Here is a 55,769-nt window from a genome sequence, read left to right as displayed (position 1 = left end):
GATAGCGGCTCTGCTGCCGTACGACGAAGGTGCCGCTGCTGGTGCTGAAGCGCGCCTCGCCCTGGACGAAGAGGTTCACCACAGCTTCGCCGTCACCCTGGGCATACACATAGCGCTGCAGCTCGCTGAGCAGCCGCGCCAGGTTGGGCGGGCAGCAGGCGACGCCGAACCACTCGTGCCGGTGCACGTCACCGCTGCTGGCCAGCGGGTTGCCGTAGAAATAGCTGGTGCCGTCCGCCGAAGCTCCACTGAGGACGCCGTTGTAGAGGGCGCGTTCAAGCACGTCGACATAGCGGCCGTCGGCGCGCCCGTTGGCCATCCGCTGCGCCCATTGGACCAGTCCGATGGCCGCGCAGGTCTCGGCGTATCCGTGCTCGTCCGGCAGGTCGTAGGCGGGCCCGAAGCCTTCAATGGACGGATCCGAACCGAGCCCACCGGTGAGGTACATCTTCCGCTCGGTGACGTCCTCCCAGAGCCTGCTGACGGCCTCAGCCAAGGCCGGATCACCCGTCTCCGCCGCCAGATCCGTGATGGCCGAGCACATGTACATCGCCCGCACGGAGTGACCCACCACCGCATCCTGCTCGACGACCGGACGGTGGCTCTGGTTGTACTCGCGGAACCGCTGCGCCTGCCGTGGCCGCTGCGGGAAGACGGGTCCGAAGTAACCGGGCGTGCCGCGCCGCTGTTCCTCGAGCTCGAAGTAGAACGGCTGGGTTCCCCGCGCATCGATCAGCCGCCGGCTCAGGACCAGGTACCTCGAATCCCCCGTGACCCGGTAGAGCTTGACCAGCGCGAGCTCGATCTCCTGGTGCCCGTCGTAACCACCCGCGCAAGGACCGTCCGGGGCGAACACGGCATCGATCAGGTCGGCATAGCGGCGGACGATGTCCAGCAGCCGGGTCTTCCCGGTGGCTTCGAAGTGCGCTACGCCCGCCTCGATCAGGTGCCCGGCGCAGTAGAGCTCGTGTGCGTCACGCAGATCGGTGAACCTCTCCCCCGGCTTGACCACGGTGAAGTACACATTGAGATAGCCGTCGTCCTGCTGCGCTCCTGCCAGCAGTTCGATCGCCTCGTCGACGGCCGCCTCGAGGTCGGGATCTGCGGTGGTGGCCAGGCAGTAGCTGGCCGCCTCGATCCACTTGGCGACGTCGCTCTCCCAGAAGATGTGCGGCTCGCCCGGATCACCCGGTCGCCAGCTGAGCTTGAGCGCCTCGAACTGGCCGCCGGTCCGCAGCTGATGTTCCTGCTGCCGCAGCGTCGCGGTACGGATCAGTGCGCGGCGCGGGGCCCAGAAGTCGTCGTCGATGTCTACAGCGGTGAGCGCCAATGGCCTCCGGCGGGCCGATCTGGATGATGCAGTGATCATGGAATGCACTCCTCAGGACAGGTTGGACAGCGCAGCCGCGACGGCAAAACCGAGAACGGTGGCTAGACCGGCCTTGTTGCCCGCCTTCTTCGCGGCCTCGGGGATCATCGAGTCGACCAGCATGACCAGCAGAGCACCTGCGGCGAAGCCGTCGATCCCCGCCTTCAGCTCGCCGCCCGTCACATCCGCCAGCGCATAGCCACCGACGGTGGCCATCGTGCAGACAACGACCACCACCACCCACAACCCCACCACCGAACGGGCGGACTTGCCGGCCTGGCGCATGTCGCTGGCGGAGCCCACCGCCTCGGGCACATTGGAGACGAAGATGGCCACCAGCAGGGCAACGCTGACGCCATGTCCGGCTGCCAGCCCGATACCCAGCACCGCCTGCTCAGGAATCCCGTCCAGCAGCGCTCCCAGAGCCAGCGGAAGGCCGGCGGCTCCACCGCCTGACCGGCCGCCGATCCGCTCCACCAACTTGTCGGCCCAGAAGAACGTGAGCGCACCGACGGCGAGCCCGATCGCCACCGACACCGGACTGCCCAGCCGCAGCCCCTCCTGGGCCAGCTCGAAGGCGACGCTGGAGATCAGGGCTCCCGCCCCGAAGGCGAGCACGCCGCCCACGGCGCCGGCGGGCCATTTGCGGCCGAGACCGAGGAAGGCACCGAGCACCAACGAGACGGCAGCGACCGAACCCCAGGTCAACGCAGTGAGCACGCCGATCAGGTTATCGCGCGGGATCCCCTCGCCCTCTTCGCCGTCGGTTTGGCGCGGAATACGCAGGATTGCAGTTTAGGCAAGTTTAGCCTTATGATCCTCTCAGCCTCGGGGGCCGTACGCGCCACCCACGTCTGTCCGGCGTGGAGTGACCTCTCCTGTCGAAAGAACCGTCATGACCACAGCCCTCCGCGCCCGAGGCACCCGATTCGCCACCGCGCTGCTCGCCGCAGTTGCGTCCGTCGGCCTTCTCGCCGCCCCGGTGACCGCCACCGCCGCCACCGTGACAGCGCCTGCCCCGGCCACAGCAACCGGGCTGCCGAGCGGCATCGAGCAGCTGGCCGGCTACGTGCCTGCCAACTCGTGCGACCCGACAGCCAAGCCGGGGGCCACCAAGCTCGCCAAGCTGCTGACGTCCACCTATCCCGGCACCAGCTACGGCATCACGCGCACCTGCGGAGTCGACCCGCTGCCCACCACCGAGCACTATGACGGGCGAGCCATCGACTGGATGAACTCCGTCCGGGATCCCAAGCAGGCCGCGCAGGCCAAGGCGGTGCTCAGCTGGCTTTTTGCGGCTGACAAGGCGGGCAACACCTACGCCAATGCTCGTCGGCTCGGCGTCATGTACGTGATCTGGAACAACAAGATCTGGGGCTCCTATCGAGCCGCTGAGGGTTGGCGCGCCTACTCCAACTGCGCCTCACACCCTGAGATCGGCTACGACTCGGCCTGCCACCGCAACCACATCCACATCTCGTTGAGCTGGGCAGGCGCCATGGGCCGGACCTCCTTCTGGAGCAAGAAGGTGGCCGTCACCGAGTACGGTCCCTGCCGACCTTCCGACCTGAACTGGGCGGCTCCCTACCGTGCCATGAACACGACTCCGTGTGCCGACTACCCCCGCGTCCAGGCGCCGGCTGGAGCCTCCTCCACGCTGAGGACGCTGACCACGTTCTCGGGGATGGAGCTCCGCACCGGTTCGACGGGTCCCGTGGTCAAGGCTGTGCAGAGTGTTGTCGGCACCGGCGCCGACGGGATTTACGGCCCCGTCACCGCGGCCACAGTCAAGGGCTGGCAGTCTGCGCACCAACTGCCGGCCACCGGCGTCGTCGACGTGGAGACCTGGCGGGCGCTGTTGAAGTCCCAGGCTCCTCAGCCGGCGCCGGTCGCGACCGCTCCGCAGCCAGCGCCGACTCCTCCCCCGAGCGCCAAGCCGGCGCCTAGGCCCTCGCCTGCTCCGACAGCCAAGCCGAAGCCGGCGGCCAAGCCGAAGCCGGCGGCCAAGCCGAAGCCGGCCGCCAAGAAGACCAGCCCGCTGACCAAGTACAAGAAGACCGTCCTTCGGATCGGCTCGCGGGGTGCCGCGGTCAAGGCGCTGCAGAAGAAGCTGCGGATCACCGCGGATGGATGGTTCGGACCGCAGACCCGGTCCGCGGTACGCAAGTACCAGAAGAGGCACCATCTCAAGGTGACCGGGGTGGTCGACCGGCGCACCTGGACCTCCCTGGGCGCCTGACCCCCGCGTCGGTGACGTGAGCAACCCTTCTCACCCTCCCCCCGCCGGAGTAGTGTCAATGAGGTGACCGGTGCCGGTGTGTTTGGCAGTCACCGGATCATCCGCGAACCGCGTGGGAAGCTGGCTGACCGGGGTGGCGATGGCTCTAGCCGATGCAGGTGCAGGAGAACGCGAGGGGTCGACCTCGGGGGCGGGCGGCCGACCGGAGGGTGCCGGGGCCGAGGTGGCGATCCTCGATCGCGAAGGGGTGATCGTCTCCGTCAATGCGGCCTGGCGCCAGTTCTGCGGGGACAACGACGGAGACCCGGCGCGCACCGGTGTTGGCATGTCGTACCTGGAGGTCTGCGCGGCAGCTGGCGACGATCCGCAGGTCCAGCTGGTCGTTGAGGCGATCAGGTCCGCCATCGGGGGCAATCTCGCGGTCCCGCGAGGACTGACCATCAGCTGCGACAGCCCCGAGCTTGCCCGGCGCTTCGACATGCTGGTCTCGTCCAGGATGGACGACGAGGGCCGTTGCCTCGGCGCGATGGTGACGTTGACGCTGACTATGGCGGACCGGATCGTCCCGCGGACAGAGCCGGCACCAGCCGCCTCGATGGCACCGGTCGTGTCACCACCGCCTCCGTCCGCCTTCGGTGCCCCCTGGGACACCGCTGACGAGGCGTTGACGCTGACCTTCCCCGACGTGCCGCAGCTGGAGTTGGAGGAGGTCATCGGCCAGCTGACGGCTCGAGCTCAAGATGTGCTGGCAGCCCAGGGCCGACTCCGCAGCCTGCTGCGCGCCAACGCCAAGATCGTCAGCGATCTCAGCCTGCCCGCGCTGTTGCGCCACATCGTGGTGGCTGCACGCGAGCTCGTCCAGGCGCGGTACGCGGCGCTGGGCGTCATCGGCCCGAACGGAAAGCTGGAACAGTTCGTCCATGACGGGATGCCCCCGGAGCTGGTCGAGCGCATCGGTGTCCTGCCGGAGGGCAAGGGCATTCTGGGGCTACTGATCCACTCCCCCGGCCCGGTCCGGCTGAACGATCTGAACGCTCATCCCGCCGCTGCAGGCTTTCCCGAGCACCACCCACGGATGACGAGCTTCCTCGGAGTTCCCATTCAGGTCCGGAACCAGACCTTCGGCAACCTCTATCTGACCGACAGCGTCAAAGGGACCTTCAGCAGCGACGACCAGCAGCTGCTGACCGCGCTGGCCGCAACCGCCGGAAGTGCCATCACCAACGCTCGGCTCTATCTGGAGACCCAGCAGCAGCGGCACTGGCTGTCGGCGTCGACAGCGCTGACACAGCAGCTGTTCGCCGGCACCACAGAGCGCCCTCTCGACGTCGTTCTGCGTTATGCGCTGCGCGGTGCCGATGCGGACTCGGCGACGCTGGTGATGCCGGTGAGTGACCACGAACTGAGCGTCGAGGCATCCGCAGGCGCATTGGCGGCCATGTCGGGTCGGGTGGTCGACAGTGCCCACACGATGGCAGCCGAAGTGATCCGAACGGGCCGAGCTCAGCTGAGCAGTGATTATGCTGCAGATTTCGCTAAGGGCCAGGAGGCTATCGGAGTCGGCCTCGGAGCGGTTGTCGGCGTGCCCCTGACCGGACCCGACGGGCAGATCCGTGGCGTGCTGTCGGTGAGTCGGCTCGCCGGCCGCGCGCCATTCACCCAGACGGACAAGGAACTGCTCTCGGGTTTCGCCGCCCACGCCGGTCTGGCTCTCGAGCTGGACCGGGCCCGAACCGAACACGAGTTCTTGACCATGGTCGAGGACCATGACCGGATCGCCTCGGACCTGCATGACCACGTCATCCAGGAGCTGTTCGCGGTGGGTATGGGACTGGAGGGGATGATCGAAGGACTGGACGAGTCGCAGCGGGGTCGGATCAGTGGCTATGTGAAGGCGCTCGACGACACCATCCGTCGGATCAGGGCGACCATCTACCAGCTGCATCCGATGCCGCACCAACCCGAAGGACTCAAACAGCGGCTGCTCTTCGTACTCGACGAAGAGACGACAGCACCCGGGCTTCATTCCGAGATCCAGTTCTCAGGCCCGATCGAGCAGGTGCCGACCGAGCTCGCCGATGATGTCGTCGCTGTCGTACGCGAGGCGATCACGAACGCGGCCCGGCACTCGCGGGCCAGCTCCATGACGATCGCGCTCTCCTTCCTCGACCCAGTGGTCACCCTCGATGTCACAGACGACGGATGCGGGATTCCACCCTCGGTCGCGCACGGAGAGCTGTTCGATATGCGCGAGCGCGCCGAACGCCATGGCGGCAGTCTTGACCTGCGACGACCAGCCCAAGGGGGTACGCACCTTCGGTGGACGGCGCACGTGCCCGAGGTGCAGAAGAAGTCACCTTCGGACACCATCGGCTCCCTGCTCGGCTGACCAGCGCAGATCCCGACCGGACAGGACCAACGTCCCTGGTTTCCTCGAGGGTCAGCCACGCAGCATGGGAGGTGGAGGGGATTCTCATGGATAAGCCATTGATCGTGAAGTTGTTCGTCGGAAGCCTGATCGCCCTGGTCGGTGCCGGCGTCCTGTTCCTCGTCGCCGGCGGCCTGGCGATCTGGCAGGACAGCTTCGTCATGAACGGTCCAGACGTCGTGGGGATCAAGTCCGGTCCGTTCGGCTGGACCATGATCGGCCTGGCTGGGATCGCCGTTCTGGTGATGGTGTGCGCGGCCATCGCGCAATTCGTCGCCTGGGTCGGTGCCGTGTTGAACACAGCGCAGCTCGACGACAAGGCCTGGTTTCTGGTGCTGCTGCTGACCGGCCTGTTCAGTCTCGGCTTCGTCGCCATGATCGCCTACGTGATCGCTGGCCCGGACGGAACGCGGCCCGCCCCGGCGGTTGTGACAGGGCCTGGCGCACAGGCGCCGGCGCCGCCGGTGCCCGCACACCACAGCTGAGACGTCGGACCGACGCGGTGGAGTGGCGTCGGAAACTACTGCGTCACATTCTCGAGGACCACAGCCAGCCCCTGCCCTACGCCCACACAGATCGCGGCGACACCCCAGCGTCCGCCTGAGCGCTGCAAGCGGCGGGCGAGGGTACCGACGATACGCGTGCCCGACGCACCAAGGGGATGGCCGATCGCGATAGCGCCGCCATGAGTGTTGACGATCTCGGGGTCGATGTGCCACGCGTCCAGGCAGGCCAGCGACTGCGCCGCGAAGGCTTCGTTGAGCTCGACCGCGGAGACATCGTCCCAGCCGATGCCGGCCCGCCGCAGGGCGATCCGGGCCGCCTCCACCGGGGCATAGCCGAAATGGTCGGGCTCGAGCGCACTGGCGCCCCGGCCGGCGATCCGGGCCAACGGCGACCGGCCGGTGAGGGCGGCGGCTTCCTCGCTGCCCAGCAGCACAGCGGAGGCGCCGTCGCTGAGCGGTGACGCGTTGCCCGCAGTGACCGTGCCGCCATTGGCGGCCGGACGAAAGACGGTGACCAGCGCCGCCAACCGGTCCAGCGTCGTGTCCGGCCGGATCGACTCGTCACGGGCGAGCTCCACGCCGGGAACCTCGACGATCAGGTCGTCGTACCAGCCGCTCTGCCACGCCTGATGGGCCAGCCGGTGTGAGCGTTGCGCGAAGGCATCCTGCCGTTCTCGGCTGATGCCATGGCGTTCGCGCAGCAGCTCGGTCGCCTCCCCCAGGGTCACGGTCCATCTCCTGGGCATGGCCGGGTTGACCAGCCGCCATCCCATCGAGGTCGAGGTGAGCGTCAGGTCCGTTGCCGGATAGGGCTTCTCCGTCTTCGGCAGCACCCACGGCGCACGACTCATCGACTCGACGCCACCAGCGATCACCAGGTCCGCCTCACCGGTCGCGATCTGTCGGGAACCGATGATCACTGCATCCAGGCTGGAGCCGCAGAGCCGGTTGACCGTCGTCGCAGGCACCTCCACCGGCAGCTGCGCCAGCAGCACGGCCATCCGGGCGACGTTGCGGTTCTCCTCCCCGGCCCCGTTGGCGTTGCCGAGGATCACCTCATCCAGTCGGGACGGGTCGAGGTCGGTCGAGCGGTCAACCAGAGCCTTGAGCACGTGCGCGGCCAGGTCGTCTGGCCGAGTTCCGGCCAGCGCGCCGCCGTGGCGCCCGAAGACCGTCCGCACCGCGTCATAGACGTAGGCCTCGTTCACCGCCCCGATCCTACTCAGGCCCCGATTCTTCCCCGCTGCGCTGCCGTCAGCCCGCCGAGAAGTCCCTCACGGCAGCGGCCGTGGCTGCTGGACGCGCTCGGCCACCTCGGAGCTGACCTTCTCGACGAAGTCCACCGCGGCCAGCGATCCCCTCTGTTCCAGCGCCGGCAACACGACATTCACGGTGTCGGCCCTCGCTTCCTCAGCCCCGATGATGGCCAGGTAGGCAACGCGTTGCAGCCGGGAGGCACGGATCCGGGCACCAAGCGAGCCGTCGGAGGACAGCTCGGTCCGGATCCCCCGTTGCCGGAGTCGGTTGGCCAACCCTTCGGCGACGTTCTGCTGAGACGCTGATACCGGCAGCACCCGGACCTGGACCGGTGACAGCCACGGAGGCATCCTGCCCGCGAAGCGTTCGATCAGCTGTGCGGTCATCCGCTCCATCGATCCGAGCAGACCGCGGTGAATCATCACCGGGCGGTGCCGTCCGCCGTCGGATCCGACGTACTCCAGGTTGAAGCGCTCGGGCTGGTTGAAGTCCAGCTGGACGGTCGACAAGGTCTCCTCCCGACCCTGCCCGTCGAGCACCTGAACGTCAATCTTCGGCCCGTAGAACGCCGCCTCTCCAGGTGCTGCCACATACGGCAACTCAAGCTGGTCGAGGGCCCGGCGCAGCTGTGCCTCTGCATCGTCCCACTGGGCCCGGGTGCCGAGGAAGCCACCGCCCGGCCCGTCCAGTGACAGCCGGTAGTAGGACACCTCCAGACCCAGCAGCCGATAGCAGCGCTGGATCGCCTCAAGGGCGAGCACCACCTCTCCCGCGACCTGCTCGGGGGCACAGAAGACATGGGCGTCGTCCAGGTTGATCTGCCGCACCCGAGCCAGGCCACTGAGGACACCCGACAGCTCGCTGCGGAACATCGAGCCGACCTCGGACAGGCGGAACGGCAGATCACGGATGCTGCGACCCTGCGCGGCGTAGACCATTGCATGATGTGGGCAGTTCGCCGGCCGGAGCACGAAGCTCTCGCCCCCGACGTTCATCACCGGGAACATGTCTGCGGAGAACTTGTCCCAGTGTCCGGAACGCTCGTACAGCTCACGCTTGGCCATGACGGGGGTGTAGACGCGACGACAACCCGAGCGTTCAGCCTCCTCGGCGGCCAGCTTCTCCAGCTCCCCTCGGATGACGGCGCCGTCAGGGAGCCATAGCGGCAGGCCCGAGCCGACCAGCGGCGAAGTGGCAAACAGGTGCAGTTCGCGGCCGAGCTCTCGATGATCATTTTTCATGTCAACCACCTCAGTTTCTGCGAGGCGGGAGACCGGCCGGGCAAACGGAGAGCCCCGGGGTTCGATCTCCCGGAGCTCGCTCGTCGTGTCAGGTCACGTCAGTCAGAACGCCGGAGTCGTCCTAGCGTCGTCGTGACCTGTGCAGCATGCATGTCTGCACTGTAGCGCGCCACCGACCTGTGGCAGTACGTGTTTTCCATCAGCGCAGATCCGCCGTCCGCGGCGAGAGCGTGCCGGAACTGCCCTTCGACAAGCTCAGGGCGCGGAAGGCCGCTCGTGACTCGAACGGTGACGCGCCCTGAGCCTGTCGAAGGGGCGCATCCGCTCGTGCGGCAGCGTGTGGCTGCAAAAATGGGGTTTGAGCAACCACACGCTGCCGTTCGGCATCCTCACAGCTCTTCGACAAGCTCAGAGCGCGTACGCAAGCTCCGAGCGCGTATGTCGAAGGGTGACGCATCCTGAGCCTGTCGAAGGGCGGTCACTCGAGAACCGCCCGCAGCGCCGTGACGGTGGCGACCGCCGCAGTGGCCGCCTCATACCCCTTGTCCTCACTGGAACCCGGAATCCCGGCCCGGGCCAGGGCCTGCTGCTCGTCGTCACAGGTGAGCACGCCGAATCCGACCGGAATACCGGACCTGACGCTGACCTCGGTCAGGCCGACCGTCGCCGACTGGCAGACGTACTCGAAGTGCGGCGTACCGCCGCGGATCACCACTCCCAGGGCGACGAGCGCATCATAGCGGGGGGCGAGCCGGGCGCAGGCCACCGCAAGCTCGAAGGTTCCTGGTACCCGGACAAGATCAACGTCCGTCACCGAGGCGTCGGCCAAGCCCCGCCGGGCACCGTCGATCAGCCCGTCCATGATCGTGGCGTGCCACGAGGCTGCCACCACAGCCACCCGCAAGCCGCTTCCGTCGACCGTGATCACGGGCGACCCGTCCTTCATGATCTTCTTCCTCTCGTTGTGGAGTCGAGCATGGTCGTCATACCGGGGCCCGCTGGTCCTCATAGTCGATCATCAAGTCATGTCCCATCCGGTCCCGTTTCGTGCGCAGATAGGCGGCGTTGTCCTCGCTCGGGACCACGGCGATCCGCTCGACGGACACCACCTCGACGTCGAGGCTACGCAGCGCCTGCACCTTGACCGGGTTGTTGGTGAGCAGGCGGACTGACAACAGACCCAGGTCGTGCAGCACGGCAGCGCCGGCGGCGTACTCACGGGCGTCGATGGGCAAGCCCAGCTCGCTCTGCGCGTCGACCGTGTCAAAGCCCCTGTCCTGCAGGGCATACGCCTCCAGCTTGTTCAGCAGGCCGACGCCACGTCCCTCGTGGCCACGGAGATAGACGATCACGCCCGGTTCCGCGCCGATCTGCGCCATCGCGCGCTCCAGCTGCGGCCCGCAGTCGCAGCGCTGGGACCCGAAAACGTCCCCGGTGAGGCACTCCGAGTGCAGCCGCACCAGAGGTGCCGGACCGTCCGAACCGTGCGGGCTGATCAACGCCACATGCTCAGCACCGGTCCACAGGTCCCGATAACCCAGCACCGTGAACGTTCCGTGCTGCGTCGGCAGCCGGGTCTGCGCCGTCCGGACCACCCGGTCATGGCGTTGCCGCCAACTGATCAGCTGCTCGATCGTGATCACGGGCAGGTGGTGTGCGGCCGCCAGTTCGAGCACCGCAGGAAGGCGCATCATGGTCCCGTCGTCGTGGACCAGCTCGGCTATCGCGGCGACCGGAGTGAGCCCGGCCAGTCGGCACAGGTCCACCGCCGCCTCGGTGTGTCCGGCGCGCTCCAGCACCCCGCCGTCCTTGGCCCGCAGCGGAAGTACGTGACCGGGTCGGATGAAGTCGTCAGGACCCGCACCCGGTCGGGCGAGGTCGCTGATGGTCCGGGACCGGTCGGCAGCGCTGATCCCGGTGGTGACCCCGGCGCTGGCGTCGACGGTGACGGTGTAGGCGGTACGCAGCGGGTCCCGGTTGTCCGGAACCATCAGTGGCAGTCCAAGAGCGTCGGCCCTGACGCCGGTCATCGGAGCACAGACGTAGCCCGACGAGTGGCGGATGGTCCACGCCATCCACTGCGGCGACAGGGTGTCCGCCGCCAGAATCACGTCACCCTCGTTCTCCCGGTCGGCGTCGTCGGTGACCAGCACCGGCTGACCCCGACGCAGCGCGTCCAGCGCCTCCTCGACCTCGGCGAGCGGGCGCTGCGAGGCCGCCGCTCCCCTGATCATTGCCGGGGCTCCAGGAGCGACCGGGCCGACTGGAGGCGGAAGCAGCCGCTCCACGTACTTGGCGACCACGTCGACCTCGAGATTGACCGGGTCGCCGACGGCTTTGCGGCCCAGGGTGGTCACAGCGAGGGTGGTGGGGATCAATGACACCTCGAAGGTGCGGTCATCCACTGCGGACACCGTCAGCGACACGCCGTCGACGGTGATCGAACCCTTCTCGACCACATACCGGGCCAGCTGGGCAGGCAGGCTGAACCGCACGACCTCCCACCGGTCCCCAGGAGTCCGCGCGACGATCTCGGCTGTGCCGTCGACATGACCCTGGACGATATGGCCACCGAACCTGCCGGTGGCCGCCATCGCGCGCTCCAGGTTGACCGGATCACCGGGACGGAGGGCACCGAGGCTGCTGCGGCTCAGCGTCTCGGCCATCACATCGACGCCGAAGGTCTCGGCATCGTGGTCGACCACGGTCAGGCACACGCCGTTGACCGCCACCGAGGCGCCGGGCGAGGCATCGCTGATGGCCAGCGGGCCACGGACTCGGATCACGGCTGATGCGGTTCCGTGCTCGATTGAGATGACCTCGCCGAGCTCCTCGACTATTCCGGTGAACATCCTGGGCCTTCCTGTTCGGTGCTGCGTGGGCTGGGAGCGTGGGTGGTGGCCCGGACACGGATGTCTGGACCGATGGTGGTGACGTCGTACGGATGCAGTCGCAGCGCCTGAGCGATGCTGTGGATGCCGAGAGCACCGACTGCTGGCGGTCCGGCACCCAGGAGTGCGGGTGCCAGGTAGGCGACGACCTCGTCGACCAGGCCCGCGGCGACGAACGCGGCAGCCAGGGTCGGGCCGCCCTCCAGCCAGACATGTCGGATCTCGCGGACAGCGAGCTGCTGGAGCGTCAGGGCAGGGTCCTGCTGCTGAGCCAGAAGGGTGGGGGCGCTGTTGTCCAACACCCGGGCGCCGTCGGGCAGCCGTCGACGACCCATCACCACCCGCAGCGGTTGGCGCTGCTGCAGCGAACCGTCAGGAAGTCGCGTTGTCAACGACGGGTCGTCGCGGAGGGCCGTACCGGTCCCCACCAGGATGGCCCCGGCTCTGGCACGCAGGAGATGCACGTCGGCGCGCGCGTCGGGACCGGTGATCCACTGGCTGCTCCCGTCTGCGGCAGCCGAGCGTCCGTCAAGGGTGGCGGCGAACTTCCAGGTCACCCAGGGCCGTCCCTGCCGGAGAGCGAAGGTCCACTCCGCGTTGAGCTGCTCGGCCGCTGCCGCCTGCACCCCTTCCTCGACCTCGATGCCCGCTGCTCGGAGGGTGGCCGCACCGCCGGACGCTGTCGCGTTCGGGTCCGGCTGGGCGTAGACGACCCGGGAGACTCCCGCGCCAATGAGGGCCTGTACGCAGGGCCCGGTGCGGCCGGTGTGGTTGCAGGGCTCCAGCGTGACGTAGGCGGTGCCGTCGATGGCTCGTCGTCCTGCGGACGCCAGCGCCTCCACCTCGGCGTGCGGCGTACCTGCGCCACGGTGAAAGCCCTCACCCGCCAGGTCACCAGCGGCATCGACGATGACGGCTCCAACCCGCGGGTTCGGATCGCCCAGCGGCCCCAGGGCGGCCAGCTTGAGGGCGCGACGCATCCACCGCTGGTCTGGGTGTCGGTCGATCCGGTCGTTCATCCTGCCCCTCGTGCTCGTCGGTGGCGAGCTCCGGGGCGTCAATCAGGACTCAGTGCGGGGCCCGGGTCCGAGAATCGGACCGCGGGTGGTCGCCGCATGCGCCACCAAACGCAGGCAGCCACAGCGGCCAAGGCCGCCCTGACGGGCCTGCGCGCGTGCTGCCTCCCATCCGGACTTTCACCGTCGGTCCTGGAGTTCCACCAGGTCAACCGGCCGCTGGCTGCGGCCGGGTCGCGGACTATCACCGCCGGTTCGGAATTACACCGACCCCGGAGCACGTGGCACCAGTATGTCACGCAGAACGCGTCAGGCGCCCAGCCAGCTCAGATAGAAGACACTGACACTGGCAACCATGAACAGGCCGGCGATGATCCAGAACCGGATGGTGATGGTGACCTGCGCCCAGCCCTTGAGCTCGAAGTGATGGTGGATCGGGCTCATCAGGAAGATCCGCCGACCACCGGTCAGCTTGAAATAGGCACGTTGCACGATGACGGAGCCGGTGATGATGCAGTAGAGGCCTCCGACCAGCACCAGCAGCAGCTCGGTCCGGGTGAGTACGGCCAGTGCTGCCAACGCTCCACCGAGACCCAGCGAGCCGGTGTCCCCCATGAAGATCTGCGCTGGCGGTGCGTTCCACCACAAGAACCCGAGCAGGCTGCCGGCAAGGGCGGTGGCCGCCACCGCCAGGTCGAGCGGATCGCGGACCTCATAGCACTTGTACAGCATCGGGTCGGCCGCCGGGAGGTTGTGACAGGCCTCCTTGAACTGGAAGAACGCGATGAAGATGAACGCCGACAGGGCCAGGATCGTCGCCCCGGTCGCCAAGCCGTCCAGGCCGTCGGTGACGTTGACCGCGTTGGAGGTGGCGACCACGAGCAGGTTGACCCAGACGACGTACAACGTGACCCCGACCACGGTGCCCAACCGGACGAAGTCGAGCCAGTCGACGTCACGTACGACCGAGATGGCCGTGGAAGCCGGGGTCAGCCCGGTGCCGGCCTCGCGGAACTGGAGAGCCAGCAGCGCGAACGCGGTCGCCACGACCACCTGACCGGCCACCTTCTGCCAGCCACCCAGTCCGAGGCTCTGCTGTTTGCGTGTCTTGGCGAAGTCGTCGAGGAAGCCGACCACCCCGAGCCCGACCATCATCAGCATGACCAGCAACCCACTCGCGGTCACCGGCGTGCCACGCGCGATCAAATGAGCCAGGAAGTAGCCCAGCACGGCGCCGGTGACGAAGATGAGGCCGCCCTTGGTCGGCGTGCCGCGTTTGGTCTGGTGCGTGGTGGGGCCGTCGACGCGGATCATCTGTCCCCAGCCGAGTCGGCGGAAGAGCCGGACGAAATGCGGCGTGGAGAGCAGGGTGAAGGCGAGCGAAAAGCCGCCGCCGATCAGGAGGGCGATCACCGCAGCGAGCCCACGCCGGTGACCTCAGGCGATGACAGCCTGTGCGGCCGCCTGTCGCACGCCAGCCGCCTCGGTACCTGCCCAGTCCGTTTCATCCGCAGCAGCCTATTGCACGCCGCGCGTCCTGCCCGCTAACGACCCACGCGGGCGGAGGTCGTTCGACCGGCTCACGACGCGGTTACACCGGCTCACGACGCGGTAACACTGCTCACGACGCGGATGGGTAAAGAAAATGCCTGGCGAACCGGCAGCGGGCACGGGTAGTTTGAGCGCCATGTCAGCCTCATCCTGAAAGCGTGCGCCCGCAACAGCTATCCCCGAGCGTCACCACGATGGCACGGGTCTGGGGCCCATGCGCACGTCACGTGACCGGCTGCGACCGATCGCGGCCGCTTTCCTCTGCGCCTCGACCTCTCAGGAGAACCTGACGTGCTCACGACTCTGCTGGTGCACGCCCGACGTCCTGTCGCGCCCGTACCCAGCTTCTTCATCCTGACCGCCGCTTCGACCCTCCTCTATGCGCTCACGTTCACCGTCAACCTCGTCTACATGGTCACCGTCGTCGGTCTGGATCCGCTCCAGATGGTCCTCGTCGGCACCGTGCTGGAGGTGACCTGCTTCCTCTTCGAGATCCCGACCGGCATCGTCGCCGACCTGCACAGTCGACGGCTCTCGATCCTCATCGGCCTCGTGCTGATCGGGTGTGCTTTCCTGCTCCAGGGGATGGTGCCGACCTTCGCAGCGATGCTGGCGGTTCAGCTCATCTGGGGTGTCGGCTACACCTTCACGTCGGGAGCCACTGAAGCCTGGATCACCGACGAGCAGGGCGCAGAAGAGATGGCGCCCGTCTTCACACGGGCCCAGCAGATCAGCCTCGGGGCCACCTTCGCCGGCACTGTCGCCGCAGGCCTGCTGGGCATCGTCGACATCCGGACTCCGATGGTGCTGTCCGGGGCCGGCTTCCTGCTTCTCGCGGGATGGTTGGTCCTCACCATGCCGGAGGATCACTTCCACCCGGTCCCTCGCCACGAGCGCGACAGCTTCGAGGCGATGGGCCGCAGCTTCGTCGGCGGTCTCGCCTTGGTGCGGCGTCGCGCCGTCGTCCGATCGCTTTTCCTGATCAGTCTGATCGCCGGTCTGGCCAGTGAGGCCTTCGACCGGCTCTGGACCGTACGGATACTGAAGGACTTCGCGTTGCCTACCCTGTTCGGGAGCCACGAGCCTGTCGTGTGGTTCGCCGTCTTCTCGCTGGTGGGCACCCTCGTCTCGTTGCTGGCGTCGCTCGCGGTCAACCGGATCAGTCCGGCGCGCGTGAGCGCGCTGCACCCCCGCCGCCTGCTGGCTCTGCTGAGCGCGGTGCAAACGGCGGGCATTGTCGGCTTGGCGCTCTCGGGCAACCTCTGGCTCGCGCTTGCAGCGCTCTGGGTCAAAGGCGCCGCCGAGGCGGTGGCGATTCCGATCCAGGCGGCCTGGCTCAACCGCAACGTCGAGTCACACGTCCGTGCCACCGTACTTTCCATGAACGGTCAGGCGAACGCGATCGGGCAGGTCGTCGGCGGTCCTCCCCTGGGTCTGCTGGGAAACCGGACATCGGTCCGGACCACCCTTCTGGCGTCGGCCGTCGTCACTGTCCCCATCACGCTGATCTTCGCCCGGATGAAGCCTGCGCGGGTCGAGGCGTCCTGAGCCTTTCGTGCCCTGAGCTTGTTTCCGTGCCCTGAGCTTGTTTCCGTGCCCTGAGCTTGTTTCCGTGCCCTGAGCTTGTTTCCGTGCCCTGAGCTTGTTTCCGTGCCCTGAGCTTGTTTCCGTGCCCTGAGCTTGTCGAAGGGCACCCGTTCTCGTCCTTCGACAAGCTCAGGACACGTGGTGCGCGCGTCCTGAGCTTGTTTCCGTGCCCTGAGCTTGTCGAAGGGCACCCGTTCTCGTCCTTCGACAAGCTCAGGACACGTGGTGCGCGCGTCCTGAGCTTGTTTCCGTGCCCTGAGCTTGTCGAAGGGCACCCGTTCTCGTCCTTCGACAAGCTCAGGACACGTGGTGCGCGCGTCCTGAGCTTGTTTCCGTGCCCTGAGCTTGTCGAAGGGCCTCCGTTCTGGTCCTTCGAGAGGCCCAGGACACGTTCCTTCGACAGGCTCAGGACACGTGGCGCGACGGCACTACGATCAGGGGAAGTCGCCCCGAGGAGGATCTTCATGGTCAGCTATGGCCGTACCGGCCTGGAAGTCTCAGCATTGTGCATCGGCACGTCCTCCTGGGGGCCGCCGAAGCCGGGGGAAGATGATCAACAGCGGGACCGACGGTTGCTGACGCTCGCCGAGAAGGTGCTCACAGAGCGACCGGCGGGCATCAACTTCATCGACACCTCCAACGAGTACGGCGGTTCGCGCGCCGAGGCGCTGATCGGTCGTGCTCTGGCGGCGCTGGGCGGTCCGCCGCCGGGGCTCGTCATCCAGACCAAGCTGGACCGCGACCTCGACACCGGATCGTTCTCGGCCGAGAGGATGTGGCGATCGCTCGAGGAGTCCCGTCACCGGCTCGGCCTGGAGACCATCGACGTCCTCTTCCTGCACGATCCTGAACTGGCCGACTTCGACGAGCTCAGCGGACCGGGCGGTGCAGTCGAGGCGCTGCGCCAGATGAAGGAGCGCGGGTTGGCCCGCTGGATCGGCATCTCCGGTGGGCACGCCCCGACCATCCTGCGCTATCTCGACCTGGGCGTCTTCGACACGCTGATCACTCACAACCGCTTCACCCTGGTCGACCGGTCCGCCGACATCCTGCTGAACCGGGCGGCCGAGCTCGGTCTCGGCGTCACGAACGCGGCACCTTACGGCGGCGGCATCCTGACCGGCGACCCAAGGTTCGCCGGTCTGTACTGCTACGGCCCAGCCGCACCCGAAGTGTTGAGCAGCGTCGCTGCCATGACGCGGCTGTGCGCCGAACACGACGTCCCGCTCGGAGCCGCTGCGCTCCAGTTCTCCATGCGCGAGCCGCGTATCCACAGCACCGTCGTCGGAGCCTCGACCGTCGACTCGCTGCAGCAGGCGGTGGAGTGGTCAGAGCTCAGCATCCCGGCGGATCTGTGGCCGGCCCTGGAGGAGCTGGCACCCGCCCCCGAGCACTGGCTCGAACCGCCTTCCTGAGCCCCGGGGACTTTGGTCCCAGGTCAGTGGGTGCAAAGCCTCTGGGCTCTCGGCTGCCGTTCGATCACAGTGGAGTCCAGGAGGTGGCGACCTACATGCTCACCACAACACGGATGACCGAGACACTGCGGCAGGCGCAGCAGCATGGCCAGAGGCTGGACGAGGAAAGTTGTCGTGCACTGCTGAAGGCACGCTGCGAAGGACGTCTGGTCTATCTGACCGGGCGAGGTGAGCGGATGCTGCCGGTGCACTACGTCACCACCCCGACCCACATCATCATCAGAACGGCCGCTTACAACGAGGTCACGCAATACGCGCCGGGAAACGAGGTGCTCTTCGAGGTGGATGGCACCGGAGTCTCTGAGGAGGCCCACTGGACGGTGCAGGTCCGTGGCACCGCGGCCCGGCTGACGGTTGCTGAGGCCCGGCTGCTGGGGATGACCCAGGAGCCCGAGATCTGGCCCGCTGGAATATCGACCAGCTACATCGGCCTTCCGCTGCGCGTTATCCACGGCTTCCGCCGCGACTGAAGATCAAGGAGGATGGTGATTCAGATGACAACTTCGCCGAAGGCTTGGTGGGAGAAGCTCGCGCGGGGGGCACACCTGGATGAGCTCACCCGGCGGGAGTGCCTGGAGTTGCTCGGCGCCAAACATGTCGGGCGGCTCGCGTACAACGGTCCGAATGGACCCAGAGTGGTGCCGATGAACTACGTTGTCACCGACCTCAGCCTGATCTTTCGCACGGACCCGGAGCGCGAGCCGGGACGCTACTCCCGGGCTCGGATGGTGGCGTTTGAGGTCGACGAGATCGATGAGTTCTTCCATGGCGGCTGGAGCGTGCTGGTCACCGGACTGGCAGAGCCGGTGACGGTCGAGGAACTGCGGGCTCTCACCATCGAAGAGACACCCGACCCGTGGCCGGAAGGTCTGCGCGACCTCTTCCTCCAGATTCCCCTAGCCGACCTCAGCGGTCGGCGGGTTCTTCCGAGCTGACATGACCACCAGGCTGACGTGGAGAAGTCACCCGCACCCCAGCGGATGGCAGGAAACGCCTGCGTCGCCGGTTTGGGCGGGGTCGGTCGCCGTCGGCATCGACGGCTCCCAGGTCTCGCGGGCCGCGCTGCTCTGGGCCGTGGATGAGGCCCACCTCCGGCGCAGCCCTCTGGAGATCGTGCACGTCCATGCCCCTCAGTCAGCCGGGAAAGGCGCTGACCACCAGTGTTGTGACGATCTGTTGGCCGAGGCGGCTCAGGCCGCTTCCAGCCGACGGCCCTCGGTGGCGGTCACCACCCAGCTGCTCGGGGGGCAGGTCCGAGACGAGCTGATCCGACTCACCGGCACCGCGGCTCTGCTGGTGCTCGGCGTCGACCGGACCAAGTCCCCGGCGGCCCATGGGGCACTCGGCGCCATCGAAAACCGGGTAGCGGTGCACGCACGGTGTCCGGTCGTCCTGGTCAGCCGACCACCAGAGCTGTCAGCCAAGCCATCGGGGGTGGTGGTGGGCTGGTCCGGCAGCGAGGTCAGTCAGATCGCGTTGGCCGCGGCAGCGGCGGAGGCGAGCATGCGTAGGGCGTCACTGTCGGTGGTCACGGCCAACCCGGTGCGATCGCTCGCGGCCCAATCGCGCACGGTACCGCCCGACCGCGCAGACGTGCTGCGGGCCGTGACGGACATCGAACGCGCCTACCCTCGGGTGTCAGTGACGCTGCACTATCTGGATGCCGAGGCGGTGGAGTCGCTCGTGCGGGAGGCTCGACCGACCGACCTGATGGTGGTGGGTTCACACACGTCGGCGGACCCGATCAGCATCCGTACCGGCCCGGTGGCGACGGCGGTCATGCTGCAGGCACCTTGTCCGGTGATGTTGGTCGGACAGCTGGTCGCCGACACCGCGAACAACCTCGCCTACACCCGACCGGTCGGGCCCTAGCCCCTAGCCGCCTTGGTACCGGGCTGGCACGACGTTGAGGTCAGGCTCGAGAACGCCGCTCGCGTACCTTCCGCGGAAGGCTCACTCGAACGGGGACGGGTCCCCGGTGCCTCGGCGCACGATCTCCGGCTCGCCCGAGGAGAAATCAACGACGGTGGTGGGCTCGGAGCCGCAGTCGCCCGAGTCGATCACCGCGTCCACCAGCAGATCCAGCCGTTCCTTGATCTCCCAACCCTGGGTCAACGGCTCCTCCTGGTCAGGCAGCAGCAGGGTGCTGGAGAGCAGCGGCTCCCCCAGTTCGGCCAGGATGGCCTGAGCCACGACGTGGTCCGGGATCCTGACCCCCACCGTCTTCTTCTTGGGGTGCATCAGTCGCCGTGGCACTTCCTTGGTCGCTGGCAGGATGAAAGTGTAGCTGCCCGGGGTGACGGCCTTGATGCTACGGAACACGTCATTGTCGATGTGCACGAACTGGCCCAGCTGGGCGAAGTCCCGACACACCAGCGTGAAGTGGTGCTTGTCGTCCAGTTGCCGGATGGCGCGGATCCGGTCCAGCCCCTCCCGGTTGCCCAGCTGACAGCCCAACGCGTAACAGGAGTCGGTGGGGTAGGCGATGAGGCCGCCGGCTCGGACCAGGTCGACGACCTGGCTGATCGCACGCCGCTGCGGATTGACCGGGTGGACGTCGAAGTATCTCGCCATCCCCCGAGCCTAGGGCCCAGCGCCCGGGGTGGCCACCACGACTCGACGTATTTGACCGTCACCACCGCGGACGCAGTGGCGCCAGGGCTCTGATGCTGCCGGCCCCGATCTCCTGCCGTCCGGCCGACGGCTGCTAGAGCTGACCCTGTTCGGCGGTTCCCGCCGGAATGGGGCTGAGGAGGATCAGCGGGGCGGGGTTGGTCGTCTTTCCGGCCACCAGGGCACGCAGCTCCTGCACCGCCTCGCCCTGGGCGTGCCGGTCGAGGTCGGCCTGGCTGTCCCACTTCTCGATCATGTAGATCCTCGAGTCGTCGGCGTCGTGGATGGCATAGAGCTGGCAACCGGGCTCGGCGTGCACCGCGGGGATGGCCTCCACCAGTGCCTGGCGAAGATCGTCCAGCCGTCCCTCGGCGGCCTCGAAGGTGGCGATCACGACAACGGGTGAAGGAGACATCAGGGCCCTCTTTCGGTGAGCTGGCTGAGAAGGTGCCGGGGACCGGCGAGCGCACCGCCGTCGACGGGCAATGTGACGCCGGTGACCCATGATGCATCATCGGAGGCCAGGAAGGCGATTGCCCCTGTGATCTCGGACGGTTCCCACCTGAATCTCGGGTGCCGCCCGCGAGATGGAGCCGTTCGCTCCTGCCGGGGCGGCACGAGTGCAGCTCCAGTTCGGCAGTGGCACGGGCATGGCCGCTCCTCAGCCGGGCTTCCCGGGTCTCGATGGTGCCGGCGGTGGCTAGTCCTCGTCCTCGTCGTCCTCCTCGCGTTCGAGATCCTCGCCACCGCTCCGGACCTGAAGCACCCCCTGAACGGCCGTCAGCGCCAGGATCAGCTCCGACACCGGCGGCCGGCCCCGGAAGCGGGCCCGCAAGGTGACCTCGGGGCGCCCGTCACTGCCGCTGAAGGACCGGCTGCTGAGAATCGAGGCGACGTAACCCATCTCGGTCGCCGTGGCCAGCAGTTGGCGGAGCACCCCTTCACCGTCGAGATAGGTGATGTGGACCAGGCGTTTGTGATCACGGTCAGGCAGCCGCGACACCAGCGGAGAGAGCACCAGCAGCAGGAACAGATGCAGTCCGGTGACGACGATCGCCAGGAGCGGCATCCCGGCGCCGCAAGCCATCCCCACCGCTGCCGCCACCCAGATCGATGCCGCCGTGGTGAGCCCTCGTACGATGTCGCGCCGCATGAAGATCACCCCGGCACCGAGGAAGCCGATGCCCGAGACGACCTGGGCGGCGATCCGCGACGGATCCAGCCTGACGGTGGGACCGAGCAGGTGGGCGAACCCGTATGCAGAGATCAGCGTGAATGTCGCGGACCCCATGGCCACCAGCACATGAGTGGTCAGCCCGGCAGCCTTCCGGTGGAACTGTCTCTCGAAGCCGATGACGGCCGAGAGTACGAAGGCGATGCCGAGCAGCTCCAGCTGGCTGGTCGTCGTGTCGGTGAAGAATTGCCAACTCATGCGGCGACCCCCTCCCTGTCCGGTTCACTCTAGCCCGGCTGGCGTCACGGGACGAGCCCGCAACGTTAAAGTTGGCTTCAACTATGGGTATCCTGGTTTCCATGCTGAACAAGTCCGACCTGATCACCATCGGCGAGCTGTCCAGTCGTTCTGGGGTGGCGCCGTCGGCGCTGCGGTTCTACGAGGCACAGGGTGTGATCACGTCGACCAGGACTGCCGGGAACCAACGTCGTTACCAGAGGTCCACGCTGCGCCGGGTCGCCTTCATCCGCTCGGCTCAGCGGGTGGGTCTCTCCTTGGACGAGATCACCACCGCTCTGGCCGGCCTGCCCGGCAACCGCACGCCCACGAAGGCGGACTGGGCCCGGCTGTCGCGTGACTGGCGGCCGCGCATCGACGAGCAGATCGAGCGGCTGACGCGCCTCCGTGACCAGCTGGACAGCTGTATCGGCTGTGGCTGCCTCAGCCTGAAGCGCTGCTCGCTGCAGAACCCCGAGGACGTCCTGAGTCGGTACGGGCCCGGAGCTGTGAACCTGGAACCGCGCCGGGCTTACTGAGCGGTCCGCAGTATGGATGGGAGCCTTCTGGCTGTCAGCCACCGCCGGCTCTCCCCTACGCTGGTGAGCACCACTGCTGATCGAACAGGGAAGGTCCATGGTTACCAAAGTCGCTCTGCTCACCGCCGGGGGTTTTGCCCCCTGCCTCTCGTCCGCCATCGGCGGCTTGATCCAGCGCTACAGCGAGGTGGCTCCCCAGGTGGAGATCATCGCCTACCGCTACGGCTATCAGGGGCTGCTGACCGGTGACTCGTTGACGGTGACCGACACGGTTCGGCAGCAGGCGGCTGTGCTGCACCAGTTCGGCGGCTCCCCGATCGGCAACTCGCGCGTGAAGCTCACCAACGCGGCCGACCTGGTGAAGCGTGGCCTGGTGCCCGAAGGGGTGGACCCGCTCCAGGCTGCGGCTGACCGGTTGACCGCGGACGGCGTCGATGTGTTGCATACCATCGGCGGCGACGACACGAACACGACCGCCGCCGACCTGGCCGCGTTCCTGGCCAAGAACGACTACGCCCTGACCGTGGTGGGTCTGCCCAAGACCATCGACAACGACATTGTGCCCATCAGGCAGTCGTTGGGGGCTTGGACCGCCGCGGAGCAGGGCGCCCGGTTCGCCCAGAACATCATCGGCGAGCACAATTCGGGCTCCCGGATGCTGATCGTGCACGAGGTCATGGGCCGGCACTGCGGCTGGCTGACCGCGGCCACCGCAAAGGCGTACCGGGACTGGCTGGACACCCGCGCCTGGTTGCCCGAGATCGGGCTGAGCCGGGAGGCCTGGGAAGTGCACGGCGTCTATGTGCCGGAGGCGAAGTTCGACCTCGAGGCCGAGGCAGCGCGGCTGGCGACGGTGATGGACACGGTGGGCTCGGTGAACCTGTTCATCTCCGAAGGTGCCGGTCTGGACGCCATAGTGGCGGAGCTGGAGAAGTCGGGGGAAGAGGTCGACCGAGATCCGTTCGGGCATGTGCGGATCGACAAGATCAACCCGGGCGCCTGGTTCGGTCGCCAGTTCGCCGAGCGGCTGTCGGCCGAGAAGGTGATGGTCCAGAAGTCCGGCTACTTCTCCCGGTCTGCCGCGGCGAACCGCGCCGACCTCGATCTGATCCACTCGATGACGGACCTGGCCGTCGACTGTGCCCTGCGCGGAGAGTCCGGCGTGATCGGCCACGACGAGGAGAACGGCGACGAGCTGCGCGCCATCGAGTTCTCCCGAATCGCCGGCGGCAAGCCGTTCGACATCACCCAGGGCTGGTACACCGACCTGCTGGCCGGTATCGGCCAGCAGGCCACGCCCGCTGCCGCCGCTCACTGACTCCGACCGGGACCGGGACGGCTCGTTGTGAGCTAGTCCCGGTTCCGTTCGCGACGCCGGGCGGCGACCCTGGCGAAGAAGGCCGCGATCATGGCCCCCAGACCCACACCGGTCGCGGCGCCGGCGACGTAGCCCGCTCCCATCCCCACCCGCACCGACCGCACCGCCACCTGTCGCGGCACCAGCACCGGCGTTGCCGCCTTGGCCTCGACGGCGGACCGAGCGCGAGCGGCAGCGGCGCCCTGTGCGGCGGTCGTCGCCTCTGCGACAGGTCCCCCCGCTCGCCCACCGGCGGGTTCTGCGGTGGAGATCCAGGCGGCGACAAAGAGGATCAGCCGGGCGAAGAGGTTGAAGAACAGCATCAGGACGATGACCGGACCGAACAGTCCGGCCGCGGGGTCGGTGGTGAAACGACCGATCAGGAAGCTGGCGAGGTACTGCAGCGCGATCAAGCCAACGGCGCCCAGCAACGACCCACGCCGGACCGCGGGCCAGGGCGCCCGGGTCTCGGGTAACACCAGGTAGAGGTACATGAAGAGCAACCAGCCGGCCCCGAGCGAGACAGCGATCGGTACGAGCCGCAGGACCAGCGCGAGCCACGGCACCCCCGTCATCCCCAGCCAGCCCAGGATGTTGTCGGTCAGTGAGGTCGACACCGACGCCAGGCCGAAGGTGATCGCCACGGCCAGCAGCAGGCCCAGCAGGATTCCGAGGTTCTTCAGTGTGGAGACGATGACGTTCTCCTTCTTGACCTGCAGATCGAAGTCCTGTCGCCACTGGGCCCGGACCGCGTTCTTCAGGTTTCCCGCCCAGCCGGCACCTGAGTACATGGCCGACAACAGGCCGATGATGCCGATCGCCGCATAGTTGCGCAGCGCGTTGTCGATCACGCTCATGATCTTGGCGTTGGCGCCCTGGCCCGACCCGCCCAGCGCATTGCTCAGCTGCTTCTCCAGCGCGTCCAGCAGTTCAGGACGCAGCTCCACCAGGATGAAGCCGGTGACGGAGAAGGCGAACATGATGATCGGCACCATGGCCAGCACGGAGAAGTAGGTGATCGCGGCTCCGAACTGGTCGCCCATCCTGCCGGCGAACCGCTGGCCCGCACGCAGCAGATGCGCGATAGCGGGTTTGTCCTTGAGCGCCTTCAACCAGTCGATCACGAGAAACACCATATCCAGCAATGCCTGTCCTGAGCCCTCCTACTCCGCGCCCTGAGCCCTCTCACTCCGCGCCCTGAGCCTGTCGAAGGGCCATTCCGCGCCCTGAGCCCTCCCACTCCGCGCCCTGAGCCTGTCGAAGGGCGTACGGCTCAGTGATGCACCAGGATCTGGGCGGCCGTGCCGGCGACCAGCGCTACGGGGACCAGCACCGCGCCGCGCAGGGCGAACCGACGCCAGTCCACGCTCACCCCTGCGGCGCGGCACCGGCCGGCCCACAACAGGGTGGCCAGGCTCGCCCATGGCGTCAGCAGCGGTCCAACACCTACCCCGACGAGGAGCACCGAGGCCCGCTGCAGCGACCCGTCGATGACCGGCTCGAGGGCGAGATAGGCAGGAAGGTTGTTGACGAGGTTCGCCCCCAGAGCAGACACCGCGACCAGGCGCAGCAGAGCGATCGGGCCTTCACCTGACCCCGATGCCGCGCTCAGCAGGGCGCCGAGACCGTACTGATGAGCCACCTGCACGATGGCGAACAGAACGGCGACACCGAGCATCAGCTTCCAGGGCACCAGATACCAGCCCAGCAGGGCCCGCTGCCGGATCAGGCACAACGCGACCATCGCGAGAGCGCCCAGACCGGCGGAAAGCACCACGTGGCCGGTCAGTACGAAGGCGGGACCGAGCAGGGCGCAGATGACGATGGCGGACACCAGCAGGATCCGGTCATCCGGTTGCGGCTGGTCCCCGAGCAGGTAGCGTCCCTGCAGCGGGCCACGGAAGAGCAGCGCCAGCGTCCCGATGGTCACGAGCAGCACCGCCAGTGCGGCTGGCCACATCAGCCCGGCGAAGGCGGCAGAGTGCAGCTGAAGGCGTTGCCAGGCCAGCAGGTTGGTCAGGTTCGACACCGGCAGCAACAGCGATGCGGTGTTGGCGAGCCAGACCGCGGTGTAGGCGAAGACGGCCCGGTCGAGACCCAGCTGCGCGGCGACGGCCAGCACCACAGGAGTCAGCAGCACCGCCGTCGTGTCGAGCGACAGGACGATGGTGGCCAAGGTGGCGATCAGCACCACCAGCAGCCAGAGAGCGAGTACGGATCCGCGCGCCAGCCGGGCTGCTCGGTGCGCGATCACATCGAACACACCGATCCGGTCCGCGAGCTCCGCCACCACCGTGATGAACAGCAGGAAAGGGACGATCACGCCCACCCGCCCGGCGTACTCACTGAGAGCGGCGTTGAGCAGCAGAGCAGTCACCCGGTCACCTTAGGGCGGGATCCTTGACACCCGGTGTTCGCGGTACTTGGCTGAGACGCATGACCCGGAAGCTGACCGAGGAAGAGATCACCCGCCAGCTGGACGGACTGCCCAACTGGAGCAGGCCGGAGGGTAGCCAGGAGATCAGGGCGAGGACGCCCAGCCTCAGGGCGCGAGAACGCCCAGGCTCGGGGTGCGTGATCGACCATCAGCTTTCGAAGGCCTCGGGTGGTGGGCAGGAGCAGACCAGATGCCGGTCACCGAAGACGCTGTCAATCCGCGCCACCGGCGGCCAGTACTTGTCGGCGCCGCGGGCCTCGATCGGGCCGGTGTGCAATCCGGTCGGGAAGGCGGCCAGCCGGCGTCCGTAGGGGTGGGTCCACTCGTCGGCGGTGACCCGCGCCTGGGTGTGCGGGGCGTTGACCAGGGGGTTGTCATCGCGCGGCCACTCCCCCGCCTCGACCTTGGCGATCTCGGCTCTGATGTCGATCATGGCGTCGCAGAAGCGGTCCAGCTCCTCGAGGTTCTCCGACTCTGTCGGCTCCACCATCAGCGTCCCTGCCACCGGGAAGCTCATGGTCGGGGCATGGAAACCGTAGTCGATCAGCCGTTTGGCCACGTCGTCCACACTGACTCCGCTCGTCTTGGTCAGCGGCCGCAGGTCCAGGATGCACTCGTGGGCGACGAAGCCGTTGCGGCCCGAGTAGAGCACCGGATAAGAGTCGGAAAGCCGCCGGGCGATGTAGTTGGCGGCCAGCAGCGCGTGCTGGGTCGCCTGCGCCAGTCCGTCCGTACTCATCATCGCGATATAGGCATAGCTGATCGGCAGGATGCCGGCCGATCCGTATGGCGCTGCAGAGATCGGGCCGACACCGGTCTGAGGGCCGGCCTCGGCCAGCAGCGGATGATTCGGGAGATAGGGCACCAGGTGTTCGCCCACGCCGACCGGGCCCACCCCCGGACCGCCGCCGCCGTGGGGGATGCAGAACGTCTTGTGCAGGTTGAGATGGCTCACGTCCGCGCCGAACTTGCCGGGCTGGGCGAAGCCGAGCAGCGCGTTCAGGTTCGCCCCGTCGACGTACACCTGTCCCCCGGCCTCGTGCACCAGCGCACAGAGTTCGGTGATGCTTTCCTCGAACACGCCGTGCGTCGAGGGGTACGTCACCATGATCGCGGCCAGCCGCTCCCGGTGGGTCTCGATCTTGGTCCGCAGATCGTCGAGGTCCACGCTGCCGTCGGAGGTCGCCTTGACCACCACCACCCTCATCCCCGCCATCGCCGCCGAGGCGGCGTTGGTGCCGTGCGCCGAGGACGGGATCAGGCAGACGGTGCGCTGTTCCTCGCCGCGGGCCCGGTGGTACGCCCGGATCGCCAGCAGGCCGGCGAGTTCGCCCTGGCTGCCGGCGTTCGGCTGGATCGATACCCGGGCATAGCCGGTCACCTCGGCCAGCCACTCCTCGAGCGAGTCGATCAAGGTGGCGTAGCCCCGAGCGTCCTCGACCGGCGCGAACGGGTGCAGGTTGGCGAAGCCGTGGTAGGAGATGGGCTCCATCTCGGTGGTCGCGTTGAGCTTCATCGTGCACGACCCGAGCGGGATCATCCCCCGGTCCAGGGCGAAGTCCCGATCGGACAGAGCTCGCAGATACCTCAGCATCGCGGTTTCGCTGTGATGGGTGTTGAAGACCGGATGGGTGAGGTAAGAGCTGTGGCGCTCGCTGCCGGCGAGGTCACCGAGCGAGTCCCCCGCCTGGCCGTCGGCGCGGAAGGCTCGGCGTACCGCCTCGAGGGTGTCGGTGGTGGCGTCCTCACCGACGGAGATGCCGACGTGGTCGGCGTTGACGAAGCGCAGGTGTACGCCGAGTTCGTGTGCCGCACCGACGATGTCCTCCGCCCGTCCGGGAACCCTCACCAGCACGGTGTCGAAGAAACTCTGGTGGACAATCTCGGCACCCGCGGCCGCCAGGTCGCCCGCCAAGCTCGCGGCGGCGTCGTGCAACGCTGCCGCGATGGCCCGCAGCCCGGCGGGTCCGTGGTAGACGGCGTACATGCTCGCGGTCACCGCCAGCAGCACCTGGGCGGTGCAGATGTTGGAGGTGGCCTTCTCCCGGCGGATGTGCTGCTCGCGGGTCTGCAGGGCGAGCCGGAAGGCGGTGGCGCCGTCGGCGTCTCTGGACACCCCGACCAACCGGCCGGGCAGAGACCGCTCCAGTCCGGCTCGGACGGAGATGAAACCCGCATGCGGGCCGCCATAGAACAGCGGGACCCCGAACCGCTGGCTCGAGCCGACCGCCACGTCCGCTCCCCACTCTCCAGGGGGCGTGACCAGGGTGAGCGCCAGCAGGTCACAGGCGGCGATCACCATCGCGCCGCGACCATGCGCTTTGTCGGCGATGGCGCGAAGCTCCTCAGTGCCCAGCAGAGCACCGCTGGCCCCGGGGGTCTGGACGAGCACCGCGAACGCGTCGACCTCGTCCAGTGCCTCGGTCAACGGACCCTCCGCCAGGACGACGTCGAGACCCAGTGCGGCGGCTCTGGTGCGCACGACACCGATCGTCTGCGGCAACGTGTCGGCGTCGAGCAGCAGCACCGATCCGGTCTTCACCGACCGGCGGGCCAGCGTCATCGCCTCCGCCACCGCCGTGCCCTCGTCCAGCAGACTGGCACCGGCCGTCGGCAGGGCCGTCAGGTCCGCAACCACGGTCTGGAAGTTGAGCAGCGCCTCCAGCCGGCCCTGGCTGATCTCAGGCTGGTAGGGGGTGTACGCCGTGTACCAGGCGGGGTCCTCCAGCACGTTGCGCCTGATCACCGACGGTGTGACCGTACCGTGGTAGCCGAGACCGATCATCGGTGTCAGCGCCCGGTTCTGCGCCGCGAGCTCGCGGAGCCGCGCCAGGGTCTCGAACTCCGTCATGGGAGCCGGCAGGTCGAGCGGCTGCGTCATCCTGATCGACTGCGGCATCGACTCGTCCACCAGTTGCTGCAGGTTCTGCAGGCCGAGGGCCGCGAGCATCTTGTCCCGCTCATCGGGCTGCGGTCCGATATGTCGGGAGGCGAAGGGTGCGTGGGTCAGGTCGGTGCCCGTCATGGCCAGCTCTTTTCCGGATCGGGACGAGATGCGCGGCCGAAGACATCAGCGGCACCACAGCTCCGCTCGCCGGTGTCCGACAACGCACTCCCCCTCTGTCACCGGTGGCTCCAGAGTTGCCAGCATCGAATCAACCGATGCTCACGGTGCGGTTCTGGGTGCCTGAGAGGTTCCGGGGATGTTGCCCCTTCGGCGCCAGCCACGACCGCTCGGAAGCGCTCCGCTGAACTCTCCCGCACCGTGGTGCAGCAGGAACACTCTAGCCGAGACGCGGCGAGCGCCGAGAACCGCGCCCGCGATGTGCAGGCCTGGTCAGCCGGCGGCGCGCGCCCGTCGGCGTTGCGACAGCTCGTCACCGGCGGGCTGCGGCTCGACCACGTCGGCCTTCTCGGCCGGCAGGTCGGCCAGAGTGCCCTCGATGTCGCGCCAGACTCCACCGAGGGCGATGCCGAATACGCCCTGGCCGCCCCGCAGCAGGTCGATCACCTCGTCGTCGGAGGTGCACTCGAAGACCGACACCCCGTCGCTCATCAGCGTGACCTGGGTCAGGTCCTCCACCCCGCGGGCCCGCAGATGCTCGATGGCGGCGCGGATCTGCTGCAGCGAGATGCCGGCGTCGATCAGCCGCTTGATCACCTTGAGGATCAGGATGTCACGGAAGCTGTACAGCCGCTGGGTGCCCGAACCGGTGGCGCCGCGCACCCCGGGCGTGACCAGACCGGTACGCGCCCAGTAGTCCAGCTGCCGGTAGGTGATGCCCGCAGCGCTGCACGCCACCGGTCCGCGGAAGCCCAGGTCGCTGGGCATGGGCGAGAAGTCGCCCTCGAACAGCAGACCCTGAGCGTCGACGTGCGGCTGGACGGCATCCGACGAGCTGATGGACGACTTGTCTGTGTTGCTCACGCGTGCCTCCGGCGATCAGGGAAATAGTGCTCGGGAGTTCCTCGGGCGTAATTCCAACAAGGGGATTACATCGGTCACGCTACGACGCGCCTCAGCCGAGGGTCAACGACACGCCGGACGGGGCTTGACAGGAATTCGCGATGTCTCAAGGTTTCCCTGAGACCTGCTCGTCGGTTCAGATCGGCGCCTACAGCCTCAATGGGAAGTTGAGAGTGTGCTCTGACCAGGGGGTTTAAATCGATCAGGGTCAGTGCTACTGAGAAGCTCTTCGACAGGCTCAGAGCGCGTGCCTCTTCGACAGGCTCAGAGCGGGGTTCGACTACTGCTGGGGTTCCTCCCCCGTGACGAAGTCGTCGGGGTTCACCTGGTCGAGGAACTCACGGAACTTCTCGACCTCGTCCTCTTCCTCCTCCGGGACCTCGATCCCGGCCTCGTCGAGCACATCCTCTGCGCAGTAGATCTCCGAGCCCACCCGCAGGGCCAGCGCGATCGCATCGGATGGACGGGCACTCACCTGGATCCCGTCGACCAGCAGCACCGCATAGAAGGTGCCACCGTCCAACTCGGTGATGTGGACCTCGGTTAGCTTGTGGCCCAGGCTCTTCAGCGTGTCCACCAGCAGATCATGCGTCAACGGCCGGGGCGGGACGATGCCCTCCTGAGCGTTGGCGATCGCCGAAGCCTCCCCGGCGCCGATCCAGATCGGCAGATAGCGGGTCCCACCAACCTCACGGAGCAGCACCATAGGAGCATTCGAGGGCATTTCCACCCGCACGCCAACCACATCTAGTTCACGCATAAGGCAACACTACTTCGCTGGTGCGGGCCCACAAGACCCAGCCTCGTACTGGTCGAGAAAGTGCCTCGATCAGCGGTCCATGGCCGTGCGCACCAGCGCTGCGTGGAAGCTGATCACCAGCTGGGTGACCTCGGCAGCGACGTCGCGGTTGCTCTTGGCGCGCCGCACATGCGGGGCGATGGCCTGCTCCACCAGGCCGACCTCGCGGTCCGCCGACATCTTGAACGCCCGCAGGTGGCGGGTGTCGATGCCATACTCGGCCAGCCTCTTGGCCGCGACCGCGATCGCCAGCGCCTCCCGGCCGTAATAGGCCGTGCCGCGGCGGGTGGAGACGATCTGGGTCCGCTCGAGATCCTCCAAGGCCGCGTCGGTCAGCCCGCTCGCCTCCAGCAGACTCTCCCGCGACAACCGGAGTGGAGCCTGCGCAGGCTTGGCTGCGCTGACCAGCTGGGTCGGTGGCGTCGCCGGGCGCCCAGGCTCCAGGGCCGGCGGCGCCATCCCGCGGTCCATCAGGTCCAGGTGCTCGCGGATCACTTTCAGCGGCAGGTAGTTGTTTTTCTGCACCGACAGGATGTAGCGGAGCCGCTCGACGTCGTCGGGTGAGTATCGCCGATAGCCCGACGGCGCCCGTTCCGGTGTGATGAGACCTTCGCTCTCCAGGAACCTGATCTTGGAGATGGAGATGTCGGGAAACTCGTTTTTCAGGGTCGCCAACACCTGCCCGATACTGCGCTGGGTTGACTTGGCTGCCATCGGGTGGGTGGTCTCCCTCAGTCTGTGCCCTGGTGACTGGCGAAGTAGACCAGCCGGTACTTGCCGATCTGCACCTCGTCACCGTGGTGCAGCAGGCACTGGTCGACCAGCTGGCGGTTGACGTAGGTCCCGTTCAGCGAGCCCGAGTCCTTCAACATCACGCCCTCTGGGGTACGGGTGAAGGTGACGTGCCGACGGGAGACGGAGATGTCGTCGAGGAAGATGTCGGAGGACTGGTGCCGTCCGGCGGTCACCACGTCGGAGTTCAACAGGAAGCGACTGCCGGCATTGGACCCGCGCTGCACGATCAGCAGCGCCGAGCCTTGCGGCAGCGCGTTGACGGCTGCCTCGTCCTCCGCCGACAACGGTTCGAGCTCGCGTTCCTCGGCGCCGATGGCGGCCGGGATGGTCTTCGTGGTGTCTCCGGTCGGAACGCGCTCCGGCTCCGCGGCCGCCTTGGGCAACTGGGCACCACACTGCGAGCAGAACTTGCTGTCGGCAGAGTTGTCGTGACCACAGTTAGGGCAATAGGGCATCGGGTTCGGCTTCCTCGAAGATCAAAGACTCAAGATGTGAGGGAGAGTTTAGGCTCTCTCCGCAAGAAAAGCAGCCGGTACGGGAGACCGGTCCGGCTAGGCCCCCACTTCTTCGGCGTAGGCGTCGGCATCGAGCAGGTCGTCGAGGTCGGTTTCCTCTGCCATCTCGACCTCGAACAGCCAGCCGTCGCCGTAGGGATCCGCGTTGACTGTCTCAGGGTTTGCGTCGAGCTGGCTGTTGATCGTGGCGACCACCCCGCTGACCGGGCAGAAGATGTCCGAGACGCTCTTGGTGGACTCCAGCTCCCCACAGGCGTCTCCGGCTGCCACGGTATCACCGACGGCCGGTAGCGAGACGTAGACGATGTCTCCCAGTTGCTCGGCGGCATATTCAGTAATGCCGATGCGGACGACCGAGCCGTTGCCGCTACGCACCCACTCATGCTCGCTGGTGTACTTCAGGTCTTCGGGATACTCGGACATCAGATCTCCTTTGCTGCCTTGGGACGGTCAGCCGCGGCACGTGTGTCCTCCAGCTGCGGGGGTGCTCACCGAGGCGTCGGTGGTGGCGATGCGGGCTGAGCGTACTGATTCTTCGAAGGGGTGTGCAAGGACTGGATGGTGATCTTCTTGGCCTGGCTGATCTCCACCTCGCCGCCGATCTTGGGGCCCGTGATCTCGCTCACGATGCCGCCTCGGAACCGGGCCCCCTCCTCCAGCCCGTGCGGGTCCCCGATCACCTCCATCACGATCGGTCCGCTGAGGTGCTGACCGTCGACGATCAACCCTTTCGAGTCGGAGCCGAACCAGGTGGAGGCGACCACCCGTACCGAGTTGTTGAACTCGATCACCTCGGCACCGGCATCCCGCATCTCCTCGACCGCATCGAGCAGGTTGTCGGCGGTGACCTTGCCCTGGGGATCGGTGATCGTCATCTTGATCCCCGGTCCCTCGGCCGGCATCGTGCCGGCAAGGATGGACAGCACCTCGATCCGCCGCTGGGCCTCCTGTCGCGCCACCCGTTCGGTGTCGGCGCCGGAGACGAGGTTGGTTCTGGTCTTCTCCAGATCGGCGATCTCCGACTCCAGCCGCCGAGACTCCTGACCGAGGCCGTCCAGCAGCTGGATCAGGTCCTCTCGGCGGGCGTTGGCGTAGGTGTCGTCGGCGTGGTTGACGCGGATCTGCATCACACCGGCCATACCGACGACGAACAGCATCACCGCAGCGATCACCTGGCCGCGGCCGGGGTGGACCAGCGACCGCCAGACCCGAGACCGACGATCCGATGACGGCGCAGGGTGGCCGGCCGACTCGTCATCCTCGACGGCAGCCGCGCCCACCTCGGTGTCGACGACCTCCGGCTGGGTCTCGTCGTCCGTCTCGATCGCCCGCACCGGCTCACGCGAGTGGCCTGGTTGCACCGGCCGTACGGCGGTGGGCTCGACCGCACTGGTCTCGTCGGTCCGTTGTGCGGTCTGGGCAGACTGTTCCGAGGGACTCTGCTGGGTCTGGGCCTGCCGGATCCGCTGCTGGCGCTGGAAGCGCCGGCGCGCTGAGCCGCGCACCGGTGGTGGTGAGGCGGCGTGGCGCGGTCGGGGAACGCCCTGGGGATCAGGCATGGCGCGGAGCGCCTCTCAGGTCAGCATGGCGCGGAGCGCCTCTCAGGTCAGCATGGCGCGGAGCGCCTCTCAGGTCAGCATGGCGCGGAGCGCCTCTCAGGTCAGCATGGCGCGGAGCGCCTCTCAGGTCAGCATGGCGCGGAGCGCCTGACAGGTCAGCATGGCGCGGAGCGCCTCTCAGCTCAGGCATGGAAGAGGGCCCGACGGATAGCGGCTGCGTTGGTGAAGATGCGGATGCCCAGCACCACGACCACGCCGGTCGACAGCTGCGAGCCGACGCCGATCTGGTCGCCGACGTAGACGATCGCTGCGGCGATCAGCACGTTGGAGATGAACGACACGACGAACACCTTGTCGGTGAAGTTGCCCTCCAGGTACGCCCGGAAAGCCCCGAAGAGGGCGTCCATGGCGGCCACGATCGCAATCGGCAGATAGGGCTGGAGCCCCTGCGGGATCGTCGGTTCCAGCAGCAATCCCAACACGATGCCGACGATCAGCCCGAGCAGCGGAATCACGAGCCGGCCTTCCGCGCATAGCGCAGCACCATGCCCGGGTCCGCCGGGAGGGTGAGCTCTTTCACGTCGGTGATCTCATGCCTCATCTGATAGTTCTGCTCCAACAGGTTCCACCATGCGCCTCCGGAAGACTCTACATAGTCGGCCTGAAGCGTCTTCGGATCCCCGATCGCCTCGATCCGATAGGGCCGGGTCAGTGACCGGTAGTCCACGGTGATCGCGTCGCCGGCACCACGGATGGCGGTGAGGTTGGAGATTCTGTGACCGTTGATGGCCACCGCCTCCGCACCGGCGATCCACAGCCCGTTGACGAGGATCTGCAGGTCGGTGTCAGCGACCCTGGCCCGGTCGTTGCCCTGGTCCGGGCCGTCGTCGACGACGATCGCCAGACCTGGCCCGGTCACCGCAACGCTGCCCACGCTCGGCTCGAGCACGTTGATCCGGCCCTCCAGCTCACGAGAGGCGCTGTCGTTGCCCAGAGCCGAGCCCCGCAGCCGGGTGATGTCATTGGACAGCGCGGTGACCTTGGCTCGGAGCGTGTCCTGTTCGGTCTCCGCGTTGCGGATTCTGCTGATCAGCTCCTGCCGCTCGCCGGCGATCACGGGGGCGGATCGCGTGGTCTGCAGGGCCGAGACCGCGAACATGGCGCCGATCACCACAGCGATGATCGCCAGTGGCCAGCGCAGCCGGGGCGGTGGAGCCCCTTGGGCCGCCACCCGGGCGTAGTCGGGGTCCAGCGGCTGACGCATGATCTGGTTCAGCAGGTCCATGCTGGCGTCCGGCCGCCGGCCCTGCTGCTGAGGCGTCGCGGACTGGTCCGCCCGCACCGGCGACTTCGTCTTCGACGAGCTCATCGCGCCTCGAGGCGGTGCTGGGGATGCCTCTCCACCCGGGGCAGGGTGCGGACGAGGGTGTACGTCTGGCGGATGTAGAGGCAGCCGGCCCACCAGTAGAGCCCAGTCCCCCAGATGGCGAACGCCCAGCCGAGCACCCGAGCGGCCATGGCGAAGGTCGAGTCGCCGGCGCCGAGCAGCACCAGCGGGAACGCGTACAGCAGGTTGAAGGTGGCGGCCTTGCCGAGGAAGTGCACCGGCAGGGACGAGTAGCCGCGAGTCTCCAGGATCGGCACCAGCAGGGCGATCACGACATCGCGCGCCACCAGGATGATCACCAGCCACCATGGGATGATCTCGCGTACGGCCAGCCCGATCAGGGTGGCGAGGATGTAGAAGCGGTCGGCGACGGGGTCCAGCATCTGGCCGAGCCGTGACCGCTGGTTCCACCGCCGGGCGAGGAAACCGTCGAGCCAGTCGGTGAAGCCGGCCACGATCAGCACCAGGACCGCGATCACATCAGCATGCGGCCCGAGGACCAGCCAGAGCAGCAGCGGTACGCCGGCGAGCCTGAGCATGCTCAGCACGTTCGGCAGCGTCCAGACCCGATCGGTGTCATAGCTGGGGCCTGGTGAGGCTGCAGTCATCTCGCCGGTCGGTTCCACCGCTCCAGCCTAGGCCCTTCCTGCACCGACGGGCTCGGCTGCCGACCGGTGGAAGGGTCGATAGAGGCGGCCGGAGCCGGCGCCGACGGCAGGTCCGCCATCTCGAATGGATCCGGCTCGGAGGCATGGCCGCTCAGCCGGAACAGAGCCACCGTCCGGCGTCGGCGCAGCGCGCGGGCGGTGGCGACAGCGTCGTTGTGGATCCGTCGGGCGATGGTCACGTTTTCGACCGCGCGGTCCAGGCCGGGCAGCGCGGCAGCGGCCAGCACCTGGCTGAGGGTGCTCTCGGCCGCCTCGCGGGTGTCTCGACGGTCGGCTTCGAGCGCGCCCACGGCCGCGTCGCAGACCAGCAGCGTGCTGGCCGGGTCGATCTCGGGGGCGGTTGCCGCCTCGATCGAACGCTGGGCGCGGCGCACCAGCGCCGCGTCAAGCACCGCCCAGGTCCGCTCGGTCCGGGCATGGGCGCGGTCGAGCCGGGTCGCCAGCCACGACAACCGCCATCCCAGTGCGAGCAGCACCAGGACGACGGCACCGAGGATCTCAAGGGGATTGAGCTCAGGCGGATTCATCGTGCCGTCCCGTCATGCGGCGGCGTGCGGCCGTCGGCGCCGCTGTCCTCAGGGCCGGCTGGGCCGCCGCGCGAACCGTCTCGTAGACCCGGAGGATCTCCGCACCGACAACGCTCCAGTCGTAGCGCCGGCTGGCCTGCCGGGCGCGGATCGCGGTGGCTCTGCGGGTCTCACCGTCCGCCGGCGCCAGCACCGTCGCCACGGCGTCCGCCAGTGCCGCCGGGTCGCCCGTCCGGAAGGTCACCCCCAGTGGAGGTCCGTGCTGTCGCCCCGACTGCAGCAGGTCCACGAACGCCGGGAGGTCGGAGGCCACCACCGGCGCACCCGCGGCCATCGCCTCCAGCAGGACGATGCCGAAGCTCTCCCGGGCGGTGTGCGGGGCCACGAAGACGTCCGACGTGGTCAGCAGGTCAACCCTGTCAACGTCGCTGACGGCGCCGACCGATCGGCAGCCGGCCGGCAGGGTGCGACCACCCTGGCCGGCGACCACAACCTCCAGGGTGGGTATCCGGAACAGCAGCTCCGGCAGTGCCTCCAGCAGGACGTCGAGCCCCTTGCGCGGCTCGTCCAACCGGCCCAGGAACGACAACCGGGGATGCTCACCCCCGCGCCACGGTCCGGCGGGCTCGGGCCGGGCGAAGTCGTCGAAGAAGAACCCGTTCGGGACCACCAGGGCGTCACGGCCGAGGTGCTGCACGACCACCCTGCGGGCCGCCTCGGAGACGGCGATCCCGGCGTCGATCTTCTCGATCGCCGGGCGCAACGCGCTGCGGGCCAGCTGCATCGACCGGGACCGGGGTGTGGCGGTGTGAAAGGTCGCCACCACTGGCACATCACTGGCCCACAGCGTCAGCACCGAGATGCTCGGCGTGATCGGCTCATGGATGTGCACCAGGTCGAAGTCGCCGCGCAGCAGCCACCGCTGCACCCTCGCCGCGCTCAACGGCCCGAAGTTCACCCGGGCAATCGAGCCGTTGTAGGGCACCGGCACGGTGGCCCCTGCCGAGGTGAATCGGGCCGGATCCAGCTGGGCTGCGGCGGCCGGGCTACATTCCCCGGGCGCCAGGACGTACGGATCGTGCCCGGCCGCGGTGAGAAAGTCGGCCAGCCCGAGCACGTGGTTCTGGACTCCGCCCGGGGAGTCGAAGGAGTAGGGACAGACCAGACCGACCCTCATGGTGCCACGGTCCCCTCTCCTGTCGAGGCCACTCCCCGCGCTCCATCGTGCGTGTGGGGCTTGCGCGGTTCAACGCGGCGCCGCTCGAAGAACGGCTGCATCATGTGCCAGTCGGCCGGTCGCTCGGCAATCCGGGCCGCAAAGAAGTCAGCGACCTGCTGGGTCATCTCCACCAGGCCTGTCCGGCCCGGCCGCGGCTGGACCGGTGGACCGAAGATGATCTTCATTCCGGCGGTGGTGAACTGGCAGACGGCTGGCACCAGGGCCGCGCCGGTGCGTCGAGCGACCATGGCCGGACCGGCCGGCATCGTGATCATGGTGTCCCCCCACCGGACCGGCACGCCACTGCCGGTCAGGTCCCGGTCGGCCACCAGGCAGACCAGCCGACCGTCATTGATGGCCGAGCCGAGCTTGGCGATCACCGCCGGATCGGTGTTGGCCAGCACCTCCATCCCGAGCCGACGGCGGAAGTTGGTGAACGCGTTGAACTCCGAGTCCGCGAGTCGTTCAGCCACGGTGGTGACCGGCATGCCGGTCAGGCACGCCCAGGCGCCGGCGAGGTCCCAGTTGCCGCTGTGCGGCAGGGCCACCACCGCCCCCTGGGTCTGGTAGGCGGTTCGCAGCGGCTGCTCCGCCGAGGTGGTCACCCGTCGCCGGATCTCGGCCGGTCCCCATCCTGGCAGCGCCAGCATCTCGATCAGGTTGCGCAGATAGGAGCTGACCGCGTCACGGACCAGCGCGTCGGTGGCCGGAGCGCCGGCAGCCACGGTGAGGTTGTGCCGGAGTTGGCGCAGGTGAGGGCCGTTCTGCCAGGTGGCCAGCCGGGCGCCGGCGTTCATGATCACCCTCTGGACAGGCGCCGGGACCCGGGAGCCGACCCGCCAGCCCACCTGGTAGACCGTCCTGACCAGAGCCTCACGCAGGCTCGACATGGTCCTTGCCGGTGGCCTGCCGGCGCACCTTGAGCATCCGCTGCAGCACGGTCACCGTGCTGGCCACAGCCAACAGGGTGACGGCGACCTCGATGGCGTACGGAACTCCCAGGCCACCGAGCAGCAAGCCGAGCAGGATGATCAGGATCCGGTCGGCCCGCGCCGCCAGACCCCCGTTGGCGGTGTAGCCCAGACTCTCGGCCCGCGCCTTGACGTACGGGGTCACCTGCCCCCAGACCAGGGCCCACAATGCGACCCCGGCCCACAGCACCGAGTCTCCCGGTCCGGCGAACCACAGCGCGACACCGGCGAATACCGCACCATCGCCCAGCCGGTCCAGGCTGGAGTCGAGGAAGGCACCCCAGCGACTCTGCCGACCGCTCAGCTTGGCCATCTGACCGTCGATGCTGTCGGAGATCACGAAGAGGGTGATGATCAGGGCGCCCTGCCACAGCCAGCCCTGCGGCAGGCAGATCGCAGCGGCCAGTACCACCCCGGCGGTGCCACCCAAGGTCACCAGGTCGGGTGAGATGCCCAGCCGCAGCAGGAGCTTGGCCACCGGAGTGAGCATGGCGGCCCAGGCCCCGCGGAAGCGCTCTAGCATCCGGACGGCTCCGTGCCTGGCATCAGGACTCCCGCCAGGCGTCGTGGACCAGCTGCCAGGTCTGATCGAGCAGCTGCGGGAGCGCCTTGGTCTGACCGATCACCGGCAGGAAGTTCATGTCCCCCGCCCAGCGCGGCACCACGTGCTGATGCAGGTGGGCGGCGATCCCCGCTCCGGCGACGGCGCCCTGGTTCATACCCAGGTTGAAGCCGTGCGGTCCGCTGGCACGCCGGAGCACCACCATCGCCTGCTGGGTCAGGTCGGCCACCTCGGTCGTCTCGTCCGCGGTCAGCTCCGTGTAGTCGGCCACGTGCCGGTACGGGCAGATCAGCAGGTGGCCCGGGGCGTACGGGTAGAGGTTCAGCACCGCATAGGCGTAGCGGCCTCGATGCACGATCAGGCCCTCCCGGTCGGGCAGTGCGGCGATCCGGCAGAACGGGCAGGTCTGCTCGTCATCGCCCGCCGGCTTGTTCTCGCCCTGGATGTAGACCATCCGGTGGGGGGTCCACAGCCGCTCGAACGAGTCCGGCACCCCAGCCAGCGCTCTCGGGTCCTCACCACCGATGGGCCCTTCGACAGGCTCAGGGCGCGGAGCGACAGGCTCAGGGCGCGGAGCGACAGGCTCGGGAGGCACTGTGGCGGTCTCAGGACGCGGCTGGTCGTTGGGGGACGGCACGCTCACACCTGGCGGCGGTCGTTGATCGCGTCCACGATCTCGATGATCGCCTGCTCGATCGGCACGCCGTTCTTCTGGGTCCCGTCGCGGTAACGGAACGAGACGGCGTTGGCCGCCTGGTCGTCGCCACCGGCAATCAGCATGAAGGGCACCTTCGACTTCTGGGCGGTACGGATCTTCTTCTGCATCCGATCATCGCTGGTGTCCACCTCGACCCGCACCCCGGCCTGCCGGAGCCGGTCGGCGATCCCCTGCAGGTAGGCGTCGAACTCCCCCGCCACCGGGATCCCGACCACCTGGACGGGCGCGAGCCACGGCGGGAAGACGCCGGCGTAGTGCTCGATCAGCACGCCGATGAACCGCTCGATCGAGCCGAACAGGGCCCGGTGGATCATGATCGGCCGTTTGCGTGCGCCCTCGGCCGACTGGTACTCCAGCTCGAACCGCTCCGGCAGGTTGAAGTCGAGCTGGATGGTCGACATCTGCCAGGTGCGACCGATCGCGTCCCGGGCCTGGACGGAGATCTTCGGCCCGTAGAAGGCCGCGCCTCCCGGGTCGGGCACCAGCTCGAGACCGGACTCAAGGGCCACCCGCTCCAGGGTTGCGGTGGCCTGCTCCCAGATCTCGTCCGAACCGACGAACTTGTCCGGGTTCTTGCTGGACAGCTCCAGGTAGAAATCGTCGAGCCCGTAGTCCTTCAGCAGCTGGAGCACGAAGGTGAGCAGCTTCTTCAGCTCGTCCTCGACCTGCTCCTCGGCGACGTAGATGTGCGCGTCGTCCTGGGTCATCCCACGCACCCGGGTCAGACCGTGCACCACGCCGGACTTCTCGTAGCGGTAGACCGAGCCGAACTCGAACAGCCGCAGCGGCAGCTCGCGGTAGGAGCGGCCCCGGCTCCGATAGATCAGGTTGTGCATCGGGCAGTTCATCGGCTTGACGTAATAGTCCTGGCCGGGCTTGCGGACCGTTCCGTCCTCGTTGTACTCGGCGTCGAGGTGCATCGGGGGGAACATGCCATCGGCGTACCAGTCAAGGTGACCGGAGGTCTCGAACAGGTGCCCCTTGGTGATGTGCGGGGTGTAGACGAACTCGTAGCCCGCCTCCGCGTGCCGCTGCCGGGAGTAATCCTCCATCACCTTCCGCAGCACGCCGCCCTTGGGATGGAAGACCGCCAGACCGGAGCCGAGCTCGTCGGGGAACGAGAACAGGTCGAGCTCCTGACCGAGCCGGCGGTGGTCCCGCTTGGCCGCCTCCTCGATCCGGCGCTGATAGGCCTTGAGCTCGTCACGGCTCGGCCAGGCCGTGCCGTAGATGCGCTGCAGCTGCTGGTTGCGCTGGTCACCGCGCCAGTACGCCGCCGAGGTTCGGGTCAAGGCGTAGGCGTTGATGTAACCGGTGTGCGGCACGTGCGGCCCCCGGCAGAGGTCCTTCCAGGCGACCGAGTCGTCGCGACGGAGGTTGTCATAGATGGTCAGCTCGCCAGCGCCGACCTCGACGTCGGAGCCGTCGTCGGCGTTGGCGGTGCTCTTCAGTCCGATCAGCTCAAGCTTGTGCGGCTCGGCGGCGAGCTCGGTGCGGGCCTCGTCGTCGCTGACCACCCGACGGCGGAACCGCTGCCGCTCCTTGACGATGCGCTGCATCACCTTCTCCAGCGCGGACAGGTCCTCGGGAGTGAACGGCTCAGCGACCTCGAAGTCGTAGTAGAAGCCGTCGGTCACCGGCGGTCCGATGCCGAGCTTGGCGTCGGCCTGGACGGCCTGGACCGCCTGGGCCAGTACGTGCGCGGTGGAGTGCCGCAGAATGCTCAGTCCCTCGGGCGAGCCCACCAGGACGGGCTCCACCACGTCGCCGTCCGACAGCGGCAGATGGAGGTCCCGGACCTCGGAGTTGACCCGGACGGCGACGACCGTGCGGTCGTCACCGAAGAGATCGAGACCGGTCGTGGTCGTGTCCAGCACCTGCTGTTGCGACGCGTCGGCGCGAACCAGGGTGATCGACATGCTGGACACGATGGCTTTCCTTTCCGTGCTGAAATCTGCTGGTTAGACACCGAGCCCTCGCTGCCGGATGACAACGAGGGCTCGGGCTGGTGGGCGATACTGGGTTCGAACCAGTGACCTCTTCGGTGTGAACGAAGCGCGCTACCACTGCGCCAATCGCCCCCTGCTGGGTCGCGCCGAGCACCCCGGCTGACCGTGGCCTTCGACGCGACGCCGAGCATATCCCATCTCCGGTGCGGTGGTGAATCGAGATCCTCGTCGGGATGTCGCCGCCGGCACGACACTCGCGGGCCGCGACGGCCTCTGCTAGGGCTCGAGGTCGGCGGTCGACCGTTGGGCGAAGACGTCGATCACCTGCCGCGTGACAGGGCCGATCCGGCCGAAGTCGACCGCGTCCCATCGGGCCACCGACTGCACATCGCGCAGCGAGGAACTGAGGAACACCTCGTCCGCGCTGAGTGCCTCGGCCAGCGTCACATCGGCTTCGTCGATGTCGCACCATTCGAGCAGCAGCGCCCGGGTGATGCCCGCCAGCGGCCCGGCCGAGAGCGGCGGGGTGACGATCCGCGTGCCGAAGACGCAGAAGATGTTCGAGCCGGTGCCCTCGCACAGGTGGCCCTCGGTGTTGATGAAGATGCCCTCGGAGGCGTCGCGGTCGGCGGCATAGGCCAGCCCCCGGACGTTCTCGGCGTACGAGGTGGTCTTGACTCCGGTCATGGCCCCGCGGGTGTTGCGGGTCCAGGGGGTGGTGACGATCGAGGCACCTTGGCGGGACAGGACGCGCGCGTCGGCGGCCACGATCAGTGTCGGCGGGCCGAACGCCTGCTGCGAGCCCAGCGGTCCGCGACCGCCGGTGTAGGTGATCCGGACCTTCCCCTCGGTCCAGCTGCGGCCGGCCAGCACGGCGCTGATGGCATCCCGCACCAGGTCATGATCGGGATCGGGGAGGTTCATCGCGCGCGCCGACCGGGTCAGCCGGTCCAGGTGCCGCTGAACCGAGAAGGGTCCGGCGGCCGTGACCTTGAGGGCCTCGAAGACGCCGTCACCGACGGTGACACCGTGGTCGAGGACGGACAGTGCCGGCTCGGTCGGGTCGTGCTGGATCCGGCCGTCCAGCCAGACCCGCAGCTCGTCGGTGATCGGTGCCGCGGACGTCACGGTGGTTGCCATGGGCCCATCTTGCCCCTCGCCGCCACCCCCGGATCCCCCGGCCCAGCGGATGGTCTGGGGCGGCCCGCCGGACCGGTGCGTGCGGTGACCTGGAAGCTTTTCGGGACCCGGTTTGTTGTCTGCCACAGACTCGGCTATGGTTTTCGACGCACCTGATGCAGAGGGCCGCGAGGCCCGAAGTCGACGATGCATGCGGACGTAGCTCAGCTGGTAGAGCACCACCTTGCCAAGGTGGATGTCGCGAGTTCGAATCTCGTCGTCCGCTCGGAGCGGGTTTCGCCCACACCAACTGTGGAGGGTCCCCCTTCACCAGGTGGAGTGGCCGAGAGGCGAGGCAACGGACTGCAAATCCGTGTACACGGGTTCAAATCCCGTCTCCACCTCGGGCGATTGGCGCAGCGGTAGCGCGCTTCCCTGACACGGAAGAGGTCACTGGTTCGATCCCAGTATCGCCCACCAGCACCACCCCTAGTGAGCCAGGAGTGGGAGCATTGTCACTCAACGACCACCCCCCTGCTGGTCATTTCCAGCCTGGCGGACGAACGCAAGCGCCTTCCAGAGCCCGAGCACCAGGCGTGAGCACCTGCCCACGAAGAATTGAAGGGCACGCTGGGTCCGGGGATGCCCCGAGTTCAGCACCCCCTCCCCATGGCCTTCAACTGCTCGGTTGATTTGGAGAAGTGACTATGAAGCTTGGTAACGATACTGCTCGGCGCCCGCAACTGATCATCTTTTGCGGTCTACCGGGGTCTGGCAAAACTACTCTTGCCCGACAACTGGAGCAGGAGATCGGTGCCTTCCGGCTGAATATCGACGAATGGGTCGCCGCTCTCGGTGTCGACTTCTGGGATGATGAATTTCGCCACAGGCTTGACCGCCGGCTCTATGAGTATGGCTTGAAGTTGCTCGAACTCGGACAGAGCATCATCCTAGAAGATGGAACCTGGACGCGAGCTGAACGCGACGAACTTCGAGAAGTCGCACGCAAGCTAGGTGCGACCATAGAAATACACTACTTTGATCTGTCCTTTGACGAACTATGGCGGCGGCTTGCGCTGCGAAACGCTACTGGAGCACCTGACACGGTGCCGATAACCAAAGAGATATTGGAAAAGTGCTGGCGAAGGTTCGAGCGACCAAACAAAGCAGAATTAACTCAATTCGACAGCTCCATCATACATACCTGAATTGCCAACCACACAGTACGAGGTCAGTCTTGGATGGGGCCGCCGCTAAGGCTGCAATCATCGCCGCGGTCGGAGGTCCTCTTCGGCATCCCCGGGTCGGTCTCCGGCCATCCTTCTTCTTTGCCACGCAGGCGGGCCTCTTCCGCGGCGTCGAAGTCGTGTACGGCGGTGACCACGAGGAGGCGGAGGATCGGGCCTCGGTGGGCGGGCCGACGAAGCTAGCCTGGCCCATCCCCTGGAACGGAGGCCACCTACTACCTTGTAGCCATGCCGACCGACATGCGCACAGCCATCATCGACAACCGCACCTCCCTCGGGATCGAGCTCGGGTCAACCCGGATCAAGGCGGTGCTGACTGGTCTTGACCATGCGCCCATCGCGGCGGGGAGCCACGACTGGGAGAACCAATTTGTGGATCGGCTCTGGACCTATTCCCTCGAGGCGGTGTGGGACGGGCTGCAGGAGTGCTTCGCCTCTCTTGCGGCCGACGTGCACCAGCGCTACGACGTCGAACTCACCTCGGTCGGCGCTCTCGGGGTGTCGGCGATGATGCACGGCTATCTCGCCTTCGACGCCGCCGGCGAGCTCCTCACCCCGTTCCGCACCTGGCGCAACACCAATACCGGCCCGGCCGCCGAGATCCTGAGCGAGCGGCTCGGGTACAACATTCCCCATCGCTGGAGCGTGGCGCACCTCTACCAGGCAATTCTCAACGGGGAAGACCACGTCGAGCGCATCGCCCACCTGACCACCCTGGCCGGATACGTCCACTGGCAGCTCACCGGGCAGCAGGTCATCGGAGTCGGTGACGCCAGCGGCATGTTCCCCATCGATGTGACCGCCGGCGACTACGACGCGCGCATGCTCCGTCAGTTCGAGGAGCTCGCCGCCGAGAACGGGGCCAAGCTCACCCTGTCCGAGCTGCTGCCTACCATCCGAACCGCCGGCGAAGCGGCGGGCGAGCTCACCTCGGCCGGTGCAACACTGCTGGACCCGAGCGGAAGACTCCGACCGGGCGCGGCGATGTGCCCGCCTGAGGGCGACGCCGGGACCGGCATGGTGGCCACCAACTCCGTCGCCCCTCGCACCGGCAATGTGAGCGCCGGCACCAGCATCTTCGCTATGGTCGTGCTCGAGCATCCACTCAGCCGCGCCCACAAGGAGCTCGACCTGGTCACCACCCCAGCCGGAGACCTGGTGGCGATGGTGCACTGCAACAACGGAGCCAGCGAACTGGACGCCTGGGTGGGCCTGTTCGCGGAGTTCGCAGCCGCCCTGGGCGTCGAGACCAACGGTGCCACGATCTTCGAGACCCTGTTCCGCGCCGCCTTGACGGGCGCCCCCGACTGCGGCGGTCTGGTCGCCTTCAACTACCTCTCGGGTGAGCCCATCACCGGGATGGAGGAGGGCCGGCCGCTGTTCCTGCGAGCCCCCGGCAGCGCGTTCAACCTGTCCACCTTCATGCGTACGCAGCTGTTCGCGCCACTGGCGACTCTGCGGATCGGCATGGACGTCCTCCAGAAGGCGGAGGGCGTCAAGTTGGACACCATGTTTGCCCACGGCGGCCTGTTCAAAACCAAGGGAGTCGGGCAACGGTTCCTGGCTGCCGCCATCGACACCCCCGTCTCCGTCGGCGACATCGCCTCCGAGGGGGGCGCCTGGGGCATAGCCGTCCTCGCCGCCTACCTCACCGCCCGGCAACCAGAACAGACCCTCGCCGACTTCCTGAACGACGAGGTGTTCGCCACCATCGAGTTGGAGACCGTTCAACCCGACCGGGCCGACGTCGTCGGCTTCGACGCATTCCTCCAAAGGTTCACCGCTGCCCTCCCAGTGGAGGCCGCAGCGGTGGAGCACACCTGAGGCAGCCGTAGACAGAGACCAACATTCAGCGTGCGCCTGCGGGGCGTCCGACCACCATGGTCTCGAGGATTTCCGGCGCGAACGTTGCGGCGGTCTGGGCGTCGAGCTGAGCCCCGAGTCCGTCCAGGACACGAGTGAAGAAACACCTGGCTGCCACCGCGAAGACGACATCCGCGACGTCGCGGTCACTGAGCCCCAGCTCCCGCAGTCGGTCGACGTCGCTCTGCTCGATCGACGCTGCATCCTTTGCCACCCGAGCAGCAAACTCATAGACAGCGCGATCCTGATCATTCAGGCGGCCACCACTCGGGTCCTCCGCGATAGCGATCATGGTGGGCTCGTCGCCGCATGCGTCACGCAGAAATTTCGAGTGGGCAGCGGTGCAGTACGTCGAGCGCAACGCCCGGGCGGCGCCGATAGTGGCGATCTCGAAACGGCGGCGGTCCATCCCGTCGCGCACCGTCTTGTTCAAGACACTCCAGGCCATCGCTATCTCCGGTCGGGTCGAGAAGGCGGTCGCAAAGTCGGGAAGGAAGCCCCAGACTCCCTTCTGCAGCTGGTAGAACTCGGCGAGGGGGCCCTCGGCGGCGTCCTCGGGGATCGTCTCGATGAACATGCCTCTATCTTGTCGCTCCCGCGGTGACCTGACCACAGATTCGAGCGGCTTCCCGGCCGCCGTATCTCTCCTTTGCCCGGCTCTGCGGTGTAGGCGATCAGGGTGAGATCGTCACCGACCAGCTCCGCCGACGACTGAGGCGGTTGACCTCGCACACGCAGCCCTCCCATGCCCTGACCACCGATTCACCGATCACTCGGCCCGTGCCGAGAGAAACCAGAGGTACCCGATGCCTGATGTCTCGACCATGACCCTCAACAACGGCGTGACCATGCCCGCGCTCGGACTCGGCGTGTTCCAGACCCCGCCGGAGGAAACCCGAACTGCGGTCACGGCTGCCCTGGCCGCGGGTTACCGCCATATCGACACCGCCGCCTACGGCAACGAACGGCAGGTCGGCGAGGCCGTCGCCGCCTCTGGACTGGAGAGGGCAGAGGTGTTCCTCGAGACCAAGATCTGGATCAGCGACTATGGCTATGACCAGACCGTGCACGCCTTCGACAAGAGCGCCCGGAAGCTGGGTGTCGACCAGATTGACCTGCTGATCCTGCATCAGGCGCTGCCGTCTCAGTTCGATTCGACCTTGCAGGCCTACCGGGCCGGGAGACCCTGCTCGCCCAGGGCAAGGTCCGCGCCATCGGGGTCAGCAACTTCATGGTCGACCACCTGAGCAGTCTGCTCGACCTGGCCACTGTGGTGCCCGCCGTGAACCAGATCGAGGTCCACCCCTACTTCCAGCAACGCGACGTCCAGGCGCTGAACGCTGAGCACGGCATTGTCACCCAGGCCTGGTCCCCGATCGGCGGCATCACCTTCTATCGCGATGGCCAGCACTCCAGCACCCTGCAGGACCCGGTGATCGGCGACATCGCGGCTGGTCACAACAAGACGCCGGCTCAGGTGATGCTGCGCTGGCACCTGCAGCAGGGCCGTTCGGTGATCCCGAAGTCGACCAAGCCGCAGCGGATGGCGGAGAACCTCGACGTGTTCGACTTCGATCTCACCGACACCGAACTCGGAGCGATCGATGCCCTGGACACCGGCCAGCGCGGAGGCCCCGAACCCCAGGCAATCACGCTCGAGGCGTTCGGCCGACCGATCCCCGAGCACTGACACCACCAGACCTCCGAGGAAGGGACGCGAGCTAGGCGTAGTCGCTGCAGGCCTCGCTGACCACCTCCACCCATGTTCGAGGATGAGTGGCCCAGAAGTTGTGGGGAACGCCCGGCACCCGGCTGAAGCGGCCATCCGGAACAAGCGCGGCCAGCTGCTCGAGGGGCCACGACGGCCGGATGTCCTCATCGGCGGCGATCAGGTGCATCGGGATGGTGGTGTCAGCCAACCGACGCAGCAACGACTTCTCGTGGATCCACTGCGAGAAGGACTCGTTCAGCGAGGCATGGACATCGGGGCTCCAGTCGATCACGATGTCGGCCTCGGTGTGCTTCGCGGCTTCGTACACCTGAGACCAGGTTCGGTCCTTGTGCAGGCCATGGCCGGCCACTCCGACCACTGCCTGCACGTGGTCGGGACGGTCCAAGGCGTAACGAATCCCAAGATCGGACCCCCAGGAGTGGCCGAGGACCACCCATCGTTGGATGTTGTTGATCTTGCGGACAGCTTCCAAGTCGTCGACGGCCCGGCGCAGGTCATGCGGGCCTCCGCCGGATCGCCCGACTCCTCGCGGCTCCGGATAGAAGGCGCGCGCACCCCGCGGCGCCAGCGCATCATCTTCGAGGTAGTGGACGCAGCCTGGACCACCGGACAAGACCACCACCGCCGGACCAGTGCCGGTCATGCCGACATGCAGTGGGACACCATCGTCGGCTGGAACGGTCATCGACTGCATCGGGCCATCTTCGCAGGACTGGTCCCCCAGCCGGTGGAGAACTGGTGAGAACCGGCCGCACGACTGCAGACCCCTCACTCAAGGACAGCCGGTCAGGGACACGGCACCACGAGCCCTTCCGCCAGCGCCGCTCGGGCGGTCGCCAGCCCCAGCTCGCCAGCTGTCACTGTGCCGCCGGCACAGAGTCGTTGCAGTGCTCGCAGGTCACAGTCGGTGTCGATCGACGGCCGGGCATCACGACGGATGCCATCTCGCCAGCGAATGGCCAGGTCGGGACCGGCCTCGTGAGCCAGCAGCCCTTGCGCGATTGGTCCGATGGGTTCGGGACGCATGGACCGCCCAACCTGATCACGCAAGGCCTCGCTGACTTCGTCCATTGCTGCCTCGTCGGCAACGGCGCGCAGCGCCGAGACGACCGCAGCGAAGTCATCCTTGAAGGTGGACGGGTCGCCGAAGTCGACGCCAATCGGAAGGCTGGTACGAAAGGGCTGTCGCTCGCCGGCCGAGGCGAGAATGCGCTCGACCAGGTGCCGACGGGTCCACACGTGAATGCCGACTGTCAGGTGAATGCTGATCTGGTCCAGTGCGACGGCAGCATGCAACCATCCCCGCGGCAGATAGAGCGCGTCACCTGGCTCGAGGATCGCCTCCATATGTGGCGCAGCCGACGCGGCAGCCTCGACGGCCTCACGCCGTGCCGGCCACGGTTGTTGCGGAAGCGGAGAGTCGATCACCGGCTCATGAATGATCCAACGCTTTCGTCCACAGACCTGAAGGACGAAAACGTCGTGGGTGTCGTAGTGGGCACTGAACCCCTGCGACTCTGGTGGAGTGATGTAGGCGTTCACCTGGACGGGGTGCCCCAGTTCGCCAGCCAGCCCACGCGCAAATGCTTCAAGCGGAGGATGCGTTCGGTGCAGGCCCTGCAGAACGATCGTCGCACCGCTCGCGAAGAGACCCGTCACCTTGGTGTCATCGACCTGATCGGAGATCTGAGCTCCGACGCCAGCAGGCCCGGCTATTGACCCTGGGGACAGCGCAACTCCGTCCTTGGCCGCGCGGAGGAAGGGGGTGCGAAGCCCTTGCCTGCTGAGAAGCTGGTCGGCTTGGTTGATCCCGAACAGATCCGAGTATCCGGGCGCCGGGAGCTCCGCAGCGTGCGACAGGCTCGGCCGGACACTCCACACGCTCTCCGCGAACGTCTGTCGATCCAGATGGGTGCAGCGTTCCAGAACGGTCGCGCTCACCAGACCCGGCTCCGGCATGTCGGCGGCTGTCGCGTTGTCAGCAGCGTGGATCAGGTCGGCTGCTGGTGTCTACCGCTCAGAGCCGGCATCGCCAGGGTTGGGCCCGTCGGCGCCCTCGTCCTGCCACTCACGCTGATAACCTGATGCGCCGCCCTTCTGGGCGTCGGCAGTTGGTGTGTCCTGGCTCCCGTCAAACCCGGCGTTGACCGTCTCGTCCAGGGGGCCATCCGCCATGCCGTCGCTGATCGGGCCATCTCCGCCACTGCCTGTCGGATCATCGGCCGGACCATGCAGGGTCGGTGGTGGAACCGTGGTGGGAGTGTCCATCCCGAGGGACGGACCTTCGTGTTCGGGGCCGTCGGCCGTTCCGTCCGCGTGAATGGCATCGTTGCTCATTCGGATCCTCCCGCCGATTGATCGCTTTTCACGATACGCGCGGCGCACCCCGGCGTCCATGGTGTCGATGGCCGGATCGGCCGGCGTTGACCCCAGCGGACTTCCCACCATCCTCGCGACATCACCCACGGATCCGAAGGTAGGCCTCACCGCTATCGCGCGCCAGCAACACCGGCGAATCGGGCAACGGGACGCCTTGCAGCAGGCTGACTGCGCAACGTGCGTTGTAGGCGATCACCCAGGCGGCCGCACCTGCGGCACACTGCTGCTGACGGTCGGTGAACGGCCGCGCTCGGGTGTCGTCGTAGTCGGTCAGGAAGGCAGCCGCGTCAGCAGGAGTCGGCAGGACGGCGCCGTTCGTCGAGCTGGCTGTGAAGGAGCCAGCGACCATTCCTGCGATCACGGCTTCGGTGTCGGCCACAACATCCCAGTCGAAGGTGGCTGCCAGCGCTTCGCCCTCAAATCGGAGGTTGCCCAGATACCAGTCGGCGTGCCCTACGACGATTTCGTCCGGCTCGCGCGTGGCTCTGATCTGGTGGGACGCGTCGCGAGCGAACTCATCCAGCCACTCGTATCCGTCAGGGGTCGACGTGAAATCGAAGATCGGGTCGTGAGGGGTTGGCCACGGGCCTCCCTGATAGCGACACCACGCAGGCCCCCTGCCCGCCAGGTCGATCAACTCTGGGGCTTGGCCGAGGATCTCGATGTGCTGGCTCAAGCCGTGGGCGATCCCCCGCCTGATCTTCGGCTGGCGACCATCGGCCGGACCACCTGCGGCGGTCAGAGTCTCGATACTCATCACCAGATCGCCGACCCGGTCCGGCCCGGACACGGGCTCAGGGCACGGGAAGCCCGCAGCGTTGAGCAGAAGCTGAGCACGAACCGCCGCCGACCGCGCCCGCAGGTCCACCGGCGCCCGATGTGCCTTCACCACAAGGTCGCGTCCATCGGTTGTGCGTACCGCCCAGACGGCGTCGATGCGACCCGCGCGGAACAGGACCTCGGCGACGTCACTGCCAGCCCGGCTGGCAACGTACCCGCTCACGAGCTGTGCTACCTGGTCCACATCGCTGAGGCAGAAGACGGCCCGTTCGGTTCCACTCAACACCTGCGACACCATCAGGCCAGCATAGGGAACCCGACGATCACCGCTCAGGGACGAATTCTGACCTGGCCCTCAGGTGAGGCGAACAGTCATCTCTACCTGCACCTGGTCATCTACCGAAAGGCCCTGCGGCCTGCGCACGGCATCCTTGAGCGGCAGCAGGTAACCGCCGTTCTTGGGGAACAGGGACGTGGTGAACGCGACCTCGCCGATCCGCGCTTCAACCGGGATGACGCCCCAACCGTACGTGGCGATGGCGGCCACCTCGCGAATATCGGAGGATTCCTTGTCCGGCACGGGTATGAAGTAGAAGGGCGACGGCCCGCGCCATTCGATCACTCGACCGGTGAAGACGAATTCCACGCGTCAGTTCCGGGTTTCGAGGACGGCCAGGTCACGCTCGGCGTACATGCGGTGGCACCACTCCTCGTTCAAGACCACCAGGAGGCACTCACGGACCAGAAAGGTGTCACCCTCGTCCGGCCAGCCGGGACCGACCAGCGGCTCGGTGCGGTTGTCCAGCTGTGCCTCGGTCAGGTGGTCGACCACGCCTCGCATCAGCGCCATCGCCTCATGCCTCAGAGCGAGTGCCTCCTCCAGCGAAGGGCGCGCGTCCCGGTCATTCGGGACCCCGGGCCGTGGACGCATCTGGTCCCAGGGCAGCGACAGCGGGTGCCAAGGGTGGGGGTCGCCCAGGACAGCCCGGCCGACCCACGACTCGGTGGCGAAAGCGAGATGGCGCAGGGTCTGGATGAACGACCACTCACCGTCCACCGACTCATGCAGCAGCTCGACAGGCAGCCTGCCCGCCCGCGTGACGGTCGACTCCCAGAGCTGCTCGTTCAGGTCCCACGCCTGGCGAAACCCCTCGGGGGTGGTCGGCCGGAACTTGGGCCGATCGGGGTGACGTCGATCCAACTCGGCCTCCACCAACGGCGTGACGTCGACCCCGTTGATGACGAGACCCTGGATCTCACCGTCGATCGTGGCGTCGAGGATCTCGACGCCACGCATGACGACGTGTCCAAGGCCACACGCTCGAAAGGTCGCCCCGTCGAGGTTCACCGTGGTGAAGCGAGCCCCTGCCAGGTCGGCGCCCACGAACTCCGTGCCGCGGAGATCGGTCAGGTCCATGTCGCTCATAGCCGCCAGGCTAAACCTAGCCGGGCCACCTGTTCAGGTGATGACGGAGTTCTTGCAGCACATCCGACGAAGCCCGGTTGGGACGTGCGGACCGAGTCCCACGGTGAGCAGGGATGACGGTCTAGCGCCGGCGACTCCAGACAATGTCGAGCACTTCCACCTCACCCGGCTTCGACGCGTAACCGACCGGCACCGTGACGGACCACGCCGGGAACCGGTCATCTGGATCGCGCCGCTCCCGAACGGATGGCTGCCAGCGTCGGGCGAAGACCGGCTCCTGCCACACGTCGATGGTGGGAGCGTACGCGCCGGACGGGAAGACGTCGGGCACGCGGCGAAGCTCGTCCACCAACTGGTCGTGCGCCAGCCGGTTACCGAGCTGGCGGGTGGCCGACATGTGCTCGTCCGTGGCCAGCAGACGCTCGATTCGGCTGAGCGCGGCTGACAGCCGGCACCGTTTGGACCACAGCCACAGTTTCTCCTGCTCAGGATCAACCGGCACGATCCGAGCCGCCCGCGCCGCCATCCATTCCTCGGTGCGCTCAGCCAGGCGACGGAGAGACCGCAGCATCAGCGGCCGCACAAGACATGGCAGCAGGACGAACATCAGCACGACCATCAGCCCTAAGCCGGCGTCCATGACTCACCACCTCGCTTCAAGGATGTGTCGGGCCGGCCCGGATGACAAGGCCGAGCGGCGGACGTTACTCGTTGAGCAGCTGCTCGCGCAGGATATCCGCGTGCCCGCAGTGCTGAGCGAGCTCGCGCAACATGTGGAGGTAGACCCAGCGCAGCGGCAACGGTCCACGTCTGTTCCCCCGGATGATGTCGTCCAGACCGAGCGACGACGTCGCCTGGCGCGATGCCTGGCACGCCTCGCGGTGGGCCTGCTGCACAGTGGCGATGGTGTCCTCATCGTCGAGGATGAAGGACTCGTCCGGTGTTGCGGGAATGCCGATCTCCGAACGGGGCCGGCAGGTGACGGCCTCGTCAAACCAGACCTTCTCGACGAAGGTCGCGTGCTTCACGAGTCCCAGCAACGTTGTCCTAGACGGCACCAAGGACCGACGTGCCTGCTCCTCGGTGAGCCCGTCCAGGCAACCGTTGAGTGCCCCACGGTGCTCATCGAGGAACACTTCGAACTGAACCCGAGCCGGTTGAGCGATGACCTTGTCAGAGAATGACGGCGGGAACAAAGGCATGTGCGAAGCATCCCAAGTGCGTTCCGGGTGGGGCAACCAGAGGCAGGTGCCCGGCAGGTTGTGTGAGTGCCTCGGCTGCTCCGTACCGGGGAGTCAGTGGACCCCGCAAGAAATCGACCACTCGTTGGGAAGGGTGCATCCCCGCAAGGCGGGGCCTCCTTGCCCGCGACCGATGACTGGTCGGTTTCTTGCATCCGACCTCCAGCCGGCACGGGACGGTCCTGAGAGGAGAGCGGGACCTCCGCCTCTACTCCATCCGACCCGACGGTTGGACAGTGGAATAGAGGACGAGCGCTCTGGCAGACAACGTGTCCGCAGCCTGCGCCGTCCCCGCCATAGGTGAAAGGGATGAGTGCCATGACTGGCACAGCGAAGGTCCTGAGGTGGATCGCATTCGTGTTGATGACGCTGTTCGGGTTGCTCGGCGGGCTGTTCGTCGCCGGCTACGCGTTCGAGGATCTCGACATATGGACGGCAATCGGGAGCACGGCGGCTTGGGCCGTTCCCATGATCGCGCTGAGTGCATTTGCACTCTGGCGGCCAGACCCGGCAGTTCCGGTGTTCGTTGGGCTCACGGCGATCGTCGGGGTGCTCACGCTCCTCAACACCGGCTTCAGGCTGATCAACACTAACGTGGTCGGCCCCGTGGCTGCGATCGGCGTGTTCGCTCTCGCCGTGTCGCTCGGCTTCCTCGGCCTGCACCGGGCCAGCATGGCCGGCCTGCTGATGGTGCTGCTCGCCCTCGCCCAGTTCGGGGCCACTGTGCTGGGTTTCGCGGGTGAGCTCTCCGGCGGCGAAGGGCCGAGCCTCGCGAACATGCTGACCACATCTTCCGGTGTGGTCGTCGTACCCACGCTGGTGGTCGGGACGATCTTCCTGGTCGCCGGAGGGCTCGGCCACGACTCGTTCAAGTTCTGGCGCCTGACCACCCCGCACCCGGCACACTGAGCCCACCCCAGGCGCCTAGCCGCTGAGCGCTGCCTCGACGGTGAGCGCGCCTCCGAGGAGGCTCGCGTCGTCGCCGGGGCGGCCGGCCAACTGCAGACCCAGTGGCAGCCTGCCGAGCCGGCCGGCGGGGATGGTGATCGCCGGTGCCCCGGCCACGCTGAACGGGACGTTCATCGCAGGGTTACCGGTGCTCTCCAGGCCCCTCGGTGCCGTCCCGGTCGCAGCCGGAGTCAGCCAGGCGTCGGCGTCGTGAGCGGCGAGGCTGGCCGTCAGTCTCTCAGTGAAGGCGCGCTGATACTGCCGGGCTTCGGCGTACACCTCAGCGCTCGTAGCGAGCCCGTCGAGGATCGCCTCGGCGGTCTGGGGCCGATAGAGGTCGGCGAAGGCGGAGAACCACTCGGCGTGCACCTGCGCCAGCTCATAGCGGTTGATCACCAGCAGGTGCCGGGTCAGGGCGTCGAGGTCGTCCACCGGGTCGGCCGATGACACCGAGAAGCCGGCCGCCCGCAGCCTGCCCACCTGTGCGTCGAAGGCAGAGCGGGCCACCGGGTCGGCCTGATCGAGATAGCGGCCCGTCGCGACCAGCAGCCGTGGCCGTGAGGAGAGCGGCACCTCGAGCCCCTCGAGCAGCACCTGGGCCGCCAGCACAGCGCTGGCCACGTCAGCCGTGAACACACCCAGCGTGTCCAGCGACGGCGCGTTGGCCACCACCCCGTCAACCGGCAGAGATCCGTAGGTCGGACGGAACCCCACAACCCCGCAGTACGCCGCCGGGCGGATGACCGAGCCGACGGTCTGGGTGCCGATCGCCAGCGGCACCAACCCGGCCGCGACGGCCGCGGCAGATCCACTGCTGGACCCGCCGGGGGTGTGTCGTCGATCGTGCGGATTCGTGGTCGGGCCAGGAGCGGCCACTGCGAACTCGGCGGTCACCGTCGCACCCGCGACGAGCGCCCCCCCGGCCACCAGTCGGTTCACCACGTCCGCCTGTGGCCCGGCGAACAGCTCGGGTGGCAGCTGGGATCCGGCGGTCATCGTCAGCCCGGCAACCCGGATGATGTCCTTCACGCCGACCATCGCTCCGGCCAACGGGGTGCGCGTCTGCTCGGCGGACAGCGCAGCGGCGAGACGACCACGTCGGTCGGCCTCCGGCACAAAGGCGTGCAGCGCGGGTTGTGCCGCATCGATCCTGTCGCAGGTGTCGGCGAGATGGCGTCCCAGATCCAGCGCACCAGCCCGCAGCGCCGACACGTCAGCGACCAGGGAGCGCGGCGAGGCCATCAGCATGCCGCCCTCTGGCGCACCGGCCCGGTCGACTCACCCACGGCCAGTGCGCCGGTCCGCAGGACCGGGGTGAGCGGGGCGTCCCCGTCCAGCTGGCGGAGTAGTGACGCCATGCCGAGGCGGCCGAGCTCGATGCCGGGGGCGGTCACAGTGGTCAGCGGAGGGTTGCACATGGCCGCCATGTCGACGGAGCTCAG

55 protein-coding genes, 4 tRNA genes, 3 pseudogenes and 2 riboswitches (1 of these 64 running past the window's edge) are annotated in these 55,769 nt (G+C 67.5%); of the genes and pseudogenes, 18 read left to right on the top strand and 44 right to left on the bottom strand.

Features of this window, described 5'->3' with window-relative positions; translation table 11 throughout:
• Together JOE57_RS00305 and JOE57_RS00300 are read right to left on the bottom strand one after the other, a co-directional pair.
• A protein-coding gene (locus JOE57_RS00305; RefSeq protein WP_204915863.1) for a glycoside hydrolase family 127 protein crosses the window boundary here: on the bottom strand, positions 1-1,369 show its 5' portion. The gene continues 548 nt to the left of window position 1, outside the view; the window shows 1,369 of its 1,917 coding nt (coding positions 1-1,369); it begins with the start codon at positions 1,367-1,369; its stop codon lies beyond the left edge, outside the window.
• 12 nt (positions 1,370-1,381) lie between these two features.
• Positions 1,382-2,089, bottom strand: a complete 708-nt coding sequence (locus tag JOE57_RS00300; protein WP_204915862.1) for a ZIP family metal transporter — start codon at positions 2,087-2,089, stop codon at positions 1,382-1,384.
• 175 nt (positions 2,090-2,264) lie between these two features.
• Between JOE57_RS00300 and JOE57_RS00295 the strand changes: the two genes are divergently transcribed.
• From JOE57_RS00295 to JOE57_RS00285, 3 genes are all read left to right on the top strand, one after another.
• Positions 2,265-3,608 (top strand): peptidoglycan-binding domain-containing protein, encoded by a 1,344-nt coding sequence (locus JOE57_RS00295; RefSeq protein WP_204915861.1) that lies wholly within the window; start codon positions 2,265-2,267, stop codon positions 3,606-3,608.
• Between the two features lie 112 nt (positions 3,609-3,720).
• On the top strand, positions 3,721-5,997 hold the full coding sequence (locus JOE57_RS00290) for a GAF domain-containing protein (protein WP_204915860.1): 2,277 nt from the start codon (positions 3,721-3,723) through the stop codon (positions 5,995-5,997).
• An 86-nt stretch (positions 5,998-6,083) separates the two neighbouring features.
• Positions 6,084-6,521 carry a hypothetical protein gene (locus JOE57_RS00285; RefSeq protein ID WP_204915859.1) on the top strand — a complete coding sequence of 146 codons (438 nt, stop codon included), beginning with the start codon at positions 6,084-6,086 and terminating at the stop codon, positions 6,519-6,521.
• 35 nt (positions 6,522-6,556) lie between these two features.
• Here the strand turns inward: JOE57_RS00285 and JOE57_RS00280 are convergent, their stop codons facing one another.
• From JOE57_RS00280 to mraY, 7 genes and pseudogenes are all read right to left on the bottom strand, one after another.
• Positions 6,557-7,750, bottom strand: a complete 1,194-nt coding sequence (locus tag JOE57_RS00280) for an acetyl-CoA C-acyltransferase (RefSeq protein ID WP_204915858.1) — start codon at positions 7,748-7,750, stop codon at positions 6,557-6,559.
• 66 nt (positions 7,751-7,816) lie between these two features.
• A complete protein-coding gene (thrS, locus tag JOE57_RS00275) occupies positions 7,817-9,040 on the bottom strand; it encodes a threonine--tRNA ligase (protein ID WP_204915857.1) in 1,224 nt (407 codons plus the stop codon).
• A gap of 478 nt (positions 9,041-9,518) precedes the next feature.
• Positions 9,519-9,986, bottom strand: coding sequence for a 6,7-dimethyl-8-ribityllumazine synthase (gene ribH / locus JOE57_RS00270; protein WP_204915856.1), 468 nt, complete (start codon positions 9,984-9,986; stop codon positions 9,519-9,521).
• Positions 9,987-10,023: 37 nt separating this feature from the next.
• A pseudogene (gene ribB / locus JOE57_RS00265) lies at positions 10,024-11,226 on the bottom strand (3,4-dihydroxy-2-butanone-4-phosphate synthase); the annotation flags it as partial.
• Between the two features lie 90 nt (positions 11,227-11,316).
• Positions 11,317-11,892 (bottom strand): annotated as a pseudogene (locus JOE57_RS00260) (riboflavin synthase); the annotation flags it as partial.
• Positions 11,877-12,950: a bifunctional diaminohydroxyphosphoribosylaminopyrimidine deaminase/5-amino-6-(5-phosphoribosylamino)uracil reductase RibD gene (gene ribD, locus JOE57_RS00255; RefSeq protein ID WP_239578792.1), complete on the bottom strand. Its 1,074-nt coding sequence runs from the start codon at positions 12,948-12,950 to the stop codon at positions 11,877-11,879. The pseudogene JOE57_RS00260 and the gene ribD, both read right to left, overlap by 16 nt.
• A 152-nt stretch (positions 12,951-13,102) precedes the next feature.
• Positions 13,103-13,231, bottom strand: a riboswitch (FMN riboswitch).
• 25 nt (positions 13,232-13,256) lie between these two features.
• On the bottom strand, positions 13,257-14,360 hold the full coding sequence (mraY, locus tag JOE57_RS00250) for a phospho-N-acetylmuramoyl-pentapeptide-transferase (RefSeq protein ID WP_204915855.1): 1,104 nt from the start codon (positions 14,358-14,360) through the stop codon (positions 13,257-13,259).
• Between the two features lie 429 nt (positions 14,361-14,789).
• On the opposite strand from mraY, the gene JOE57_RS00245 reads away from it, so the two are divergent.
• The 5 genes from JOE57_RS00245 to JOE57_RS00225 all read left to right on the top strand — a co-directional run bounded on the left by JOE57_RS00245 (position 14,790) and on the right by JOE57_RS00225 (position 19,432).
• Entirely contained in the window at positions 14,790-16,046 is a 1,257-nt protein-coding gene (locus JOE57_RS00245) for an MFS transporter (protein ID WP_338041074.1), read from the top strand.
• A gap of 503 nt (positions 16,047-16,549) precedes the next feature.
• Positions 16,550-17,500 carry an aldo/keto reductase gene (locus JOE57_RS00240; RefSeq protein ID WP_204915854.1) on the top strand — a complete coding sequence of 317 codons (951 nt, stop codon included), beginning with the start codon at positions 16,550-16,552 and terminating at the stop codon, positions 17,498-17,500.
• Between the two features lie 113 nt (positions 17,501-17,613).
• The gene (locus JOE57_RS00235) at positions 17,614-18,030 is read left to right on the top strand and encodes a pyridoxamine 5'-phosphate oxidase family protein (RefSeq protein ID WP_204915853.1); all 417 of its coding nucleotides are present in this window, start codon (positions 17,614-17,616) and stop codon (positions 18,028-18,030) included.
• A gap of 24 nt (positions 18,031-18,054) precedes the next feature.
• Positions 18,055-18,495 carry a pyridoxamine 5'-phosphate oxidase family protein gene (locus JOE57_RS00230; protein ID WP_204915852.1) on the top strand — a complete coding sequence of 147 codons (441 nt, stop codon included), beginning with the start codon at positions 18,055-18,057 and terminating at the stop codon, positions 18,493-18,495.
• Between the two features lies 1 nt (position 18,496).
• On the top strand, positions 18,497-19,432 hold the full coding sequence (locus JOE57_RS00225) for a universal stress protein (RefSeq protein ID WP_204915851.1): 936 nt from the start codon (positions 18,497-18,499) through the stop codon (positions 19,430-19,432).
• 81 nt (positions 19,433-19,513) lie between these two features.
• Here JOE57_RS00225 and JOE57_RS00220 read toward each other — a convergent pair whose 3' ends face one another.
• The 4 genes from JOE57_RS00220 to JOE57_RS00205 form a co-directional block, all read right to left on the bottom strand.
• The gene (locus JOE57_RS00220) at positions 19,514-20,134 is read right to left on the bottom strand and encodes an L-threonylcarbamoyladenylate synthase (protein ID WP_204915850.1); all 621 of its coding nucleotides are present in this window, start codon (positions 20,132-20,134) and stop codon (positions 19,514-19,516) included.
• 133 nt (positions 20,135-20,267) lie between these two features.
• Complete coding sequence (locus tag JOE57_RS00215; protein ID WP_204915849.1) at positions 20,268-20,588, bottom strand: putative quinol monooxygenase; 321 nt, start codon at positions 20,586-20,588, stop codon at positions 20,268-20,270.
• Positions 20,588-20,791: an SDR family oxidoreductase gene (locus JOE57_RS18425; RefSeq protein WP_420827661.1), complete on the bottom strand. Its 204-nt coding sequence runs from the start codon at positions 20,789-20,791 to the stop codon at positions 20,588-20,590. Before JOE57_RS18425 ends, JOE57_RS00215 begins: the two co-directional genes overlap by 1 nt.
• 82 nt (positions 20,792-20,873) lie before the next feature.
• Positions 20,874-21,605: an MgtC/SapB family protein gene (locus tag JOE57_RS00205; protein ID WP_204915848.1), complete on the bottom strand. Its 732-nt coding sequence runs from the start codon at positions 21,603-21,605 to the stop codon at positions 20,874-20,876.
• 101 nt (positions 21,606-21,706) lie between these two features.
• Here JOE57_RS00205 and soxR point away from each other — a divergent pair, with 101 nt between their 5' ends.
• A complete protein-coding gene (gene soxR, locus JOE57_RS00200) occupies positions 21,707-22,162 on the top strand; it encodes a redox-sensitive transcriptional activator SoxR (protein ID WP_204915847.1) in 456 nt (151 codons plus the stop codon).
• A 97-nt stretch (positions 22,163-22,259) separates the two neighbouring features.
• Entirely contained in the window at positions 22,260-23,480 is a 1,221-nt protein-coding gene (locus tag JOE57_RS00195) for a pyrophosphate--fructose-6-phosphate 1-phosphotransferase (RefSeq protein ID WP_204915846.1), read from the top strand.
• A 32-nt stretch (positions 23,481-23,512) separates the two neighbouring features.
• On the opposite strand, the gene JOE57_RS00190 is transcribed toward JOE57_RS00195, so the two are convergent.
• The 20 genes from JOE57_RS00190 to JOE57_RS00095 all read right to left on the bottom strand — a co-directional run bounded on the left by JOE57_RS00190 (position 23,513) and on the right by JOE57_RS00095 (position 42,732).
• A complete protein-coding gene (locus JOE57_RS00190) occupies positions 23,513-24,643 on the bottom strand; it encodes a YhjD/YihY/BrkB family envelope integrity protein (protein ID WP_204915845.1) in 1,131 nt (376 codons plus the stop codon).
• Positions 24,644-24,792: 149 nt separating this feature from the next.
• A complete protein-coding gene (locus JOE57_RS00185; RefSeq protein WP_204915844.1) occupies positions 24,793-25,896 on the bottom strand; it encodes an SLC13 family permease in 1,104 nt (367 codons plus the stop codon).
• Between the two features lie 208 nt (positions 25,897-26,104).
• Entirely contained in the window at positions 26,105-28,981 is a 2,877-nt protein-coding gene (gene gcvP, locus JOE57_RS00180) for an aminomethyl-transferring glycine dehydrogenase (RefSeq protein ID WP_204915843.1), read from the bottom strand.
• 139 nt (positions 28,982-29,120) lie between these two features.
• A riboswitch (glycine riboswitch) is annotated at positions 29,121-29,227 on the bottom strand.
• A 66-nt stretch (positions 29,228-29,293) separates the two neighbouring features.
• Positions 29,294-29,860, bottom strand: coding sequence for a MerR family transcriptional regulator (locus tag JOE57_RS00175; protein ID WP_338041384.1), 567 nt, complete (start codon positions 29,858-29,860; stop codon positions 29,294-29,296).
• A 343-nt stretch (positions 29,861-30,203) separates the two neighbouring features.
• Positions 30,204-30,683, bottom strand: a complete 480-nt coding sequence (locus tag JOE57_RS00170; RefSeq protein WP_204915842.1) for a bifunctional nuclease family protein — start codon at positions 30,681-30,683, stop codon at positions 30,204-30,206.
• 69 nt (positions 30,684-30,752) lie between these two features.
• Positions 30,753-31,436: a transcriptional regulator FtsR gene (gene ftsR / locus JOE57_RS00165; RefSeq protein ID WP_204915841.1), complete on the bottom strand. Its 684-nt coding sequence runs from the start codon at positions 31,434-31,436 to the stop codon at positions 30,753-30,755.
• Between the two features lie 17 nt (positions 31,437-31,453).
• Positions 31,454-31,972, bottom strand: a complete 519-nt coding sequence (locus JOE57_RS00160; protein WP_204915840.1) for an FHA domain-containing protein — start codon at positions 31,970-31,972, stop codon at positions 31,454-31,456.
• Between the two features lie 96 nt (positions 31,973-32,068).
• Entirely contained in the window at positions 32,069-32,455 is a 387-nt protein-coding gene (gene gcvH / locus JOE57_RS00155; protein ID WP_204915839.1) for a glycine cleavage system protein GcvH, read from the bottom strand.
• 65 nt (positions 32,456-32,520) lie between these two features.
• A complete protein-coding gene (locus JOE57_RS18420; RefSeq protein ID WP_239578791.1) occupies positions 32,521-33,591 on the bottom strand; it encodes a DUF881 domain-containing protein in 1,071 nt (356 codons plus the stop codon).
• Between the two features lie 182 nt (positions 33,592-33,773).
• The gene (locus tag JOE57_RS00145; protein WP_204915838.1) at positions 33,774-34,106 is read right to left on the bottom strand and encodes a DUF1290 domain-containing protein; all 333 of its coding nucleotides are present in this window, start codon (positions 34,104-34,106) and stop codon (positions 33,774-33,776) included.
• Positions 34,103-34,960 carry a DUF881 domain-containing protein gene (locus JOE57_RS00140; RefSeq protein WP_204915837.1) on the bottom strand — a complete coding sequence of 286 codons (858 nt, stop codon included), beginning with the start codon at positions 34,958-34,960 and terminating at the stop codon, positions 34,103-34,105. Before JOE57_RS00140 ends, JOE57_RS00145 begins: the two co-directional genes overlap by 4 nt.
• Positions 34,957-35,586, bottom strand: a complete 630-nt coding sequence (clsA, locus tag JOE57_RS00135) for a cardiolipin synthase ClsA (protein ID WP_204920099.1) — start codon at positions 35,584-35,586, stop codon at positions 34,957-34,959. Before clsA ends, JOE57_RS00140 begins: the two co-directional genes overlap by 4 nt.
• Positions 35,583-36,173, bottom strand: a complete 591-nt coding sequence (locus JOE57_RS00130) for a hypothetical protein (RefSeq protein WP_204915836.1) — start codon at positions 36,171-36,173, stop codon at positions 35,583-35,585. The genes clsA and JOE57_RS00130 overlap by 4 nt, the downstream gene beginning before the upstream one ends.
• Positions 36,160-37,350, bottom strand: a complete 1,191-nt coding sequence (locus tag JOE57_RS00125) for a glycosyltransferase family 4 protein (RefSeq protein ID WP_204915835.1) — start codon at positions 37,348-37,350, stop codon at positions 36,160-36,162. The genes JOE57_RS00130 and JOE57_RS00125 overlap by 14 nt, the downstream gene beginning before the upstream one ends.
• A complete protein-coding gene (locus JOE57_RS00120) occupies positions 37,347-38,282 on the bottom strand; it encodes a phosphatidylinositol mannoside acyltransferase (protein WP_204915834.1) in 936 nt (311 codons plus the stop codon). Before JOE57_RS00120 ends, JOE57_RS00125 begins: the two co-directional genes overlap by 4 nt.
• Complete coding sequence (gene pgsA / locus JOE57_RS00115; RefSeq protein ID WP_204915832.1) at positions 38,266-38,886, bottom strand: phosphatidylinositol phosphate synthase; 621 nt, start codon at positions 38,884-38,886, stop codon at positions 38,266-38,268. The genes JOE57_RS00120 and pgsA overlap by 17 nt, the downstream gene beginning before the upstream one ends.
• 22 nt (positions 38,887-38,908) lie before the next feature.
• Positions 38,909-39,418, bottom strand: coding sequence for an HIT family protein (locus JOE57_RS00110; RefSeq protein WP_338041072.1), 510 nt, complete (start codon positions 39,416-39,418; stop codon positions 38,909-38,911).
• A 146-nt stretch (positions 39,419-39,564) separates the two neighbouring features.
• On the bottom strand, positions 39,565-41,571 hold the full coding sequence (gene thrS / locus JOE57_RS00105; protein WP_338041070.1) for a threonine--tRNA ligase: 2,007 nt from the start codon (positions 41,569-41,571) through the stop codon (positions 39,565-39,567).
• 78 nt (positions 41,572-41,649) lie between these two features.
• A tRNA-Val gene (locus tag JOE57_RS00100) sits at positions 41,650-41,724 on the bottom strand.
• A gap of 144 nt (positions 41,725-41,868) precedes the next feature.
• A complete protein-coding gene (locus JOE57_RS00095) occupies positions 41,869-42,732 on the bottom strand; it encodes an aminotransferase class IV (protein WP_204915829.1) in 864 nt (287 codons plus the stop codon).
• 192 nt (positions 42,733-42,924) lie between these two features.
• Between JOE57_RS00095 and JOE57_RS00090 the strand changes: the two genes are divergently transcribed.
• From JOE57_RS00090 to JOE57_RS00070, 5 genes are all read left to right on the top strand, one after another.
• Positions 42,925-42,997, top strand: a tRNA-Gly gene (locus JOE57_RS00090).
• Positions 42,998-43,044: 47 nt separating this feature from the next.
• Positions 43,045-43,115, top strand: a tRNA-Cys gene (locus JOE57_RS00085).
• Position 43,116: 1 nt separating this feature from the next.
• Positions 43,117-43,191, top strand: a tRNA-Val gene (locus tag JOE57_RS00080).
• Between the two features lie 227 nt (positions 43,192-43,418).
• Complete coding sequence (locus JOE57_RS00075; RefSeq protein WP_204915827.1) at positions 43,419-43,919, top strand: P-loop nucleotide/nucleoside kinase family protein; 501 nt, start codon at positions 43,419-43,421, stop codon at positions 43,917-43,919.
• Positions 43,920-44,186: 267 nt separating this feature from the next.
• Complete coding sequence (locus JOE57_RS00070) at positions 44,187-45,782, top strand: xylulokinase (RefSeq protein WP_239578790.1); 1,596 nt, start codon at positions 44,187-44,189, stop codon at positions 45,780-45,782.
• A 25-nt stretch (positions 45,783-45,807) separates the two neighbouring features.
• On the opposite strand, the gene JOE57_RS00065 is transcribed toward JOE57_RS00070, so the two are convergent.
• The gene (locus JOE57_RS00065) at positions 45,808-46,398 is read right to left on the bottom strand and encodes a carboxymuconolactone decarboxylase family protein (RefSeq protein ID WP_204915825.1); all 591 of its coding nucleotides are present in this window, start codon (positions 46,396-46,398) and stop codon (positions 45,808-45,810) included.
• Between the two features lie 229 nt (positions 46,399-46,627).
• Here JOE57_RS00065 and JOE57_RS18840 point away from each other — a divergent pair, with 229 nt between their 5' ends.
• Both JOE57_RS18840 and JOE57_RS18835 read left to right on the top strand, forming a co-directional pair.
• Positions 46,628-47,068 (top strand): aldo/keto reductase, encoded by a 441-nt coding sequence (locus JOE57_RS18840; protein ID WP_275588283.1) that lies wholly within the window; start codon positions 46,628-46,630, stop codon positions 47,066-47,068.
• Positions 47,053-47,511 (top strand): aldo/keto reductase, encoded by a 459-nt coding sequence (locus tag JOE57_RS18835; RefSeq protein WP_275588282.1) that lies wholly within the window; start codon positions 47,053-47,055, stop codon positions 47,509-47,511. Before JOE57_RS18840 ends, JOE57_RS18835 begins: the two co-directional genes overlap by 16 nt.
• A gap of 31 nt (positions 47,512-47,542) precedes the next feature.
• On the opposite strand, the gene JOE57_RS00055 is transcribed toward JOE57_RS18835, so the two are convergent.
• From JOE57_RS00055 to JOE57_RS00020, 8 genes are all read right to left on the bottom strand, one after another.
• Positions 47,543-48,238, bottom strand: a complete 696-nt coding sequence (locus JOE57_RS00055; RefSeq protein ID WP_204915822.1) for an alpha/beta fold hydrolase — start codon at positions 48,236-48,238, stop codon at positions 47,543-47,545.
• 101 nt (positions 48,239-48,339) lie between these two features.
• Positions 48,340-49,494: a JmjC domain-containing protein gene (locus JOE57_RS00050; RefSeq protein WP_204915820.1), complete on the bottom strand. Its 1,155-nt coding sequence runs from the start codon at positions 49,492-49,494 to the stop codon at positions 48,340-48,342.
• A gap of 69 nt (positions 49,495-49,563) precedes the next feature.
• Complete coding sequence (locus JOE57_RS00045) at positions 49,564-50,019, bottom strand: hypothetical protein (RefSeq protein WP_204915818.1); 456 nt, start codon at positions 50,017-50,019, stop codon at positions 49,564-49,566.
• Positions 50,012-51,010: a phosphotransferase gene (locus JOE57_RS00040; protein WP_204915816.1), complete on the bottom strand. Its 999-nt coding sequence runs from the start codon at positions 51,008-51,010 to the stop codon at positions 50,012-50,014. The genes JOE57_RS00045 and JOE57_RS00040 overlap by 8 nt, the downstream gene beginning before the upstream one ends.
• A 57-nt stretch (positions 51,011-51,067) precedes the next feature.
• Positions 51,068-51,358: a DUF1905 domain-containing protein gene (locus JOE57_RS00035; protein ID WP_204915814.1), complete on the bottom strand. Its 291-nt coding sequence runs from the start codon at positions 51,356-51,358 to the stop codon at positions 51,068-51,070.
• 3 nt (positions 51,359-51,361) lie between these two features.
• A complete protein-coding gene (locus tag JOE57_RS00030) occupies positions 51,362-52,138 on the bottom strand; it encodes a DinB family protein (RefSeq protein ID WP_204915812.1) in 777 nt (258 codons plus the stop codon).
• Positions 52,139-52,259: 121 nt separating this feature from the next.
• Positions 52,260-52,757, bottom strand: a complete 498-nt coding sequence (locus JOE57_RS00025; protein ID WP_204915810.1) for a hypothetical protein — start codon at positions 52,755-52,757, stop codon at positions 52,260-52,262.
• An 85-nt stretch (positions 52,758-52,842) separates the two neighbouring features.
• The gene (locus tag JOE57_RS00020; protein ID WP_204915807.1) at positions 52,843-53,340 is read right to left on the bottom strand and encodes a DinB family protein; all 498 of its coding nucleotides are present in this window, start codon (positions 53,338-53,340) and stop codon (positions 52,843-52,845) included.
• A 357-nt stretch (positions 53,341-53,697) separates the two neighbouring features.
• On the opposite strand from JOE57_RS00020, the gene JOE57_RS00015 reads away from it, so the two are divergent.
• Positions 53,698-54,288 carry a hypothetical protein gene (locus JOE57_RS00015; RefSeq protein ID WP_204915805.1) on the top strand — a complete coding sequence of 197 codons (591 nt, stop codon included), beginning with the start codon at positions 53,698-53,700 and terminating at the stop codon, positions 54,286-54,288.
• Between the two features lie 15 nt (positions 54,289-54,303).
• Here JOE57_RS00015 and JOE57_RS00010 read toward each other — a convergent pair whose 3' ends face one another.
• Together JOE57_RS00010 and JOE57_RS00005 are read right to left on the bottom strand one after the other, a co-directional pair.
• A complete protein-coding gene (locus tag JOE57_RS00010) occupies positions 54,304-55,575 on the bottom strand; it encodes an amidase (protein WP_204915803.1) in 1,272 nt (423 codons plus the stop codon).
• Positions 55,569-55,769, bottom strand: a pseudogene (locus JOE57_RS00005) (hypothetical protein); the annotation flags it as partial. The gene JOE57_RS00010 and the pseudogene JOE57_RS00005, both read right to left, overlap by 7 nt.

This window comes from Microlunatus panaciterrae (assembly GCF_016907535.1).
GTDB lineage: Bacteria > Actinomycetota > Actinomycetes > Propionibacteriales > Propionibacteriaceae > Microlunatus > Microlunatus panaciterrae.
This window is presented reverse-complemented; position numbering and strand designations above follow the sequence as displayed.

Excerpts from the sequence above, each read along its gene's own strand:
- ftsR (WP_204915841.1), bottom strand. The coding sequence starts at position 31,436 with ATGGCAGCCAAGTCAACCCAGCGCAGTATCGGGCAGGTGTTGGCGACC.
- JOE57_RS00195 (WP_204915846.1), top strand. The coding sequence starts at position 22,260 with ATGGTTACCAAAGTCGCTCTGCTCACCGCCGGGGGTTTTGCCCCCTGC.
- thrS (WP_204915857.1), bottom strand. The coding sequence starts at position 9,040 with ATGAAAAATGATCATCGAGAGCTCGGCCGCGAACTGCACCTGTTTGCC.
- JOE57_RS00040 (WP_204915816.1), bottom strand. The coding sequence starts at position 51,010 with ATGGTGTCGCAGGTGTTGAGTGGAACCGAACGGGCCGTCTTCTGCCTC.
- JOE57_RS00025 (WP_204915810.1), bottom strand. The coding sequence starts at position 52,757 with ATGGTCGTGCTGATGTTCGTCCTGCTGCCATGTCTTGTGCGGCCGCTG.
- JOE57_RS00015 (WP_204915805.1), top strand. The coding sequence starts at position 53,698 with ATGACTGGCACAGCGAAGGTCCTGAGGTGGATCGCATTCGTGTTGATG.
- soxR (WP_204915847.1), top strand. The coding sequence starts at position 21,707 with ATGCTGAACAAGTCCGACCTGATCACCATCGGCGAGCTGTCCAGTCGT.
- JOE57_RS00220 (WP_204915850.1), bottom strand. The coding sequence starts at position 20,134 with ATGGCGAGATACTTCGACGTCCACCCGGTCAATCCGCAGCGGCGTGCG.
- JOE57_RS00140 (WP_204915837.1), bottom strand. The coding sequence starts at position 34,960 with ATGAGCTCGTCGAAGACGAAGTCGCCGGTGCGGGCGGACCAGTCCGCG.
- JOE57_RS00055 (WP_204915822.1), bottom strand. The coding sequence starts at position 48,238 with ATGACCGTTCCAGCCGACGATGGTGTCCCACTGCATGTCGGCATGACC.
- JOE57_RS00030 (WP_204915812.1), bottom strand. The coding sequence starts at position 52,138 with ATGAGCGACATGGACCTGACCGATCTCCGCGGCACGGAGTTCGTGGGC.
- JOE57_RS00230 (WP_204915852.1), top strand. The coding sequence starts at position 18,055 with ATGACAACTTCGCCGAAGGCTTGGTGGGAGAAGCTCGCGCGGGGGGCA.
- JOE57_RS00235 (WP_204915853.1), top strand. The coding sequence starts at position 17,614 with ATGACCGAGACACTGCGGCAGGCGCAGCAGCATGGCCAGAGGCTGGAC.
- JOE57_RS00020 (WP_204915807.1), bottom strand. The coding sequence starts at position 53,340 with ATGCCTTTGTTCCCGCCGTCATTCTCTGACAAGGTCATCGCTCAACCG.
- JOE57_RS00295 (WP_204915861.1), top strand. The coding sequence starts at position 2,265 with ATGACCACAGCCCTCCGCGCCCGAGGCACCCGATTCGCCACCGCGCTG.
- JOE57_RS00130 (WP_204915836.1), bottom strand. The coding sequence starts at position 36,173 with ATGAATCCGCCTGAGCTCAATCCCCTTGAGATCCTCGGTGCCGTCGTC.
- JOE57_RS00205 (WP_204915848.1), bottom strand. The coding sequence starts at position 21,605 with ATGAGTTGGCAATTCTTCACCGACACGACGACCAGCCAGCTGGAGCTG.
- JOE57_RS00225 (WP_204915851.1), top strand. The coding sequence starts at position 18,497 with ATGACCACCAGGCTGACGTGGAGAAGTCACCCGCACCCCAGCGGATGG.
- ribH (WP_204915856.1), bottom strand. The coding sequence starts at position 9,986 with ATGAAGGACGGGTCGCCCGTGATCACGGTCGACGGAAGCGGCTTGCGG.
- clsA (WP_204920099.1), bottom strand. The coding sequence starts at position 35,586 with ATGACTGCAGCCTCACCAGGCCCCAGCTATGACACCGATCGGGTCTGG.
- JOE57_RS00095 (WP_204915829.1), bottom strand. The coding sequence starts at position 42,732 with ATGGCAACCACCGTGACGTCCGCGGCACCGATCACCGACGAGCTGCGG.
- JOE57_RS18420 (WP_239578791.1), bottom strand. The coding sequence starts at position 33,591 with ATGCCTGATCCCCAGGGCGTTCCCCGACCGCGCCACGCCGCCTCACCA.
- ribD (WP_239578792.1), bottom strand. The coding sequence starts at position 12,950 with ATGAACGACCGGATCGACCGACACCCAGACCAGCGGTGGATGCGTCGC.
- JOE57_RS18840 (WP_275588283.1), top strand. The coding sequence starts at position 46,628 with ATGCCTGATGTCTCGACCATGACCCTCAACAACGGCGTGACCATGCCC.
- JOE57_RS00215 (WP_204915849.1), bottom strand. The coding sequence starts at position 20,588 with ATGTCTCCTTCACCCGTTGTCGTGATCGCCACCTTCGAGGCCGCCGAG.
- gcvH (WP_204915839.1), bottom strand. The coding sequence starts at position 32,455 with ATGTCCGAGTATCCCGAAGACCTGAAGTACACCAGCGAGCATGAGTGG.
- JOE57_RS18835 (WP_275588282.1), top strand. The coding sequence starts at position 47,053 with ATGGTCGACCACCTGAGCAGTCTGCTCGACCTGGCCACTGTGGTGCCC.
- JOE57_RS00285 (WP_204915859.1), top strand. The coding sequence starts at position 6,084 with ATGGATAAGCCATTGATCGTGAAGTTGTTCGTCGGAAGCCTGATCGCC.
- JOE57_RS00125 (WP_204915835.1), bottom strand. The coding sequence starts at position 37,350 with ATGAGGGTCGGTCTGGTCTGTCCCTACTCCTTCGACTCCCCGGGCGGA.
- pgsA (WP_204915832.1), bottom strand. The coding sequence starts at position 38,886 with ATGCTAGAGCGCTTCCGCGGGGCCTGGGCCGCCATGCTCACTCCGGTG.
- JOE57_RS00065 (WP_204915825.1), bottom strand. The coding sequence starts at position 46,398 with ATGTTCATCGAGACGATCCCCGAGGACGCCGCCGAGGGCCCCCTCGCC.
- JOE57_RS00240 (WP_204915854.1), top strand. The coding sequence starts at position 16,550 with ATGGTCAGCTATGGCCGTACCGGCCTGGAAGTCTCAGCATTGTGCATC.
- JOE57_RS00120 (WP_204915834.1), bottom strand. The coding sequence starts at position 38,282 with ATGTCGAGCCTGCGTGAGGCTCTGGTCAGGACGGTCTACCAGGTGGGC.
- gcvP (WP_204915843.1), bottom strand. The coding sequence starts at position 28,981 with ATGACGGGCACCGACCTGACCCACGCACCCTTCGCCTCCCGACATATC.
- JOE57_RS00170 (WP_204915842.1), bottom strand. The coding sequence starts at position 30,683 with ATGCGTGAACTAGATGTGGTTGGCGTGCGGGTGGAAATGCCCTCGAAT.
- JOE57_RS00070 (WP_239578790.1), top strand. The coding sequence starts at position 44,187 with ATGCCGACCGACATGCGCACAGCCATCATCGACAACCGCACCTCCCTC.
- JOE57_RS00160 (WP_204915840.1), bottom strand. The coding sequence starts at position 31,972 with ATGCCCTATTGCCCTAACTGTGGTCACGACAACTCTGCCGACAGCAAG.
- JOE57_RS00075 (WP_204915827.1), top strand. The coding sequence starts at position 43,419 with ATGAAGCTTGGTAACGATACTGCTCGGCGCCCGCAACTGATCATCTTT.
- JOE57_RS00010 (WP_204915803.1), bottom strand. The coding sequence starts at position 55,575 with ATGCTGATGGCCTCGCCGCGCTCCCTGGTCGCTGACGTGTCGGCGCTG.